This window comes from Pseudodonghicola sp. (genome assembly GCF_048268305.1).
GTDB lineage: Bacteria > Pseudomonadota > Alphaproteobacteria > Rhodobacterales > Rhodobacteraceae > Pseudodonghicola.
In genome coordinates this window covers 1-44,014 of sequence record NZ_JBLWVT010000014.1, presented here as the reverse complement: position 1 = coordinate 44,014, position 44,014 = coordinate 1, and the positions used below count along the sequence as shown (strand labels likewise).

Below are 44,014 nucleotides of genomic sequence, written 5' to 3'. Positions count from 1 at the left end.
CATGACACCCGCCCAGAAACTGAAGATGGCCGCGTAAAGTCTACGACCAAGCCCCCGCAAAAATGGGGGGATTACCATGCCCTGCGTCGGTCCCGTGGCATGACCATGAAGGGCGGAGGTTCATCTTGCGGGGCTTTGTCCGCATCCCCTTCGTCTCGATCCTGAGCGCCCTCCGTCCGGTGTGATCGGCTTTGCCGCTCTGCCAACTCTTCGCGCCTTTGACCGCAGCGGGAGCAGATCGGGGCTGGCCGTTTTGCAGCTGCGGAAATTTCCGGCACGCCGGCCGGCGGAGGCTTGAAAAACAGGGCGACTTTCGCGGTGGATCGTGGAGAGGGCCGGGCAATTGCCGCGGTTGTATCCGCGTATACCTGCGGCGATCCGGAACCGATCTATCGTTTCAGGGTCCATGAAACACAGCGCGCGTCCCATCCTAAATGACCCCACATGACTACTCCGACCTCGATGCCCTGACGCTCGCCGCCCTGCTGAAGGCCGGAGATATCTCTGTTCGGGAGGCGCATGAGGCCGCGGTCGCGGCAACGGCGAAGGCCAATAGCGCCTTCAATTTCGCGCTCGTCCTGCAGCAGGACCAGGATCCGCAGCCCGCGCTTCAGGACGGTCCTCTGGCCGGGGTTCCGACCCTGATCAAGGATATCAACGGCCATCTTGCCGGCTATCCGATCCGCTTCGGCAGCCGTCTTTACAATGGCGTCACCAGCCCCAGCAGCACCCATGTGGGCCTCGGCATCGCCCGGGCTGGGATGGATGTGATCGGCGTCTCCTCTGCGCCGGAATTCTCGCTCGAGGGACACACCCACAACCGGCTGACCGGCGATGTGCGCAACCCCTGGGCGCCCGATTGTTCCCCCGGCGGGTCGAGCGGCGGGGCAGCGGCGGCGGTGGCCTCGGGCGCGGTGCCGGTGGCCCATGGTTCGGATATCGCGGGGTCGATCCGGGTGCCGGCGGCCTGGTGCGGCTGTGTCGGGCTGAAACCCTCGCGCGGGCGGGTGAGTTCCGGGCCGGGCAGGGACGAGGGCGGCTTCGGCCTCGCCTCCAACATGTTCCTGACCCGGACGGTGCGCGATTGCGCGGCGGCGCTCGACGCGCTGAGCCACCCGTTCCCCGGCGATCCCTTCGCCATCCCGGTGCCCGAGCGCGGCTTTCTGGCGCTGGTGCAGCGGGGCGAACCATTGCCGCCGCTGCGCATCGCCGTCTCGGGGCCCGGCAGCATGGGGCTGGCGGTCGAGGCGGAGACCCTGGCCACGCTCGACGCCATCGCGGCGCTGCTGGAGAAGCTCGGCCATCGGGTCGAGGCGATCGCCGATCCGCTCGATGGCATCGACTCGCTCGTCGCCCTCACCGATGTCTGGCTGGCGGGCTTCGCCGATCAGTCCGATGCGGTGGCCGGATCGCTTGGCCGGCGCATTGACGAGACCACCTTTGGCCCAGTGGCGCTGGCGGCCTATGAGCATTCCAAACGGCTGGACCTGCGCCGCTTTCTGGGCGCCGTCGATCACCTGAACCGCAGCCGCCGACGGATCGGCACGGTGCTGGAGCCCTATGACATCTGGCTGAGCCCGGTGACCGCCGCGCCGGCGCCGCGGATCGTCGATCTGCCGCCGCCCGCGACCGAGTTTCGCGACCATGTCGAACGCGGCATGGCGCCCGCCTTTCAGCACACCATCGCGCAGAACATTCTCGGCACGCCGGCGATCTCGCTGCCGCTGGCGTGGCATAGCGATGGCCGGCCCATCGGCCTGCAGCTCTCTGCCCGGCCGGGGCGCGAGGATCTTTTGCTGCGCCTCGCCGTTCTTCTCGAACAGCGCCGGCCCTGGCCCCTGAGGGCGCCGGAGCCACTCGCCTGACCCTACCGCCAACAGATCGAACAACAGATCCAACAAGGAGACGACCATGAAGATCAGATCGCTGTTTGCCGCGCTTGCGATTGCCGCCGGGCTTGGCACCGCCGCCCAGGCTGAGGCCCAATATACCCTGACGATCTCCAGCTGGGGTCCGCCAACCTCAGGAAACAACGCCACGATGTGGCCGGAGATCATCAAGCGGATGGAAGAGGCGACCGGCGGCCGCGTCACCGGCGAGCTGAAGTTCAACCTGGCCCCGCCGCCGGCGCAGTTCGACCTTGTTCTCGACGGCGCCGCCGATATGACCTGGATCTTCCACGGCTATAATCCGGGCCGCTTCGTCTCGTCGCAACTGTTCGAACTGCCGGGCTATGACGCCGATTCCGCCACGCTCTCGGCGGCCTACTGGCAGGTCTATCAGGATCATTTCGCCAAGCTGAACGAACACCGCGGCGTCAAGTTGATCGGCCTGATGACCCATGGTCCGGGTCAGCTCGCCTCGGCACCCCGGATCGACAAGCTGTCCGACATCGCCGCTTTGAAGGTCCGGACCGGCGGTGGCGTCGCCGGCGAGGTGGTCGGCCTGCTGGGCGCCAGCCGCATCCAGCTTCCGGCGCCCAGCGCCTATGAGGCGATCGCCTCCAAGGCGGCGGATGCCTCGATGATGACCATCGAGGGCCGCAAGAGCTACAACCTGATCGAGGTGGCGCCCTATATGTACGAGATGCCCGGCGGCTTCTATCGCGGCTCCTTTGCGCTGCTGATGAACCAGGAGAAGTTCGACTCCATGCCCAAGGACATCCAGGACGCGCTGGAAACCGTCTTCGGGCTCGAAACCTCGCGACTGGCCGGCGCTGTCTGGGACGAGATCGACCGCGAGGGCCGGCAGGCGACGCTCGACACCCCGGGCAACGAGATCATCGTCGCCAGCCCCGAGGATCAGGCGGAATTCGCCAAGCTGGCCGGGACCGTCAAGGAGCAGGTCTTTGCCAGCATCCGCGGTGCCGGTGCCGATCCCGAGGCAGCCTATGCCGAGATCCTGACGCTGATTGCCAAGTGACGGGCCGGTCAAGCGCATGTCCTCTCTTCGAAACACTGTCACTGCGGTCCTCGTGACCGCAGTGCGCCTTCCCAAGGGGCTGGCCATGGCGGCGCTGATGCTGCTCATGGTCATGACCTTTCTCGACATTCTGCTGCGCTCGGTGCTGAACGCCCCGATCGAGGCCTCGACCGAGCTGTCGCGCATCCTTTTGATGTTCGTCGTCTTCGCCGCCATGCCAGAGGTGACCCTGAGCGGAACCCATGTGGCGGTCGATCTGCTGGGCCCCGCGCTCGACCGCATCGGCTTTGCCCGGTTCGAGGGGCTGATCCTGATCGGCTCCGCGGTGCTGATGTGCTGGCCCGACCACAAGATCCTGACGCTGGCGATGCGCAGCAAGAGCTACGGCGACATGACCGAGTTCCTGCATATCCCCAGCTATCTGCCGGCGCTCTGCGTCTTTGCCTTCATGGTGATGACCACCGGCTGTTTCGCCCTGGCCGGGCTCTGGCTGTTGCTGACTGGCCATAGCTTCGGATTCGAGCGGCGGGAGGCAAAGGAATGGTGACCTCCATCCTGGGCCTTGCCGCGGTTCTGATCCTATCGCTGCTGAGGGTGCCGATTGCCATCGCGATGAGCTTGGTCGGCGTCATCGGCTATGCGATGGAGACCAGCATGTCGGCCTCGATCTCGATGGCCGCGCGGCTGATCACCGACGCCTCGCAGGATTACAGCCTGACGGTGGTGCCGCTCTTCGTGCTGATGGGGCTCTTCGTCAACAAGGGCGGCATGGCGGACGAGCTTTACGAGGCCGCCTATTCCTTCCTCGGCCATCTGCGCGGCGGGCTGGCGATGGCAACTATCGTCGCCTGCGGCGGCTTCTCGGCGATCTCGGGCTCGTCGCTGGCCACGGCGGCGACGATGTCGCGGGTGGCGATGCCGCAGATGCGGCGGTTCGGCTACAAGGACACCCTGTCCACCGGTTCCATCGCAGCGGGCGGCACATTGGGCATCCTGATCCCGCCCAGCGTCATCCTGATCATCTACGGGCTCTTGACCGAGACCAGCATCGGCAAGCTGTTTCTCGCCGGTATCGTTCCCGGGGGGCTGGGCATCCTGCTCTATCTCGTCGCGGTCCGCTATGCGGTCTGGCGTGATCCGGCGGCCGGGCCAGCGGGGGAGCGCTCCACCATGCGCCAGCGGATGCAGGCGCTGCGCGGGGTCTGGGCGATCCTGCTGCTGTTCTTCGTGGTGATCGGCGGGCTTTACGGCGCGCTCGATGTCTGGCCGATCCATATCACCTTCTCGCCGACCGAGGCGGCGGGGGTGGGGGCAATGGGGGCCTTCCTGATCTCGCTCTTCCGCGGCCAGATGAAGCTGCGCGACATCACCTCGGCGCTGTCCGAGGCGGTGACCACCACCGCCTCGCTTTTCGCGGTGCTGATCGGGGCCTGGATCTTCTCCAACTACGTCAACATGGCGGGTCTGCCGACGCAGTTGCAGACCCTGGTCCTGAGCTGGGGAACCTCGCCCTTCCTGGTGATGGCGCTGATCATCCTGATCTACGTGCTGCTGGGCTGCGTGTTCGAAAGCATGTCGATGCTGCTGCTCACGGTGCCGGTGTTCTTCCCGGTCATCGTGGCGCTGGGGTTCGATCCGGTGTGGTTCGGTATCGTCGTTGTTGTGGTGGTTGAGATCAGCCTGATCACCCCGCCTGTGGGGCTCAATGTCTTCGTTCTGAAGCGGGTGGTCAACGATGTCTCGACGCGGACGATCTTTCAGGGGGTGACGCCGTTCTGGATCGTCGATCTGGTCCGGCTTGGGATCCTGGTGGGTATTCCGGCGGTGACGCTGTTCCTGCCCAACTCGATCCACTGAGGTTCGCTTTCGCGCTCAGGAACCGGCCCCGTCCTGGCGGGGCCGGTTTCGTTTCAGCTTGCCCGCGGCTCGTCCTGCGGTTCCGGCAAACGGGCGTATTTCCCGCCGAAGAACAGCAGCGGCTCGGCCTGGTCCCGGGGCGCCTCCATGAACACCGGCTGGCCCAGAATGATGCGGTGATCGCCGCCGGGAAACACCTCGCGCAGCTCGCAGAGAAACACTGCCGCTGCATCGGCCAGCCGCAGGAAGCCGCGATCGCGGAGCATCGGCACCGCTGCCATGTCGCCGCGTCCGGCAAAGGCGTTGGAGATCGCGGTCTGCCCGTGGGTGAGAATATTCACCGAAAACCGCTTGGCGCGCAGCACCGCCTCGGCGTTGCGGCTTTCGTTGCGGGCGCAGAACAGCAGCAGCGTCGGGTCGAGGCTGACCGAGGTCAGCGAATTCACCGTCATGCCGCGGGGCTGGCCGCCGTCCTCGGCCAGGATCACGGCCACGCCGGTGGCGAAACGGCCGATCAGGTTGCGGAACTCGATGGGGTCGAGCGGGGGAAAGTCTTGGGGATGCATCGGGATACCTGTTCGCGGTGTCGGAATGGCCTCATCCTGCCAGCCCCCCGGTCGCGGGTCGGTATCCCCAGTTACCGGCTCAGTCGCGGAAGCGGTCGGAAATCAGCAGGATGCGCCCCTCGACGATGGCGATCTCGCCGCGTTCTTTTAGCCGGCCCAGCGTGCGGGTGACGGTGACACGGGTGTTGCCGGTCATCGCCGCGATCTGCTCATGGGTCAGTTTCGGCACGATCAGCTTGCCGTCGTCGCGGGTCTCGGCAAACACCCGGGCGAGTCGGCCGAACATCTCAAGGATCCGCGTCTCCGGCTCGCGGGAGGAGAGCTGTTCCAGCCGCACCGCCAGCACCCGCTGCTTCAGCGCGGTGACCTGGAGGACGGCGGCGACGAATTCGGGGCTGTGCGCGGCGAGTTGCGGCAGCTTGCCGGCGTCGAATTCCAGCAGTTCGGTCTCTTCCAGTGCGGTGGCGCCGGAGAAGCGCGGCAGCCCGTCGATCGCCGCGCCCTCGCCACAGACCGTCTGCGGCCCCATCAGTTCGAGGATCACCTCGGTGCCATCCTCGCGGATCATGGCGATCTGCACCAGACCCGAGACCACCACGTAGAATTTCGACGACACGCTGTCCTGCGCGTAGATCTCTTCATCCTTGCGGAAGCGGCGGCGGACGAAGAGCGTCTCGTCCCTGATCATCGAGCTCATCAGCTCGTCCGACATCAGCCATGTGCCGCTGGGCCTGAGTTCCATTTTCGACCTTTCGCGCCTTCCGTCCTGTCCGATGTATCCGAGGATACCGAACTCTCGGCCGGCTCTCTGTAGCTTCGGTTACATCGACAGTCTGGAGGTGCATGAATTATGTCAAATCCATCGGTGGTGGAAATCCGCCACGAAGTCGCGGACCCGACCGCTGCCGCCCGGGCGCTGCAACCCTGGCTCAAGGCGCAGGCGAGCCGCATCGAAGCGGCCAACTGCATTCCCCCGGATGTGAAAGACAAGCTGGTCGAGGCCGGGCTGTTCCGGATGACGGTGCCGCGCCGCTTCGGCGGGCTCGAACTCGACCCCGCGGAAACCAGCCGTGCGGTGTTCGAAGTGGCCCGCGGCTGCGGCTCCTCGGCCTGGCTGACCGGGCTGGTGGCCGCCAATGTGATGATGGTCGGCAAGTTCTCGGATCAGGCGCAGGATGATGTGTTCACCTGCGGTCGCCCGGCCATCGTGCCGATGCTGACCGGCGGCGTCGGCCATGACATCTCGATCACCCCGGTCGAGGGCGGCATCCGCCTCAGCGGCAAGTGGCGCTATGCCTCCGGCATCGACATCGCCTCCTGGGTCGGGCTGCTGCTGCAGCAGATGCCGGGGCAGGACGGCCCGTGCCCGGCGCTGGTGCTGGTGCCGCAGGAAGAATTCACCATCGACCAGTCGTCCTGGAACGTCGTCGGCATGCGTGGCACCGGCAGCAAGAATGTCGTGCTCGAAGACGTCTTCGTCCCCGAACATCGCTTTATGGACTGGGCGCGGCTGCAGACCGGCGGCCGTCACCCCGAGTGCAGCAACGACGGCAGCATCTATCGCTATCCGCTGAACTCCGCCTTCGCGATCTCGGTGGCGGCCCCGACGCTGGGCACCGCGGCGACGGTGCAGGAAACCTATGCCGAGATCGTCAAGGGCCGGGTCGCCTCGGGCACCGGGCTGGCGCAGGTGCAGGACCGCATCGCCCAGATCGCGGTTGCCTCCGGCGCGGCGATCATCGACCTGCTCTGCGAGGGGCTGGTGACCAGCGCTGCCGAGATGACCCGCCGGGTCGAGGCCGGCGAGACCATCAGCCTGCAGGACCGGGCGCTGTTCCGCATGCGCATCGCCACCTCGGTCAGCATTGCACTGGCCGAGGCGCAGAAGGTGTTCCGCTCGGTCGGTGGCAGCCTGCTGCCGGTGGGCAGCCCGCTGGAGCGGCTGTTCCGCGACATCCACGCGATGAGCTCTCACTTCCTGTTGCAGGAGGATCCTATCGGCGAGCTTTACGGCCGCATGCTGCTGGATCTGGACCTGCCCCAGAACGCACGAATTTAACCAAGGACACGGACCAAAACATGACCAAGATCACCACCAACCCCGATCATCCCGCTTTCAAGGCCGCCGACGGCAGCAGCATCTTCGACAAGTTCGGCTATTCCGCCGCCGTGCGCGCCGGTGACTTCGTCTATGCCGCCGGCCAGATCGGCCTGAACCCTGACGGCACCATTCCCGAAACCGACGCCGAGCAGATCCGCAATGCATTCGACCGGCTGAAGATCGTGCTGGAGGCCGCCGGTTCCTCGCTCGACGATGTGGTCGAGCTGATCACCTATCACGTCGGCATCAAGAACAACCTGGCCGATTGCGTCGCCATCAAGGCCGATTACATCAAGGCGCCGTTCCCGACCTGGACGATCCTCGAGGTCGCCGGTCTGGCCCGCTCGGAGCTGGTGATCGAGATCAAGGCCACGGCCTACACGCCGAAATGACATCGCCGGGCCTGGCCGGGCCAGTGGCTTCTGCATGACACGCCGGGGCGGGACCGAGGAGGTTCCGCCCCGCGGCCGCAGCCATGGGCCTTTCTGTGCCGCTTCGGGCTCCGGTCGTTCGTCATCGCGCTGGCGTCGAAACCCCGCCCGAATGCTTGGCTCGAACAGCGGCGGGCAGGGTCATCCCTTGCACCTTGTTCGAAGGCATTTGGCATATTCCCGCCGTCGTTCCGAACCAGATCGAGATCACCTGTGCGGCCGACCGCGCCTGTCACGGCGCATCGAGGTGATGGTCCCACCGCCTTCGCCCGATGCTCCGGCGGGCAGGCGGGCTGATGCCAATCGCCGCCATGATAGCCGCCGGCCCGCTCTGGGGGCATGGTCGGCGCGCCGGCGCCACCATGGGTCAGCTGTTGGCGCGCAGCGCCGTCAGTCGCGCGACCAGCGCCTCGGGCCGCTGCCGCACCACCCGGGCCGTGGTGCCATAGATCAGCCCTTCGTTGCCATCGAGCGTCAGCGGCGCGCCTTCCTCGAAGACCTGTCCGCCCAGCGTCATGCGGCCACCCGCCTCGTCAAGCTGCATCTCCTCGCAGCCGACCAGGCAGACCTTGCCCAACTGGCGCGCCACCACCGCCGCGTGCGAGGTGCGCGCGCCGTGTTGCGTCAACAGCCCCACCGCCTGATCCAGCGCGGCGATGTCGCGGGTTTCGGCATCACGCCGGACCAGGATCACCGGCTGCCCGGCGATCTTGAGCCGGCGCGCCTGCGTCTCGTCAAAGGCGATCACCCCGCTGACGACGCCGCTGGCCGCTGTCGCCGCGCGGGCGATCGGGGTCAGCGTGCCGCCATCCTCCGCCGCCAGAATCGTGGTCGCCAGCTCCTCGGCACTCAGCCCCTCGGTGCGCTGGCGGGCGGTGTCGCGGGAGATCAGCCCCTCGTCGGCCATGTCGAGCGCGATCCGTGCGGTGGCCTGCGGCGTGCGCTTGCCGTCGCGGCTTTGCAGCAGGAACAGCTCGCCCTCCTGCACGGTGAATTCGAAATCCTGCATCTCGCCGAAATTGCGCTCCAGCTCTTGAGTGGCGTCCAGCAGATCCTGCCAGACCGTCGGGGCGACGGCAGCCAGGCTTTCGTGCCCCTGGGCGCTGCGCCGGCCGGACACCACGTCTTCGCCTTGCGCGTTGAACAGGAAGTCCACCCAAGGTTCGGGCGCGCCGTCGATCGGGTTGCGGGTAAAGCCGACGCCGGCGCCGGACAGCCCGCCGCCATTGCCGAAGACCATCCGCTGCACGGTGACGGCGGTGCCCATCGCATCCGACAGCCCGCGCAGCGCGCGATAGGCGTGGGCCTTGTCGCTGGACCAGGACAGAAAGACCGCCTCGATCGCCGCCTGCAGTTGCGCGCGGGCGTCCTGGGGAAAGGCTTCTCCCGCCTGCAGCCGGTAGGTGTCCAGATGGCGGCGGGTCACCTCACGCTGGGCGGCGAAATCCAGATCGCGCTCCGAGGCGCCGGCACCCACGGTCTCGAGATCGGCCTCGAAGGCGGCGGCGTCGATCCCCGCGACCACCTCGCCAAAGCCCGCGACCAGCCGGCGATAGGCGTCCCAGGCCAACCGCGGATGGCCGGTCTGGCGGATGAAGCCGGGCAGGGTGTCATCGCACAGGCCGATGTTCAGCAGCGTCTCCATCATGCCGGGCATCGACACCGGGGCGCCCGAGCGCACCGACAACAGCAGCGGCCGGCGCGGATCGCCCAGCCTCTGGCCCGAGGCGATCTCGAGCGCAGCCAGAGGGTCGCGCCACAGATCGGGGGTGACCGCCTGCGGCAGGGCGCAATAGCCGGTGCCGATGACGAAGGCGGGCGGCACTCTCAGCCCGATCGCGGCCATGCGGGCAAGGTTATAGGCCTTGAACCCCAGTGCCTCGGGCGTGGCGGCGGGCTGCGGGCGGGTGTCGCCGATGAAATAGAGAATGGCGCGGTCGGCGGCGATCGGGGCGGCGGCGGTCATGTCCGGCCCCCCGGACGGCCAGCGTCCAGTCCGGTGCCCAGCCCGGTGCCCAGCCCGGTGTCGATGCGGGCGAAGACCAGGTCGCGCAGGGCATAGCCGGTACGCAGCAGCGCATCGGTGGATTTTTCCAGCGCGGCGCCGAAATCGGTGGTCAGTTGCAGCGTGGCGGCATCGTCGATCTGGTTCACCAGCAGGCGGCGCAGGGCGCGGGTATGGCTGTCGCAGGCGCGTTCGGCATTCACCACACGCCAGCAGACAGTGAGGAATTCGGCCTGATCGTCGGCGGTGCTGTCGGAACCCAGGGTTCGGGCGATCACCAGCGCGCGGACATGATCCTGGGTCGCCTCCAGCACCTGGGCGGCCAGCCGCAAAAGGCCCGCGCGGATCTCCTCGCTCCAGCCCCTGTGGTGGCCTTCGCCGATCAGCGAGAATAGGAAGGCCGCCTCTTCCAGCGCATCGGCGGTGTCGTCGGCGCGTTCGATCACCTGCAGGACGGGGCGGCGGTGCGGGTTGCGTCCGGCCTCGTCGCGCAGGCGGATCACCAGCTGGTCGGCCTGCCGTTCCCATCCCTTGGCGCGCTGCGCGAGGGTTTGCGCCGCGGTGCCGTCCCGTTCGGTCCGATGGGCCAGCGCGTCGCGCAGCGCCTCGGCCAGCGCCTGGCAAAAGGCCGCGTGTTCTTCAAGCAGGGTGAAATCGTCGCGATAGCGCGCCATGTGGCGCGACAGCAGCAGATGGGTCTGATCGGCGATCTGCGTGGGGGCCTGGTTCGCGGTCAGCCCGGCCGCCGCCAGGGCCAGCGCCTCGGTCAGGAAATCGGCGGCGGGCTCGTCCCCCATGACCTCGTCCAGCCGGTCGCCCATGTGGAAATAGTCGGGGCCGAGCGCCTCCATCGCCGCGAAGATCACCGCCTCGCCGCCGGCCAGAAGCCAGCCCATATGCCCCGCCTCGCGCCGGGCGGCGCGGTTCAGCACCTCGATCGAGAGGGTCTTTTTCACCAGCCGGTTCAGCCGCTTGCGCGCCCGGTTCCAGTCGATCAGAAAGACGATGCGGGCGCCCAGGTTCTCAAGCGCGGTTTCCAGCGCGACCTCTTCGGCGCAGGCGAAAAGCGCGGTGCCGACGACATAATCGGCGCCCGCGTTCATGCCCGGGGTGTTGCGGGTGCCGACCGAGGACCATTCGGCGCCGATCTCGGCCAGAAGGCCCTGAAAGAAGGCGAAGCGGCGGTCGTGCAGGTCGGAATAGGTCAGGGTGATGGTCTGCGCCTCGACCTGGACCACCAGCACATGGGCGTCATTGGTGCCGATGTCGTTCTGGATCAGCAGGCGCGCGCCGTCACGGGTGGCGGCGGTCTCAAGGCCGGGGTGGTCGAATTTCAGCCCGCGGGTCCGGTTCAGGCCACGCATGAAGGCGGCGACGCGCGGCCTGTCCTCGGCGGCCAATTGCCAGACATGGGCGCCGTCGATCTCTTCGCTGGTCAGCTCGGCGGCGAGCCGGTTGATCGCCTTGTGCAGGTCCATGACCAGAATGTGAAAGGTATCCTCTCCACCGCGCTTGCCGCCGGTCAGCAGCAGCAGATCGTGTTCGCTCAGTTCGGCGGTGTCATGGCTGCCCAGCCAGTCGCACCAGTGGGCCGCGCGCGCCAGAAGCGGCAGGTGATCGGGCTGGTCGCTGCCCTCGAACGGGCGGGCCATCAGGGTGATGTCCTCGCGCAACTTGGCGCAGATGCGGGGTTGATCGGCAAGATGCAGGCGCCCGTCCTCCCACCAGGCGGAGGCGGGCACATCGAGCAGCCAGGCATCCTCCATCCGGGCCGCGGCATAATCGTGGTGCAGATCCAGCGGCGCGGCCGAGGTGTCGGCGGCATGGGCGGCGGCGGCCTGGATCACGGTCAGGACGAATTTCAGCCGGTCGTTCGCCGCCAGCGCGGTCTTGATCCGGGCCGGCGCCAGAAGCTTCATCTGCCCGAGTGCGGCGATCGCGTCCGATTTTTCCAACATGTCAGTCCCTGCCCGGCGGTGGCAATGCGGTTTGGCCCTGAGGATTGGACTAGCCCGGTCGCGTGACGCTTGCGTGACGCCGGCGCCTTGTCGGCGGTTCGGGGCAATTCGACCCGTGCGGTGATGATGCGTTGCCCGGCGGCTGATGACATTCGGCGCCGTCCTGCCTAGTCTCTGCGACGCAGCAGACTCAGGAAAGGGCCCAAGATGTTCGACCTTCTCATCCGCAATGCGACGCTTCCCGATGGTCGCGCGGGCCTCGATATCGGGGTGCGCGCCGGTCGCATCGTGGCGGTCGAAGCGGCGATCGCCGGCGAGGCGGCCGAGGTGATCGACGCCGGCGGCCTGCTGGTCAGCCCGCCCTTCGTCGATCCGCATTTCCACATGGACGCCACCCTGTCGCTCGGCCTGCCGCGGATGAATATCTCGGGCACGCTGCTCGAGGGCATCGCGCTCTGGGGCGAATTGCGTCCGACCCTGACGCGCGAGGCGCTGGTCGAACGGGCGCTGCGCTATTGCGACCTGGCGGTGTCCAAGGGGCTCTTGGCGATCCGCAGCCATGTCGATGTCTCCGACCCGCGGCTGGTCACCGCCGAGGCGCTGCTTGAGGTGCGCGAAAGGGTGGCGCCATATATCGACCTGCAACTGGTCGCCTTCCCGCAGGATGGCTATTACCGCTGCCCCGAGGCCGAGGCGGCGCTGTCGCGCGCGCTCGACATGGGGGTGGATATCGTCGGCGGCATCCCGCATTTCGAACGCACCATGGAGGATGGCGCGCGCAGCGTCGCGGCGCTGTGCCGGATCGCGGCAGAGCGTGGGCTGATGGTCGACATGCATTGCGATGAAAGCGACGATCCGATGTCGCGCCATGTCGAGACGCTGGCGGCGCAGACGGTGCGCTTCGGGTTGCAGGGCAGGGTGGCCGGGTCGCATCTGACCTCGATGCATTCGATGGACAATTACTATGTCTCGAAACTGATCCCGCTGATGGCCGAGGCCGACCTGCGGGTGATCCCCAATCCGCTGATCAACATCATGCTGCAGGGCCGGCACGACACCTATCCCAAGCGGCGCGGCCATACCCGCATCCCGCAGCTGATGGAGGCCGGGCTGACCGTCGGCTTCGGTCAGGACTGCGTGCTCGATCCCTGGTATTCGATGGGCACCGGCGATCTGCTCGACGTGGCGCATATGGCGCTGCATGCGACCCAGATGGGGTCGGGCGCCGACAAGCGGGCGCTGTTCGACGCGGTGACGGTGAATTCGGCCCGGATCATGGGGCTTGACGGCTATGGCATCGCGCCGGGCTGCAACGCCGACATGGTGATCCTGCAGGCCAAGGACCCGGCCGAGGCGATCCGCCTGCGGCCGGTGCGCCTGAAGGTGATCCGCCGTGGCAAGGTGATCGCCGAGACCGCGCCCGAGCTGAGCCGGCTGGCGCTGGACGGCCGTCCCGATCGCGTCGATCCCGCCGATTACGCGCCGCGTCACGCATCTTGACTATTTGGTCAGAAATCGCCCATTTCCGCGGCAGTCCGCAACCCGGCCGACAGGGGCGACCGACCGGCGGCCTTGACAGGACGCGCGGGCTGGGCGCCGATGGAGGCCATAGCCGCAGTGCGGCCATAACGTGCCCGGTCGGACCGGGACGATAGAGGGAGACACGATTTGACACGCATTCTGATCAACCGCCGCCGCCTGCTGGGCACCGGTGCCGCGCTTGGCGCCACCACGCTCTTCGCGCCGGCGCTGCGGGCGCAGGCGGCGCCCGTGAAGGTGGCCGGCATCCACGCCTCTCCGGTCGAGAACGCCTGGAACTCGGTCCTGCATGCGGCGATGCTGGCGGCCCATGCCGAGGGGGTGATCGACTATACCTTCTCCGAAGGCGTCTCGGGCACCGATTACCCGCGCGCCATGCGCGAATATGCCGAGGCTGGCAATGTGCTGATCGTCGGCGAATCCTATGCGGTCGAGCGCGAGGCGCGCAAGGTGGCGGCGGATTACCCCGACACTGCCTTCCTGATGGGCTCCTCGGGCGAGGCCTCGGGCGACAACTTCGGCGTCTATGGCACCTGGAACTGGGAGGCCGCCTATCTTTGCGGCATGCTGGCCGGCGCCATGACCAAGACCGGCACCGTCGGTTCGGTCGGCGCGATCCCGATCCCCGAGGTCAACATGCTGATCAACGGCTTTGCCGATGGCGTCAAGGCGGTGAACCCCGAGGCCAAGCATCTGGTCAGCTTCATCGGCACCTTCTTCGATCCGCCCAAGGCGCGCGAGGCCGGCCTGGCCCAGATCGACAGCGGCGCCGATATCCTCTTCGGTGAACGCATCGGCACCGCCGACGCGGCGCAGGAACGCGGCGTCAAGGCGATCGGGTCGCTGATCGACTATACCCCGCGTTATCCCGATACCGTCTTCGCCAATGCGATGTGGTCGTTCCGGCCGCTGCTGAACGCGGCGCTGAAGGATGCCACCAGCGGCCAGCCGGTTGGCAAGAACTATACGCCCCTCAGCCTGATGAAGGACGGCGGCAGCGATATCTTCTATGTCGAGGGCGTGGCCCCCGAGGCGGCGGTGAAGAAGATGCTGGAAACCCGCGCCGCCATCATGGCCGGCGAATTCGAAGTGCCGCGCAACTTCGAAGCGCCGGCCTGATCCGGTGCCCGAAGCTTCTTTGTCGCGCGCTTCGGCGCGCGGCAATCGCACTGACATGAGCGCCCCCGCCGATCCCCCGCGCGATGCGATCAGCCTCGCCGCGGCCATCGCCGGGGGCGCATTGACCCCGGCCGAGGCGATGCGCCAGGCCCGGGCCCGGCTTGAGGTCGTGGCCGGGCTCGGCGCTGTGAGCTGGCTTGCGCCCGAGACGGCAGAGCTGCCCCGGGGCGCGACGACCGGGCCCTTCGCCGGCGTGCCAATGCTGGTCAAGGATCTGGGCGGCCCCTTTGCCGGCATCCCGATGCGCGCGGGCTCGGCCAGCCTCGCCGGAGACAGCGGCGCGGCCGACAGCGATCTGGCCCAGCGGTTCCGCGCCGCGGGATTTTGCCCCTTCGGCGCCACCACCGTGCCGGAGTTCGGCCTGTCGCTCTCCTCGGAACCCGCGGTGGGGCCGATCTGCCGCAACCCGCTCAATCCGCACCTCACGGCGGGGGGATCCTCCGGGGGCAGCGCCGCTGCGGTGGCGGCGGGCATCGTGCCGCTCGCCCATGCGACGGATGCCGGTGGCTCGATCCGGGTGCCGGCGGCGGCCTGCGGGCTGGTCGGGCTGAAACCCTCGCGCGGGGCCATTCCCGGCGGGCCGGGTTTCGGCAACCATCTGGGCGGCATCACCAGCGAATTCGCCGTGACCCGCACCATCCGCGACGCCCGCGCGCTCTGGCCCTTGCTGAGCGGCCGGGCACGGGGGCCGTTCCCCGACGGGCAGGTGCTGCCGGAAGAGGGGCGGTTGACCATCGGGGTGATCACCGACACGCCGGAGATTGCGTCCGAGCGTGCCGAGGTCATCGAGGCGGCCGCCGCTGCCCTGGCGGCGGCCGGGCATGTGCTGCGGCCGGTTCCGGCCCGCGACCTGGAGACCATCCGCCGCATCAGCGCCCGGGCCTTCGACCGGATCATCTCGGTCAATCTCGCCGCCTTGGGGCAGGCGGGGCTCGACCTCTCCTGCTGCGAGCCGCTGACCCAGGCCTTCGCCGACCGCGGCGCCGCCCTGCCTGCCGCCGATCTCTGGGCCGCGCTCGAGGCGATTGCGCCGGCCTCCTATGCGCTCTGGCGGCTGTTCGACGAAGTTGATCTGTTGCTGCTGCCGATGCTCTCGACCGCGCCGCCGCCGCTTGGCGCCTTTCCGACCGATCACCGCGACGCGCAGGCGCAGCTTGCTCGGATGGAGGCCTTCGCGCCCTATGCGGCGCTTGCCAATGTCACCGGCGCACCGGCCCTGACGCTACCCTTCGGCGTCGATGCCGACGGGCTGCCGCTGCCGGTGCAGCTGATCGCCCCGATCGGGGGCGACCTGCGCCTGTTGGAACTTGGCGCCACGCTGGAGCGCGAGGGCCGCTGGACCCATCCGATCCCCCTGTTCGGAGACGACGCATGACCCGGGTTCTCGAACTCGACCACATCACCAAACGCTTCGGCGCCGTCACCGCCAACGAGGATGTCTCGCTGCATCTGGAGCAGGGCGAGATCGTCGCGCTGCTGGGCGAGAACGGCGCCGGCAAGACCACGCTGATGTCGATCCTCTTCGGCCATTACACCGCCGACGAGGGCAGCGTGCGCGTCAAGGGGGTGGAGCTGCCGCCCGGCAAGTCGCGCGCCGCGATCCGCGCCGGCGTCGGCATGGTGCACCAGCATTTCGCCCTGGCGCCCAACCTGACGGTGCTGGAAAACGTGATGACCGGCACCGAGAGCCTGTGGAAGCTGCGCTCGGATCGCGCTGCCGGCCGGGCCAAGTTGATGGAGCTGTCGGAGCGCTTCGGCCTCAAGGTCGATCCCGAGGCGCGGGTTGCCGATCTGTCGGTGGGCGAATGCCAGCGGGTCGAGATCCTCAAGGCGCTTTACAATGATGCCGAGGTGCTGATCCTCGACGAACCCACCGCCGTGCTGACGGCGCAGGAGGCCGAGAGCCTGTTCGCCACCCTGCGCCAGATGGCCGCCAGGGGGCTGTCGCTGATCTTCATCAGCCACAAGCTGCATGAGGTCATGTCGGCCTCGGACCGCGTCGTGGTGCTACGCCGTGGCCGGGTGGTGGCGGAGCGGAAGACCGCGGAGACCTCGAAGGAGGAACTGGCCGAGCTGATGGTCGGTCGCGCCGTCAAGCGCCCGGAACGGCCCCCGGCGACGCCCGGCGCGGTGCTGCTCGAGGCGGTGGATGTGACGCTGGGCGGCAAGGGCGGTGCCTCGCTCCACGGGGTGAGCTTCAAGCTGCACGCGGGCGAGACGCTGGGGATCATCGGCGTTTCCGGCAACGGGCAGACCACGCTGGCGGGGCTGGTCTCGGGCCTTTATCCGCCCGATGGCGGCGCGCTGCTGATCAAGGGGCACGAGCCCGCGCGCTATGACGTGCCCCATGCGATCGCCGCCGGCATCGGCCGGATCCCCGAGGACCGCAATGCCGAGGGCACCATCGGCGATATGAGCACTTGGGAAAACGTGGTGCTGGAACGCATCTGGTCGCCCGAATTCTCCTCGCTCGGTCTGGTCCGCCGCGCCGCCGCGCGGGCCGCGACCGAGGCGATCATTCGTGATTACGATGTGCGCGGCGCCAGCGTCGACGGGCGCATCCGGCTGCTGTCGGGCGGCAATATGCAGAAACTGATCCTGGGCCGGGTGCTGACCGCCGGGCCCGATATCCTGGTCGCCGCCCAGCCCAGTCGCGGCCTCGACGAGGGCGCCATCGCCGGGGTGCATGAACGGCTGCTTGAGGCGCGCGCGCGCGGCGCCGGTGTGCTGCTGATCTCGGAAGATCTGGACGAGGTGATCGGCCTTTCCGACCGGATCCGCGCCATCGTCGGCGGCCGGCTGTCGCCGGCGATTCCGGCGGAACGGGCCAATGCGCAGCTTCTGGGGCTGATGATGGCCGGCGACTGGACGGCGGCGGAACGGATCGAGGCAGAGGCGAAATCCCATGCGATTTGAACGACGCGAGCATCCCTCGACCACGCTGACCCTGCTGGCGCCGGTGGGCGCGGTGCTGTCGGCGCTGGTCATCGCCGGGCTGTTGATCTCGATCGCCGGTGCCAATGTCCTCGAGGCCTATGGCTTGATCCTGAAAGGCGCCTTCGGATCGCGGCTGGGGTTCTCCGAGACGCTGACGCGGGCGACGCCGCTGATCCTGACCGGGCTGGCGGCGGCGGTGGCCTTCCGCGCCCGGCTCTGGAACATCGGCGGCGAGGGGCAGTTCTATATGGGCGCGCTGGCGGTGGCGGGGGTCGGCATGGTTCCGGCGCTGGCCGGGCTGCCGGCGCCGCTGGCGATCCTTCTGTGCCTGATCGCCGGGGCGGTGGCGGGGATGATCCTGCTGCTGATCCCGCTCGGGCTGAGGCTGAAGTTCGGGGTGGACGAGGTGGTGACCACGCTGTTGTTGAACTTCGTCGCGGTGCTCTTCGTGTCGCTGATGATCGAAGGGGTGATGAAGGATCCGCTGGCCTTCGGCTGGCCGCAATCGGTGCCGGTGCCCGCCAATGCCGAGCTGCCCAAGCTGATGGCCCGCAGCCGGCTGCATGCCGGTCTGGTGATCGCCGTGGTCATGGCGTTGGCGGTCTGGTGGCTGCAGGCGCGCACCGTCTTCGGCATGCGGTCGCGCGCCGCCGGGCTCAATCCGCGCGCGGCGGCCTTCGCCGGCGTGCCGCTGGGCCGGACTCTGGTGGCGGTGGCCTGTCTCTCGGGCGGCATGGCGGGGCTCGCCGGCGCCATCGAGGTGATGGGGGTCAAGGGCTATGTCACCACCGATCTGTCGCCGAGCTATGGCTATTCCGGCATCATCATCGCCATGTTGGCGAACCTCAACCCGATCGGGGTGATCGGCGCCGCGCTGTTCTCGGCGGTGATGTTCGTCGGCGCGGATTCGATGTCCCGCGCGCTGGGGATCCCCAGCTATATCGCCGATGTCACCGTGGCGCTGTCGCTGCTGACCATGCTGGTGGCGCTGTTCCTCACCCAATACAGGATCCGCAGATGAGCGTTCTTCTGGATATCCTCGGCTCTGTCGGCATGTGGGAGGCGGTGCTGCGCATCGCCACGCCGCTGATCTTCGGCACCCTGGGCGTGCTGCTCTGCGAAAGGGTGGGCGTGCTGAACCTCGGGATCGAGGGGATCATGACCTTCGGCGCCATGGTGGGTTGGTTGACGGTCTATTCCGGCGGCGATCTCTGGCTCGGGATGCTGGCGGCGGCGCTGGGGGGCGCGGTCTTCGGCCTGTTGCACGGGGTGCTGACGGTGGTCTTCGGGCTCAGCCAGCATGTCACCGGGCTCGGCATCACGCTCTTCGCCTCGAGCTTTGCCTATTACGTCTTCCGGCTGGCGGTGCCGACCTCCTCCTCGCCCCCGACGGTGGAGCCGTTCCGCGCCTATCCGCTGCCGGGCCTGTCCGAAATCCCGGTGCTGGGCCCGATCCTCTTCACCCAGACGGCGCCGACCTATCTGGCGCTGGGGCTGGTGGCGGTGCTGGCCTATCTGCTCTATCGCACCCCGCTGGGCCTGGCGATCCGCATGACCGGGGAAAACCCCCATGCGGTGGACGCCCAGGGGATCGACCCGATCCGGCTGAGGATCGGCACCATCATGGCGGGGTCGGCGCTGATGGGGATGGGGGGCGCCTTCCTGACGCTCGCCGCCTTCAACTCCTTCTTCCCGACGATGGTGCAGGGGCGCGGCTGGATCTGCGTGGCGCTGGTGGTCTTCGCGATCTGGCGGCCGGGCCGGGCGCTGCTGGGGGCGCTGCTCTTTGCCTTCTTTGACGCCTTCCAGCTTCGGCTGCAGACGGTGGTCGACGGGGTGCCCTATCAGCTGTTCCTGATGCTGCCCTATGTGTTGTCGATCCTGGCACTGATCGTCATGGCCCGCCGCGCCCGGGTGCCGCAGGCCCTGATGCAGCCCTATCGGCGCGGCGAACGCTAGCGGGCGGTGGTGCGGGGCCGCAGAGGCCCCGCGATCAGAACATCACGTCGGAGAGATCCTGAAGCTGCCATTTGCCATCTTCGGTGCGACAGCGCAGCGACCGGAAGCCGATGTCTTTCTGCTGGCCGGCAAGCCGGGCCAGATGGGTCAGCTTCATGCAGGTCCCCTCGACGCCGGTCAGCTGCACGGTGCCGTTGGCGCCGCTGGCCGGGTTCTGCCAGTCGACCGTCATGCCGGGGCGCTTGTCGGTCGCCTCGTCGATCTGGCGGGTCGCCTCGTTCATCACCTTGAAATCCTCAGGGCTCAGCCCGGTCTTGGCGAGCATCGCGCTGAGGCTGAGAGCGGCGCGCTGGCGGCGAAGACAGCCACCAGGGCGCCAAGCATGACGGAAGCGAGCAGCGGGCGGAGCGGTGCGCCCAGACGGCGCGCGGCAAGGTCGGAAAATGTCATGGTCTGCACTCGATCCGGGAAGGGCCGCCACGGCAGCCCGAAATGACCCGAGGCTAGCAGCAAGGGACAAAACCCCGCATTCCTTCGACATCGGCGGCCGGATCAGTCCCGCGCGGCGCGGCGGGCCTGCAAGGCGCTGAGCAGCCGGTCGGTGCTCTGCGGCGTCCAGCCGTCGGGCGTCAGCAGGCCCTGCCAGGCCGGCAGGTAATCCTCGGCCACATAGTAATGGCCGAAGCGTTCCACCTGCAGCGCGATCAGCATGTCAAGCGCGGTCTGCAGCATGGTGACGATCGGAACCCAGCGCAGCCTGGGCGAAACGTCGGCGGCGCGGTCATAGCGCAGCCAGTCGGGCCGGCGCAGCGCCATCCCGAGGGTGAAGAGCGGGATGGGGTCGCTGGCATATTGCAGGAAGATCAGCCGGATCGGCCCCCAGGCGGCATCCTTCGGGGTGAGCCCTTCGAACTGGGTCATCGTCCGCACCAGCGACCCGTTGCCAAGCCGCGGATGCCAGGGCGGGCTGTCGGGCCAGCGCTGGTCCTGCAGGTAACGCCACATCGGGCTGAGGAAGGGCGATCCGACCCAGAGCGCCCCCTGGATCGGATCGCCCAGCATGTCGAGCAGCGGCAGCGTCGCCTGGCTGTTATAGGCGCCGAGGCTGAGGCCGAAGACATAGAGCCGCGGCCGCGTCTCGACCGGCAGCGCGGACCAATAGTCGTGGATCACATCGAACAATGCGCGGGCCTGCTCGACGCCCAGCTCGGGGTGCACCGCCAGCGCCAGCGAGCTGCTGAGATAGGAATATTGCACCGCCACGGTGGCGACATCGCCCGCCATCAGCATATCAAGCGTGTCGAAGGCATCCGGATCCATCCAGCCGGTGCCGGTCGGGCTGACCACCACCAGGACCGAACGATCGAAACCGCCGACGCGGATCAGCTCTTTCAGGGCAAGTTCGGCGCGGGCGCGGGCGGTTCTGGCGGCGGTGCGCCCGACATAGACGCGGATCGGCTCCATCGCCGGGGCGCCCTTGATCCGGGCGATCTCCGCCGCGCTGGGGGCGGTGGCGACATAGCTGCGGCCGGTATCGCCCAGCTGCTCCCAAGTGATCAGCGAGGCCGGGCTGCCGGTTTTCTCGGGCGCCTCGGGCCGGGGCAGGTCGGGGTCGATGAACCGGTCCGCCGCCTCCATCGCCGAATCCGCGCCACGGAAGGCATAGCGGACTGCCGTGCCCTCGATCACCGTGTAGAAGACGGCGAGACCCAGCAGCAGGCTCAGCCCCTGGGCGATGCGGGCGGGGATCAGCCGGCGCAGTGGCGCCTCGATCCGTCTGGCCAGCGCCCAGAACAGCCGGAACATCGCCCAGAGCAGCAGTGCCGTCCCCAGCGCCAGCAGCGCGATGGTCACCGTATTGCTCTGATCGAGCGGGGCGAGGCCGGCAACCTCGCGGGTGGCATTGCGCCAGCCGGTCGAGGCATGGAAGGCGATCGGGGCGATCAGCAGCGTGACGGCGGCGCTGGTCTGGCGCAGCCGGTACAGCAGCCGCCCGCGCGGTTGCGGCAGGTCGAGAAACCGCCAGACTGCGCCGAAGCCCAGGCCGAGTTCATAGCCGATGGCGGTGATCACCCCGCTGGCGACACCTTGCAGCACCGGCGGTCGCGGCGCCAGCGAGGGCGTGAGCGAGGCCAGCAGGAAGAGCGCCGCCAGGCAGAGCCCGAGACCCGAGACGAAATGGGCCGGGCCGGTCTTTGGCGGGAAAGCGTCCTGGTCGGTGATGGTCTTGCTCTCTGATCGGGGACGGGCGGTCCTGCGATCAAAGACATAATGCACGGGGCCTGTCCAGCGCGGGGCCCTGTGGTCGGGCTCAGTCCGCGCCGAGCCCGGTTTCCAGCGCGCTCAGAAGGTGCCTCAGGCCGATCGTCAGCCGCTTGTCGCGGCGGATCAGCAGCCCGAGATTGCGCGACAGCCGCGGGGCGAGCGCTGCGGTGCCAAGCGTGCCGGTCTTCACCTTGGCGACCGAGGAGGCCGGCAGCACCGACCAGCCGAGCCCGGCGGCGACCAGCTCCTTGATCGCCTCGACGCTGCCCAGCTCCATCACCGGCACCGCGGTGATGCCGGCGGCGCGGAACCAGCGGTCGATCAATTGCCGCGTATGGCCGGCGTCCTCGTAAAGAACCAGTGGCCGGGCGGCGAGGGTGGCGGCGGTGACCGGGCCCGGCGGCGCCTCCTCGGCGGGGAAGACGGCGAGAAGATCCTCGGTGAACACCGGGGTGGTTTCCAGTGCTCGGCCAGAGGCCGGCAGTGTCACCAGGGCGAGGTCGAGGGCGTTTTCCTCGACCAGGCGCTGCATGTCGGGGCTGTTGCCGGTGCGTACGACGACCTCGAGCCCCGGTATCTGCCGTTTCAGCGCCCGCAGGATCGGCGGCAGCAGATAGATGCAGGCGGTGGCGCCGGTGCCCAGCCGCACCCGGCCGGCGCTGCCGGCGCGGAACGGCTGGATCGCCTCTTGCACCGTCTCCAGCTCGTCGCGGATTCGCTGCGCGCTTTGCAGCACGAGACGCCCGGCATCGGTCGGGCGCACGCTGCGGCCGCTGCGTTCCAGCAGACGCATGCCGAAATAGCGCTCAAGCTGGCGGATCTGCTGGCTGATGGCCGGTTGCGACAGCTGCGCCCGCTCCGCCGCGGCCGAGAAGGTGCCGAGCCGGACGACATCCATCAGGGTGTCGAGATGCTGGAGGGTGAGGGGTGTCTTCAAGGTTTTGCTTATGATTTGTATAACGAAGCATAGCATTTCCTTCGGCAAAGAGGAATGCGATTGTGCCGCGAAACGATCGCGGAGCGCATCATGACATCGCCGTCCCCCCTGAGGCTGAGACCCTGCCGGCCTGAGGATATTCCCGCCATTCAGGCGATCTATGCCGATGCGGTTCTGACCGGCACGGCGAGCTTCGAGCTGGACCCGCCCAGTGTCGAAGAGATGCGCGCGCGTTGGCAGAAGATCACCGCCGAGGGCTATCCCTATGTGGTCGCGACGATTGACGATGCGCTGGTGGGCTATGCCTATGCCGGCGCCTATCGGCCGCGCCGGGCCTATCGCGGGACGGTTGAGAATTCGATCTATGTCCACTCCGGCTGTCGCGGCAGCGGGGTGGGGCGTGCGCTGCTGGTCGAACTGATCGCGCGCTGCACCGAGGCGGGATTTCGCCAGATGATCGCGGTGATCGGCGATTCCGCCAATGCCGGCTCGATCGGGCTGCATCGGAGCCTTGGTTTCGACATGGTCGGCACCCTGAAGTCGGTCGGCTGGAAACATGGCCGCTGGCTCGATACCGTGCTGATGCAGCTTCCGCTCGGTCCCGGCGACGGCATGGGCTTCGAGGACTGAAACATGATTTCGCGCCGAACGACCGCTGCGGTCGGTCTCACCCAATTGGTGAATTGGGGGCTGTCCTATTACGCGCTGGGAGTCTTCGGCCCGGTCATTGCCGCCGATCCCGAGTTCTCCTCGCGGCTGACCTATGGCGGCTTTTCGCTGGCTCTGGTGGTGATGGGGCTCAGCTCAGGCTGGATCGGCCATCAGATCGACCGCCACGGTGGTCGGGCGGTGATGAGCCTTGGCTCGATATTGCTGGCGCTCGGTTTTCTGGCGGTGGCGCTGGCGCATGGCGCGGTGCCCTATCTGGCGGGGTGGCTGGTGCTGGGACTGGGCATGCGGATGTGCCTCTACGAGGCGGCCTTTGCCGCCTTGGTGCAGGCCGGTGGTGCGGCGGCGCGGCCGGCCTTGTCGCAGATCACCCTGTTGGGGGGCCTCGCCTCCACCGTGTTCTGGCCGGTCGGTCATCTGCTGCAGGAGGCGATCGGCTGGCGCGGCGGGATGCTCGCCTATGCCGGGATCGCGCTGACGATGCTGCCCTTCTACCGCTTGCTGCCCGCCGGTGCCGGCGGGGCCGTGGCGAAACCGCTGCGCCGGGCCGACCGGTTTCGCTTTGCGCCGGGGCAACGGGCCGCTGCGCTGCTGTTCGCGGCGCTGGTCGCCACCACCGCCTTTCTCAGTTCCGGCCTTTCGGCGCATCTGATCGGCCTCCTGTCGGGGCGGGGGCTGTCGATCGAGGCGGCGGTATCGCTCGCGGCGCTGCCCGGCATCGCGCAATCCTGCGCACGCCTTGCCGAGATGGTTCTTGGTCGCCGGTTGGACCCGCGCCATCTGGCGGTATTCGCCGCCGCGGTTTTGTCCCTGGGCATGCTGGTCGGCATCGGCGTCGCCGGGATGGGCCTGGCCGCGCTGATCTTCGTGCTCGCCTATGGCGCCGGCAACGGGCTTTTGACCATCACCCGGGGCAGTCTGCCGCTGGTGCTGTTTCCGGTGGGCGATTATGCGGTGATCGCCGGGCGGCTGATCGCGCCGTCGTTCTATGGTGCCGCGGCGGCGCCGGTCATCTATGCCACGCTTGTCGATCGCCATGGCCCTGCGGCGGCGATCGGTCTGAGCGCGCTGCTGGCGCTTACCGCGGTGGCCTGCGCCTGGGGGCTGACCCGTTGTCCTGCCACGATGCCGGACTGAACGGGCGGTGGGCGGCGCGGGCGATCGGGGGGACGCTGCGGCGTCACGCCGCCGGTGTCGGGGCGGCCGTATCGGGGTCGGGAGAGATCGGCACGTCGATGTAAAAGGTGGTCCCGATGCCAAGGCGGCTGTCATAGAAAATCGCGCCGCCCATCCGTTCGATCAGCATCTTGGCGATATGCATTCCGAGACCGGAACCGCCTGAGACTTTCTTGGTGCCGCTCTCGACCTGATTGAACCGGCCGAAAACCTGATCTTCCTTGTTCTCCGGGATGCCGATGCCAGGGTCGCGCACCGCCAGCCTGAGCCGCGCACCGACCACCTCGGTCGAGCATTCGACCGCCGCCCCCTCGGGCGAGAACTTGACGGCGTTGGAAATCACGTTGCCGACGACCTGTTTCAGCCGGTCGGGATCGACCCTTAGCCGCCGGTTCACCGGGCCCGAGATATTGACCAGCCGGACATTGGCCTGGGTGGCAAAGGCCTCGTACTCCTCGATGACGTCATGCAGGAATTCGTCCGCATCCAGATCCTCCAGCACGAGGTTGATCGTGCTGAGGTCGAGCTTTTGCAGATCGAGAACGTCGTCGACCAGTTTCAGCAGCCTGAGACTGTTGCGCTGCGCGATGGTGAGCACGTTTCTGAGCGCCGGGCTCAGCTCTCCCGCCGCGCCATGGAGCGCCAGGTCCAGCCCGCCCTTGACCGAGGTCATCGGGGTGCGCAATTCGTGGCTGATCATGGCGAGAAACTGGGATTTCGCGTGGTTGGCGGCCTCGGCCCGGGCCAGCGCCTCGCGTAGCGCCTCGGCCGAAAGTTCGCGTTCGGTGATGTCGACCAAGGCGATCGACCAGCCCAGCAGCGGCCGTTTGGTCTGGATCGGGCTTTCGATCGGCAGCACCCGTAGGTCGAAGACCCGCCCCTTCAGCCGGATCGGCTCGGCACTTCCGATCTGGCCGGCGTTTTCGCTGGCTGTTAGGATCGGGCCGAGTTTCTCGAGATGATCGAGCGGCTCTCCACGCCTGGGCATCGTCCGGCCGAACAGGGCCTTGGCCGCCGGGTTGGCGCCGGCGAAGCGGCCGGCCGAGTCGATGATGATCACCGGATCCTGCATGGCATAGAACAGCAGGTTCCGCGCCTGCGCCGCGGTGTCCATCATGGTGTTGTTCAACAGCAGCCAGCTCAGGGCGATGAGGGCGACGGCGAACATGAAGGGGGTCGGGTCGAAGCCGAAGACGGTGATCCCCCAGCCGACATAGGCCAGATTGGCCGCCAGCGGCGCCGCCGTGATGGTGATCAATACGCCCAGGAATGGCCGGATGATTTTCTTGGCCTTGAGAAAGGCATAGGCGAGCACGCCCAAGGCAAGGGTGACGAAGACATAGAGGACCGCGGCGACGGCGAAGAACAAGGGCCCGTGGTCGAAGAGGACGAATTGCGCGCCCCCCTGCGTCACCAGCCGGGTGTCGGCGCGATAGAGCAGGTGGGTCCGGTCATTGGTCAGGGCGATCAGACCGGCGAGACCCGGCAGGAGGATATAGAGCAGCAGTCGGATCGGCTGGCGGCGCTGCTCCAAGTTCATTGTATAGTCGACGACGAAGAACGCCCAGGCGATCGGCAGCAGGGTGATGCCGGGCCAGGCCGCCAGCGACCAGCCGATTTTGCACATTTCGCTGCGAGACGCCAAATCGAGGGCGACGGTGAGCAACCACCACAGCATCGCCAGCAATGTCAGGACAAAGGCGGGTTTGCCGGCAAAGCGGTGGTTGCGCGCGACCCAGATCAATACCAGGGCACAGGCCGCCCACAATGCGGTGGCCGAAGCCGAGGCAAAAGTGAAGTACAGGCTGTTCAGGCAGGTCATGATCTAGTCGGACAGCCTAGAGGCGCGCCGAGGGCGGGGAGAGGCATGGTCATGTCGATAGGTCTTCGGATTGACGCCGGTGGCGTCGCAATGCGGACAAATTACCTGGATCCTGATGTCATAATACAAGCGACAGGGACGCTACAGCGCGACAGCTTTGAAAACAAGGCGGATTGCCTGAACCGCCCCGGGTTTGCCAGAGACCGTTTGGCTCAAGGAAGGCGGCGAAGGTTTCAGTGGACTTGCCCGGCTTCTGTGGAGAGCGTTTAGCTTCCGTCGCGGGCCTTGTGCTCGAAGCTGGTCAGGCTTTGGAAACCAGCGATGAGTGCCGCCTGACGGGGTTATAGAAGCCGTCGATGTCTCTGGTGCAGGTCGGCGGCCACGACCTTGCGATCCGTCCAGGAGCAGAAGTGTAGGCCATGGCGCACCAGGTGCACGATGCAGAGCTGGACTATGGCGTCGGGGAAGCCTTTCAGCCGGTCGACGACCGCGATCAGGATATCCTGATCGCCCCGGTTCAGCAGTTTGTTCATCACCGCGAGACAGAACTTGGCGCCTTCGGTCGCGGCGATCCACAGGCCCAGAACGTCACGCCGGCCATCGCGGGTGACCCGTCATGGCCGGTTCCGCCACGGCGAGCTGCCAGCCCTCCTGTTCGATACGATAGTTGATCGGAGCATTGAGGAACGGCTCGTGAGTGGGCAGGGCGGTCGATGCCGGTGTTGTCGATGCGGAGGCGTACAGCAGAACTCGACGCCGAGGCGGACTGGGAAGCATCGACAGTCGACCCGGTGGATGCGCCCTTTGCGGTTCGCGAGTATCTTTATACGCTGGATAAGCGTGGCCTTTGATGCTGCCAGAAAGGTCCAGTGCACGTTCCCATCTTCTTCTGACCCGACTGGCCGCTCGATGGCAGTATGCAGGGGGGCTGGCGCGCTTCAGCTCTTCCGACTGCTGTCCTATAGGATGACCCGCCCCGGCGGCGGCAGGGGCAAGCTCCATAACTCGCACCCTGTTGCTGTCTTTGCCATAGCCCTCAACTTGCGAAGGGAATGGGCTTGCGCCTAGGCTTGCCGCTGGCAGTGAAGGGGCGCGTTGACATGCGGGAATTTTTGGAATGGCCGGGCAAGAGCGCCACCGAAGTGGGTGGGGTGGAGCATCCCGCGGTCTATCACATGCTCGATGTGGCTGCGGTGGCGGAACGGCTGATCGCGCCTTTTGGCCTTGAAACGCCACGGCGGGACGCCTTGGTTTTTCTGATCGCGCTGCACGATCTGGGCAAGATCAGCGAAGGGTTTCGTGCGATGCTGCGCGGGGAGGCGGCAGGCGGGCGCTATCGCCACTGGCAGGTGAGCGAGGTCTTGTTGTGCCATCACGATGATCTGCTCGCAACATATCTCGGCAGTGCACCACATCGCCGTGCCGCGCTTTATGCCGCGGTGGCGGGGCACCATGGGCGGCCTTCGGATCTGCCGCTGCCGATGGGGCGCCGCCTGGCCCGCCATGGCCCGTGGGAGGATGCGTTGGACCTTGCCGGTATCGGCGTGGCCGCGGCGCGCGAGGTGATCGCGGCCTTTGCCGCGCTCTGGCCGGAGGCCTCGCTCGAGGGGATGTCCTTGGAGGAGGCGCAGACACTTGGTTGGTGGCTCGCGGGGCTTTGCACAACGGCGGATTGGATTGGGTCGAATACCGAATGGTTTGCGCCGAATGCGCAGGCGATGCCCTTGTCTGCCTATCTCGCGCAGACGCGCCCAATGGCGGCCAAGGCGGTTGAGGGCGTGGGGCTTGGCGGCTGCGATCTGCGGAATAACGCGCTGTTTGACTTCAAGCTGCACCGGATGCAGGACGCTTGCGTGCAGGTGCCGCTGCCGGAGGGGCCGATGCTGGCGGTGATCGAGGACGAGACCGGCTCCGGCAAGACCGAAGCCGCGCTTTTGCTGGCGCAGCGGATGCTAGCGGCCGGCAAGGGGCGCGGGCTATATTTTGCGCTGCCGACGATGGCCACTGCGGATGCAATGTTCGCACGCGCGACCAAGGTGGTTGGGCGGATGTTCGACGCGCCACGGATCACGCTGGCACATGGGCGCGCGGGGCTGTCGGTGGCGTTCCGGGATATCCAAGCGAGCCGCGCCGACAGCCCCGACGACGTGACCTGCACCGACTGGCTGGCGCAAAGCCGCAGGCGCGCCCTCTTGGCCGACGTTGGCGTCGGCACGATCGACCAGGCGCTGTTGGCGGTGCTGCCGGTGAAATTCCAGACACTGCGCTATTTCGGGCTGTCGTCCAAGATCCTGATCGTGGACGAGGTTCACGAGTTGGGGGAGCCTTATATCGGGGCCGAACTGGAGGCGCTGTTGCGGATGCACCGCGCGGCGGGCGGCTCGGCCATCCTGCTGACAGCGACGCTGCCCTTGGCCCAGCGGGCGAGGCTGCTGGCGGTCTATGATGGTCAGGCCCCGAGCGCGGCCTATCCGGCCTTGACGGTGGCCGGGGGCGTGGGGGTCTCAGATCTGCCGCAGGCGACCGGACCGAAGGGGCCGGTCCGGGTGGCGCGGCTCGGGCGGATGGATGCGGCTGTCGAGGTGATTGCCCAGGCGGCGGCGCGGGGGGCGGCCTGTGTCTGGGTGCGCAATTCTGTGGATGATGCGATCGCGGCGGTGCAGGCTTTGCTGGCGGCGGGGGTCGCGGCGGATCTGCTGCACGCCCGCTTTGCGCTTGGCGATCGCAAGCGGATCGAGGCTGCGGTGGGAGAGCGGTTCGGGAAAGACGGCAAGGGCCGCGCCGGTCGGGTGCTGGTCGGAACCCAGGTTCTGGAATCCTCGCTCGATTTCGACTTCGACGTGATGGTGAGCGATCTGGCGCCGATGGCTGCGCTGGTGCAGCGGGCCGGGCGGCTGTGGCGGCATATGACCGAACGTCCGCGCGCGCAGCGCCCGGTGCCGGCGCCGGTTCTTCATGTGCTCGCGCCCGATCCGGCGCAGGTGGTGGATGATCGTTGGCTGCAGGGAGTGTTGGGCGGCGGGGCCTTTGTCTATCCGCTGGCGGACCAGTGGCGCACCGCGGATCATCTGTTCCGGGTGGGGGAAATCACCGCGCCCTCGGGCCTGCGCGCGCTGATCGAGGCCGTGCATGGCGCCGAGGCGCGTGATGTGCCGCCGGCGCTTGAGGCCGAGGAGATCCAGACCGAGGGCAAGGGCGCCGCCGCCCGTGGCCATGCGGCGCAGAACATCGTCGATTTCGCTGCGGGCTATCGTGCCGGCGGGCGGGCGAATGACGACGCCCAATATCCCACCCGGCTTGGAGAAGAGCAGCAAACCCTCGTGCTGGCGCGGGCCGGGGCGGGTGGGCTGCAGCCCTGGATCGCCGGACCCGAGGGCTGGGCCTTGTCCGAAGTATCAGCCAGTCGCAAGCGCCTGGCGCGGTTCGACCTGCCGGAGCAAGACGCCCCCGAGATCGTCGCGCTGACCCGGGACTGGCCGGACTGGAAGCGCACGTCCTTGCGGATTTGTCCGGTGGCCGAGGACGGCATGATCTGCCCGGGCTTGCGCTATGATCCGGGGTGGGGTTTGATGATCGGTGCCCTGGATTGACCGGGGATGGCCCGTGAGTGGCTTCATCTCAGCCACTGAGCTGGAATTGTTCCCTGCCTTTGCGGGGATTTTTAAGTGAGTAGCTTCGTCTTAAGTTTTTATTGACACAAGGCAGTCCATCCTGCACGATCAAAAAAGCCCCGCGCCGAACGGCACGGGGCTTTCAACCAAAATAGAAACTCAGCCGCGCCAACGGCCAAGTACAAGGGAGCGTTAAGAAGATGATAAAGATACCCTTCTGATCGGCTCGCCAAGTTATTAATAAAATAGCATTGCGCGAGCTGGCGGGCAAGAGGCTGCACTCTTGCCCGCCTTTCTCTTCGCGGTCCACTAGGTGCCCCCGTTTTCGGGAAATCTGAACTTCGATGCTGACGCTTGCCTTTGCGGAAGGCGAGCGTGATGATCTTATCACAATCAGGGCGCGAGGTTTTCATGTCGCTGAATTTGATTGAAGACGCCTGGATCCCGGTGGTTTGCACCGATGGGACCCGGCGGGTGATTGCCCCCTGGCAGATCGCGGATGCGGCGATCCTGCGGCCCGACTGGCCGCGCCCGGATCTGAACCTGGCCTGTTATGAATTGCTGATCGGGTTGGTGTTTCTGGCCGACCCGCCGCGGGATGTGGAGGATTGGGAGGATCGACAGGACCCCGATCCGGCGCGTCTGAAGGCGCGGCTTGCGCCCTATGCGCCCGCCTTCAACCTGCTGGGCGAGGGGCCGCGTTTTCTGCAGGAGCTGGAGCCGCTGGATGGTGTGCCGAATGCGGTGGACATGCTGTTCATCGACAGTGCCGGCGCGAGCACGGCGAAGAACAACGCCGATCTGATGGTGCATCGCGGCCGTTATGGCACGCTCGATCTGCCATTCGCGGCGATGGCACTTTTTGCCTTCCAGGCCTTCGCGCCTTCGGGCGGGGCGGGGAACCGCACCTCGATGCGGGGCGGCGGGCCGCTGGTGACGCTGATCGACCCGCAAGCGGGCCTCTGGCCGCTGATCTGGGCCAACGTGCCCTATGGGGCGCCGGGAGAGGTTCAGGACCTGCCGTGGATGCGACCCACGCGGGTTTCGGACGCGGGGCGCGAGACCCTGCCGCCCGAGGGCAAGACCTATGGGGTCGAGGCATTCTTCGGGATGCCGCGCCGGTTGCGCCTGGTGGCGGAAGACGGGCAGATCGTCGGGGTGGTGCAGCGGCCCTGGGGCACGAATTACGCCAAATGGAAGCATCCGCTCAGCCCCTATTACCGGATGAAGCCGGGCGAGGAATGGCTGCCGGTGCATCCGCGTGCCGGGCGATTTGGCTATCGTAACTGGCTGGGCGTGATCGCCGGGTCGGCCACCAGCGAGACACGGGAACTGGGCCTGATGCTGCGCGAACGCGGCGGCGCGGGCACGGTGATCGTCGCGGGCTGGGCGATGGACAACATGAAACCGCGCGATTTCATCTGGTCGGAGCAGCCGCTGCTGCGCCTCGCGCCTGAGGTCGAATGGCGGCTTGAGGGCATGGTGCGGGCGGCCGAGGCCGCGGCGGTCGCCCTGCGCGGCGCGCTGGAGCCGGTTCTGGCGGGCGGCGAGGCCCGCGAGGCCGAGCGCGAGGCGTTCTTTGCCGCGACCGAGGATGCGTTTCGGCTGCGGGTCGATGCGATGGTTGCGGGGGCGGATGTCGCCGCGCTCTGGCTGGCGGATCTGCGGGCGCAGGCTCTGACCCAGTTCGAGGCGCTGGCGCTGCCCGAACTGGCGATGCGCGACACCAAGCGGATGGCGCAGATCGTGCAGGCGCGCAAGTATCTGGCCGCGGCGTTCCGGGGTTACGGCAAGCAGGGCAAGGAAATTTTCGGGCAGCTCGGGCTTGAGCCGCCGGTGGAGAAAAAGGGGAAGGCGGCATGAGCGAAGATCACGAGGAGGCCGGGGGCGCGGCACACAGGAGTTTCGGCCAAACGGTGTTGGGCTGGTGGCGCGTCAATATCGGCGCCCGCGACAGCGCGCAGGCCCGTGCCTTGGCCGCCAGGCTGCGCCGCGCCGGGCCGGTGGAGGCGCTGAGCGAGCGGGCGGTGCAGGATCTGGCGCGGCTGATCCATGCCGGACCCGCGCAGGCCGAGGATCTGGCACGGTTGGTGCGGCTTCTGGCCGAGATCCGCGAGCATGACAGCGCGCCGCTGGCGCGGCGGTTGGGCGATGGTGTGCTGTCGGAGCTGCGCTTTCAGCGGTTGATGCGGGCCGAGGGCGAGGAGCGGGACGCGCTGTTGCGCCGGGCCATCGCGATGGCAGAGCGGCGTTGCAATGTCGCAGCTTTGGCCACCGATCTTTGGCGCTGGGACGATGCGACCCGCACCCGTTGGTGTTTTCACTATTTCGGGGCCGAGGCCCCCGTCGACGCAGTCAAGGAGACAACCGAATGACGACCTTTGTGCAATTCCACCTGTTGACGAGCTATGGCCCCTCGAACCCCAACCGAGACGATCAGGGGCGACCGAAACAGGCCATGGTGGGTGGGGTGCCCCGGCTGCGGATGTCGTCGCAATCGGTCAAGCGCGCACTGCGGGAAAGCGCGTTTTTCGCGCTCGATCTGCAGGGCAACATGGGGGTGCGGACCAAGCGGCTCTATGAGCGGCTGGTCAGCATGCTGATCGAAGGTGGTGCGTCCGACACCGCGGCGCGGGCCGCGGCCGAGCAGGTGGCGGCGATCTTCGGTAAGCTCGACGCGCCCAAGAAGGGCGAAGAGACCCGGGTCGCCACGACGCTGGCCTTCATCTCGCCCGAGGAATGGGCGCTGGCCGAAGACCTGGCCACAAAGGCCGTCGCGGGCGAGGCCCTGCCCAAGGACAAGGATCTGAAGAAGGCCGTTTTGCGCCATGCCGACGGGGCGGTCGATATCGCCATGTTCGGCCGGATGCTGGCCGATGATGCCGATTTCAACCGCGACGCGGCGGTGCAGGTGGCGCATGCGATCACCACCCATAGCGCCCAGCCCGAGGAAGATTGGTTTTCGGCGGTGGATGATCTCAACAAGGCCGAGGAAACCGGCGCGGGGCATCTGGGCGAGATCGCCTTCGGGTCTGGGGTGTTCTATCAATATGTCTGCGTGAACTGCGATCTTCTGATCGAAAACCTGAAGGGCGACAAGGCGTTGGCGGCGAGGGGGATCGAGGCGCTGGCCCGGGCGCTGGCGCAGTCCACCCCGCGTGGCAAGCAAAATACCTTCGCGCATCACCCGCGCGCGCATTACATCCTGGCCGAACGCGGCCCGCAGGCCCCGCGTGATCTGTCGGGGGCGTTCTTTGCTCCGGTCAGGGCACAGCCCTGGCTGGAAACCTCGGTCACGGAACTCAAATCGACCCGCGATGCGATCGACGCGGCCTATGGCCAGGTCTGGGACGCGGCCTGCGAGCTGCACGTGGGGCAGGGCGGCACGCTGGCGGAGATCGTGGAGTTTGCGGGCCGCGCGGTGCGGGAGGCGTGATGCAACCCTATCTGGTGTTTGGCCTCTCGGCCACGCTCGGGTCCATGGGCGAACTGGCCGGGCATGAACGACGCGGCTCTCTGTCCTGGCCCGCGCGCTCGGCGGTGCTGGGGCTTCTGGGCGCGGCGTTGGGGGTGCGGCGCGACGGGGATTTCTCGGCGCTCGATGCGCTTTTAATGGCTGTTGCCGTGTTTGATGAAGGTTCGGGGCTGCGCGATTATCATACGGTGGAAACGGTGCCCTCGGCGGTGGTGAAACAGCCGAACTCCCGCCCCGAGGCTCTGGCGCAGGCGCGGGGGCGCAGCAACACCACGATCACCCTGCGCGATTACCGCGCGGGGGCGTTTTATGGCATCGCGGTCTGGGGCGGGGCGCTGGAGCCGCTGCGGGCGGCGCTGCACGCACCGTGCTTCACGCTATACCTCGGGCGCAAATCCTGCCCCCTCAGTGCTCCGCTTGGCGCGAATGTCGTGACGGCCGACAGCCCCGAAGCCGCGCTGACGCAGATCGTCTTGCCGCCCTGGCGGCAGGGCGCGCGCGCGCGGGTCTTGCTGGAGGCGGCGGATCACGGCGAGGAAGTCCATGATCTGCCCGTGGATCGGGCGCGCTGGCATTTCGCCCCGCGCCATGTGGCGCGCAGGGCAGTCGACATCGCGCCAAAGGGGGGCGCGGCATGACGCTTTATCTCACTCAACTGCGGGTCTCGCGCGCACCCTCGGCGCAGGCTTTGGCAACTCTGATCTCGCCGCGGGACGCCTCGGTGCGGATTGACGCACATCACAAGCTGATCTGGGCGGTCTTCGCCGACGGGCCCGAACGGACGCGGGATTTCCTGTGGCGGGAAGAGGATGATGGTAGCTTTCTGGCGCTTTCGGCGCGTCCGCCGATGCCGATGGATCTGTTCGAGCCCTTTGAAACCAAACCTTTCGCCCCGGTTCTGGCGCCCGGTGACCGGCTGTCCTTTGCGCTGCGCGCCAATGCCACGCGGGCCAAGCGCGGCGCCGGGCGGGTGGATGTGGTGATGGATGCGCTCCACGCGATGCCGCCAGAGGCGCGCGCGGCGGCCCGGCCGGAGGTTGCGCAGCGTGAGGGGGCGGCATGGCTCGAACGTCAGGGCGCGGCGGCGGGGTTCACGCCACATGACGTCGTGGTCGAGGGCTATGCCACCCATGCGTTGCCGGATCATCGCGGGCCGCGCAAGGGGCAACCGCAATTCGGCATTCTCGATATGTCGGGCACGCTGGAGGTGACCGATCCCGCAGCTTTCGCGGCGCAGCTGGCCCAGGGCTTCGGGCGGGCCAAGGCCTTTGGTTGCGGGTTGATGCTAATCCGCCGGGCCCGATGAGCGCCGGCGACCTGCCCGGCCTTGCCCCGCCACGACCGATCCCGCTCAAGGATCGCGCCTCGCTGGTGTTTGTCGAACGCGCGCAGCTCGATGTGCTCGACGGCGCTTTTGTCGCGGTGAACGCGGATGGCACCCGCACGCAGATCCCCGTGGGCGGGCTGGCGGGGATCATGCTGGAACCCGGCGCGCGGATTTCCCATGCCGCGATTGCTCTGGCGGCGCGGGTCGGCACCCTGATCACCTGGGTCGGCGAGGGCGGCGTGCGGCTCTATTCCGCCGGCCAGCCGGGCGGGGCGCGCTCGGACCGGCTGTTGTGGCAGGCCGCGATCGCGCTGGATGATGCGGCGCGGTTGCGGGTGGTCCGCAAGATGTTCGCGATGCGCTTTGGCGAAGATGCGCCGCAACGCCGCTCCATCGACCAGTTGCGCGGCATCGAAGGGGTGCGGGTGCGCGAAAGCTATGCCCTGCTGGCGCAGCAATATGGCGTGGCCTGGCGGCGCCGGTCCTACGACCCCAGGGATTGGGAGGCGGGCGATGTGCCGAACCGCTGTCTGTCCGCTGCGACGGCCTGCCTGCACGGTCTGACCGAAGCCGCCGTTCTGGCCGCCGGATATGCGCCGGCAATCGGCATGCTGCACAGTGGCAAGCCGCTGTCCTTCGTCTATGACATCGCCGATCTCTACAAGCTCGAGACCGTCGTTCCGGAAGCGTTTCGGATCGCGGGGCAGGCGGCCCGGGGCAAGCTGGAGATGTCGCCCGACCGCGCCGTGCGCCTGGCCTGCCGCGATGTCTTCCGCCGCAGCGGGCTGTTGGGGCGGATCATCCCGGCCATCGAAGAGGTGCTTTCGGCGGGCGAGCTGCCGCGCCCCGAGCCGCCCGCCGACAGCGTCGCCCCGGCCTTCCCGGATGCGCCGCCCTCGGGCGATGCGGGGCATCGCTAGATGCTGGTCGTGGTGGTCGCCAATGCGCCCCCGCGGCTGCGCGGGCGCCTCGCCGCCTGGCTGGTCGAGCTGCGGGCGGGGGTCTATGTCGGCGACTATTCCGTCCGCACCCGAGAGATGATCTGGGATCAGGTGCTGGCCGGGATCGACCAGGGCGACGCGGTGATGGTCTGGAAGGCGCCGACGGATCAGGGATATGATTTCCTCACCACCGGGAAAAACCGGCGTCTTCCGGTGGATTTCGACGGGCTGAAGCTGGTGAGTTTCTTCCCCGACAAACGCGGCTGAGGCCCGGAACGATACACCGAAAAATCGGTACGCTCTTTGACATTGTAAAACATCAGGTAGATCAAAGCCCTACAGGAAGACTGTTCCCCGCGCCCGCGGGGATGAACCGGCCGGAGCACTCAAGGGCCAGCGCGTCGGCGGCTGTTCCCCGCGCCCGCGGGGATGAACCGGGGCGCCTGGCGATCTATCGCCTGGTGCGCAACTGTTCCCCGCGCCCGCGGGGATGAACCGGACATGACCCGGCGTTTGAGCCAGGCGGCGGCCTGTTCCCCGCGCCCGCGGGGATGAACCGCAGCAGGTCGAGCTGCAGGCGGAGTACAGCAACTGTTCCCCGCGCCCGCGGGGATGAACCGAGTATCGTCGATAAATTCAACGGGCTGCTCTACTGTTCCCCGCGCCCGCGGGGATGAACCGTACCTGCGCCATGGCCTCCTCGCGGCTCGCGGCTGTTCCCCGCGCCCGCGGGGATGAACCGACATACGACGCCATCCAGGAGGCCATCTACGACTGTTCCCCGCGCCCGCGGGGATGAACCGTCACGTGCTGGCGTCCAGTCATCGCCATAGCCCTGTTCCCCGCGCCCGCGGGGATGAACCGCTGATCGAAATGTCCCGGCATCTGGAGATTTACTGTTCCCCGCGCCCGCGGAGATGAACCGAGGGCCGTGTCGAGGAGTTCTGGCGGCGGACACTGTTCCCCGCGCCCGCGGGGATGAACCGACAGAACAGACCCGCATGTGCGGCAATAGCGTCTGTTCCCCGCGCCCGCGGGGATGAACCGGAGACCGTCTACCTATCTAGCAAGGACCAGCACTGTTCCCCGCGCCCGCGGGGATGAACCGCTGATCCACTACTTCCAGACCATCAGCGATAGCTGTTCCCCGCGCCCGCGGGGATGAACCGCTCAGTCCGCCAGCATCGAGCAAGCGCCGCAGCTGTTCCCCGCGCCCGCGGGGATGAACCGGCTGTAGGGACGCGGTGCAGCCCCAGAATTGACTGTTCCCCGCGCCCGCGGGGATGAACCGCATGAATGGACCTAGGGTCATTTTGTATCGGCCTGTTCCCCGCGCCCGCGGGGATGAACCGGACAGCGCGCCAGCCACTCGCCTTGAGGCGCGCTGTTCCCCGCGCCCGCGGGGATGAACCGGCTGTCCAGTAGGTACTCACAGCGGTCGTCATCTGTTCCCCGCGCCCGCGGGGATGAACCGGCCATCGCCACGGTGACGCCGCGCACCGCCGACTGTTCCCCGCGCCCGCGGGGATGAACCGCGATGACTGCGGCGGAAAAGGCGGCTGAGCTCCTGTTCCCCGCGCCCGCGGGGATGAACTGGAAAAGGCGGCGGGCCGAATTGACGGCATGGTCTGTTCCCCGTCGCATCAGACCGCGGGGTCGTGGCCGGGCTCGCCGCAGGAATTGCTCGGTGCGCTGCGCAAGGCCGCAGAGCAGCACGAAGCCGACGTGCATCGCTTGCCGCTGATGGGGCGACCTTCAGTCGCGAACTGAACCGGATCAAAGATTGTCTCGAAAAGGACGGGTGGGGGATCGTGAAGCATCCCCGCAAGTGCGAGGCAGGTCGGACGTACCAGCATCGAGACGGGATGTGAGGCATTCATGGGGCGCAGGTCCGATAGGCGCGCGCGTTTTTCGTGCGACGAGTGCAAGGAGGACGCCAAAACGAGAAAAGCCCCCTTGCGGGGGCTTGCTCGTAAATCTCTGCATTTTCAGAGATTTTTGGCTCCGGCGGTAGGGCGCGGAGCTAAATTCAGCTATGTTTTAAGGCTTTGAAAACGCTGGAATTTGCGCTGCGCGGGTCGCTGTCTGTGTTACGTCGATGTGCTACAGTTGTAGCACACAGGGGCAGGGTACCGAGATTGGTCGGATGGGCCAAGCGGTTCCTGGAGGTTAGCTAGGACTAAGTGGCGGTTCTCGCTCCGGTTCGGCGATCAGCCGCCTCATTGCCGCGCCGTGGAGCTCACGGACGTCGATGAGCGCGGCTGCCACTTCACGTAGCTGGTCGATGTGTGGCGTGAGGAGTTTCGCAGCGTGGTTCATGGCCTGACCCAGTTTTGCCTGCAGCCTCTGCTTCTCCTGCTCGGTCAGCCTGTGCATGTCGGCTGGCCCCAACCAGCTATGGCCGTTGCAGCCGACGCCGAGTTCTCGGTCCATTTGCAGGACTAGCCCAGTCGCAAGAGCAAGATCGCTTTCCGTGTCTCCTCCCGCGCCGCCGGAGATCGTGCCCAGAACCAGCCGCTCGGCCGCGCGACCGGCCATCAGGATCAGGAGTTCGTTCTCGATCTCCTCGACCGTCAGCTCGACGAAGATCGAACGGCGTTCGGTCCGACCGTCGCGGTCAGAGAGGCTGAGCTTCACGACAGATCCCGGCATCAGCAGCTCGGCGGAAAGCGCGTGACCGGCTTCATGAATTGCGATACGGCGGAGCAGTTCCGGGGTGGGCTGATCGATACCGAGGTGCCGGCGCAGCAGGTCGGATGACATCGGCAGCCGTTGCCGCCGCGCGTCGGCCGCAGCGGCACGCAATGCGGCGTCGAGTTCGGCGGGTGTCTTGCCGACGGCAGCTCGGGCCAGGGTGTCGATCTTGTCTTCGGGCAGCTTATCCGCCAGCACCTTGGCCATGATGCGCCTAATGTCCGTGATCGACGGAAGTGGCATCCGCAGGACCAGGTCAAAGCGGCCGGGTCGCGTGATGGCAGGGTCAAGCCTGCTGACCTGGTTGCAGGCCCCGATTAGGATCAAGCCCGGGGTGCGGGCCAGCCGGTCGATTTGCTGGAGGAATCCGTTCACGACTTGCGTGCGATAACTCATCCCGTGCTGATCGCCGCCAAAGCGCGACCCGACCGCGTCGATTTCATCAACAAACAGCACACAGGGCACTTTCGCGACAGCCTCGTCGAAGCACTTGATCATCGCGGCAAGCATAAGTCCAAGATGTCCGGCAGCCTGCCAGTCGGCAAAGCTGCCCTCGACCAAGGCGACGCCAGCGGCCTCAGCCAGCTGCTGGGCAAGATAGGTCTTGCCCGTCCCCGGAGCGCCATGAACGAGGAGCGAGCGTGACATCTCGCTCCAGTTCAGATCGCCAGCCTGCCACGCCGCTAGATCCGCCACGATGTTCCGGACAGCGTGGTGAGCGGGCGTGGTGCCGTCGATGATGTCTGGGCCGGGGCGCTCCCGCGCGACCTCGCCGGCGGACGCCGTCTTGGTCATCAGCGAGATCCGTTTGGCAACCTCTTGAGCCGTTGGCGCGCGGCACGCCATGGCCACATGTCCTGCCTCTAAGGTGGCAAGGCGTTCGTCATTGGGCAACATTGCCCGAACCTTCTCTTCGTCGATCCGGCCGGTCGCGCTATGACAAACGCTCAGGGCGAAGAGCAGGATATCGGCATTCAGCTTTTCCAGGACCAAAACGCGCGCGCCGGTCTCGCCGGTGCTGAAGAGAGCCGGCAGATCCTCTTGCCGCCGGACTGGCAGCAGGATCGGCGCCGGATGGTGAAGGCAGCGCTCCAGCTCCTTTTCCATAATGGGTCTGTCAGGCAGCTGCAGCACCGGGTTCGACGCTGACTTGGGCGCCCGGCTGTGGGTCGACCAGCCCTCCGGCAACATGGCGCCAGTCAGTAGCTTTCCCAGGTAGAGAGTTGGTTCGAGCTCAATGATCACCGTCATCGCTCCGGGTCGGAGGCTCGCCTCCCAGCCCTCCGCATTCCGGAATGTTGCGGCGAGGCGCGTGAGCAGGATCACGTCGGGCAGGGGGAGCGTGATCGCGGGACGGGTGCTGCCGTTCGCAGCGGTGGCGAAGGGATCGCCGCCGTCTGCCGCAATAGCGTCCCACTCTTCTGGTGGCAGATGTGGCGTGCTGGTGGCGATCCCCATGAGCTCAGCGGCAGAGGGCGTCCCGGAGGCCGCGAAGCGTGAAGGCGGTTTCGGGCTGTCGCCGCCTTCATACTCCATCAGAGTGTCGACAGCGGCGGCGTCGCGAGCCGTGGCGCGCCGTTCAAGATCGACGATGTCGGTTTCGGTTGCGCGCAGGCGCGCGATGCAGTTCTGGGCGAAGGCCCACCACTCGGGGCGCTTCGCGCCATTTTTCTTTGGAAGGGGAGATTGGGAAGAAGGTTGGGTCATTGGCGTCTCCATGCTGTACGGATCATGGCGCCCGGTTCAGGCGCGCGATCCGGAATGGGGCTTGGGCAGGATCAGGGGGGAAGAGTTGGCGCTGTCCGGGATGTTGGGGGCACGGCGCGGGCCGGGGCGTCCCGCACACTGTGGCGTGCGGGTTTCGCTTCCGGGAGAACCGGCTGAGCCGCTGTGGCAGTTCTGGGGCCAGACAGGACTGTTCCGGAACCAGGCTACGCTAGGGCCGCTATACTTTCCGGATTTCGTTCAGGAGCTTCAGAATGAGCGGCTCGATCTCGATCCCGTAGATCTCGGTCTTGACCGACAGCCAGTCCTGGAAATGGCTGTATGGAATGATCGCGTCGGGATGAGACTTCTTCAGCGCACGGTGTAAGGCCTTTTCCTGACACAGCGCGGCGTGGCCGGTAGCCTGCGGAACGGTCCGCAAAAGCTCTGCCTGGATTCCGGGTTGAAGTAGCAGTTGATACCTCAGCCGCGACACCGGCTCGCGCGAGAAGCCGAGCTTCACCACCTTCAGTCCCGTCGGAAGCTCCAGTCGAATGGCGTAGAGGTTGCTTGGCGCTGTGGCCCACCCCTCCCCGCATGCCGTGCATTGAAAGCGGCCGCTTTGCATGTTCGCGCGGGCAACCCGCTGCCTGTGCCCACAGCCGTGCTGATAGACTCGGTAGTTTGGGTTGCCCGCTGGATCGCTCCCCAGTAGCTGCCACCCACGGTCAGCAGCTTCCTCAGCTTCTTTCCCGGAATGACAGGTCTCGCAGCGCAGCTTGCAATGGCCGTTTGCGATACGTTCGATCTGTCCGAACTGTCGGCGCACGGTGTGGCTGCACACCGCGCGGTAGATGCCGATTTTATGATAGTCCGGGTCGTAGCCCTGAAATTCCAAGCCAGCCTTATGCGCCATCGCCACGATGGTGCGATGCCTGCAGCCCGCGCAAGCTGGCTGAGAGGTGCGCAGGGTGAAGAGCTTCTGCGCAGTCAAGGCGCCGCAGGTGTGGCATCGCAAGACAATGTGGGACTTGTCCCTGATCCGGCGCACCAGATCGAAGCCCTTGCTCCGGGCTAGTGCTTTCCACTCCGCCTTGATTGGCCCGGAATAGGCGCGGGACCAGCCTTCCGGGGAGAGATTCCGGGAACCACGCGGCAGGTACAGTTTGTTCCGGGACGCACCGATGTAGATATGCGGGCGAACAGGGACGGGTTTGAGCGAAGTGTGTGCGGGATGAGCCATTACTGGACCTCCGAGAATATGTCGGCTGAGAACGTGGGCACGGCTGTTCAGGCCCTGTCCCGGAACGGGGCAGGGCATCATGGTGCCGGGACGATTTTGCAGAGATCAGGCGGCGAAGGGCTGGTCTTCGGAGCAAACCTCCGGGGAGGCCACGGCTTCAACCGGGTTCAGCATGTCGAGCATGCAGACCTCGTCGAACTGCTGCCGACCGCGCGCGAGCATCTGCGCGACGCGCCGCTCCTCCGGGCCACTTCCGTTCCAGGAGAAAAGATCCAGGTGACCCGACACGACCTGCCGTGCGGTCCGCAGTTCCGCGGCCGTCTCGCAGCCGAGCGTCCAGTGGAGGTGGCGCGCGAAACTCTGCAGCGGGACGTCGCTGGCGCGGGTGGCTGGCGCGTCGATGACGGAGCAGCAGAGACCGGTGGCATTCTCCCACCCAATTTCCGCTTGCTTCAGCCAATGATCGAAACCGGGATCCGACCAGAGGCCGTTCTCGATGTCACGCTCAGCTTCGATCGCAGCGGCCAGAGCGGCGAGCAAGTGCGAGAAATGGCCCGAAACGGGCGAATGACGAAAGTGCGCGGGTTCATTCGCGCCAAGGCGCGTGGTAGGGCAGGTGTCAGCCATGATCGATCTCCGTATGATCGGTTGGGGTTAGAGTACGGCGGGAAGGTTGTAGCTCCCGTCGTACTTGACAATTTAGATTTGTGATGTCATTTAGTCAAGTGGTTTCTTGAGGGAGATTCGAAATGGCTAAGATGGGACGTCCGAAACTGGACACCGAGCCGGTGACAATTCGCATGGATCGTCAGATGCTTAAGGCGATCGACGATTATCGGCGGCTCCAGGAAGATTTGCCTTCCCGACCGGAAGTGGTGCGGAGGGTTATGACTGAATGGCTGCAAGCTCAGGCACAGGACGAGGTTGAGGGGGATCGCTCAGCTTGATCGTTCAGAGTGAATGGGCTCGGTGACCTGGCCGCGCAGTTATTGGGCGGCGATACCAGCCGCCCTGAGCACCAGCTCCCCTCCGGCATAGGAGCAATGCGCGCCGAAGCCTCGAAGTAGCCGCTGATCGCAGGGAGCGAACTTTGCCCCTGACGCAGACCTGGGCGCTCAAGCAACACGAACGGCCCAGCACCTGCCATTGACAAAATCGCCTTTCACTAAGGTGAGGTGCAGCTTACCCGAACCGGACGGACACGGAAGTCTGCGGCGTAAACGGGGCGTCCAAGTTCCAAGAGCGGACGCCGGTCTAAGCTGCCGTTAGCCGACTTGCTCGATTTGCGCCGCAGTTGCGAAGTCGGGTGCAGGTGGGCGGGAAGCGGAAGTTCGCTGCGCTATCCGCGAATGGCCGGTATTAGGCCGGTGGGGGACGGGAAGCGTCCAGCGTGATGCTATAGGAAGGCAGACAGTCACAGTGAGAGTGGATGGTGGCCTATTTACGCTTCCGGCGGGCTCTGTTGCACAAACCCCTGAGGGGATTCATCTTTTGAATCCAGCCTGATAGCTGGGTGGCATGAGCAGACCGACACCCCCGACCTACAAGACCAGGAACTGGCCAGCCTATAACGAAGCGCTCAAGCGCCGGGGCTCGCTGACGATCTGGTTCGATCCCGAGATGAACTGGGAGGCTGTGCCGACCGGCAGGCGTGGCCGCCAGCAGAGCTTCAGCGGTGAGGAGAGTCGGAAAACAGTCCGGCGGACTGTTTTCCCGACGAACGCCATCCAGACCTGCCTCTCCATGAAGGTGCTATTCGGCATGGCGCTCCGCCAAACGACCGGCTTCGTCGAGAGCCTGCTTCGGTTGGTCGGCCTCGACTGGACGGTGCCTGACTTCAGCACGCTGTCCCGTCGTCAGAAGACCCTGGCGGTGAATATCCCCTATCGCGGGTCCAAGGGGCCACTGCACCTGTTGATCGACAGCACGGGCATCAAAGTCGAGGGCGAAGGTGAGTGGCATGCCCGCAAGCATGGCGGCGCCAAACGACGGGTCTGGCGCAAGATCCACCTTGGGATCGACGAGCAAACGCTGGAGATCCGGGCCGTCGAGATCACCGGCAGCCATATCGGCGATGCGCCGGTGCTGCCCGATCTGCTCGACCAGATCCCGGAGGATCAGGAGATCGGCAGCGTCACGGCAGATGGCGCGTATGACACCCGGAAATGCCATGACGCCATCGCCGACCGCGGCGCTCATGCCGTCATTCCGCCCCGCAGGAACGCCAAGCCCTGGAAGGTGATCACTGCTGGTGCCATGGCACGCAACGAGGCCCTCCGCGCCGCGAGATACTTTGGCCGGGCACTCTGGCGACCCCTCTCGGCAGCATCCTGCGGATGCGCCTGCCGGGCAGTGGATGGAGCGGATATCACCGCCGAAGCCGCGTCGAAACGAAGATGCACTGCGTGAAACTGCTGGGCCAGCGGCTCATGGCCCGGGACTTCGATCGGCAGGTCGCCGAGATCCAGGTCCGCATCATTCGCCATTGTCGCTTGGACCAATGGCGCGACATGGCTCATTCCTGAACGGCTACACCGCCCTCGGCATACCCGTCACAGAGACCGTGGGATAAATCCGGCCGGGGAAAGGGGAGCCGCGCCCGTCATCCGATTGGTGCAACAGAGCCCTGTCGACACAGAAACGCATCTGATCGTGGCACATGACGTGACCAATCAGGGCTTCGACCGCGACCAGCT

34 protein-coding genes, 2 pseudogenes and 1 CRISPR repeat array are annotated in these 44,014 nt (G+C 66.9%); of the genes and pseudogenes, 24 read left to right on the top strand and 12 right to left on the bottom strand.

Going from position 1 to position 44,014, the window contains the following annotated elements; genetic code table 11:
- Positions 1–434 precede the first annotated feature (434 nt).
- Genes ACN0V4_RS20125 through ACN0V4_RS20110 form a run of 4 tightly spaced genes read left to right on the top strand, consistent with a single transcriptional unit; the run spans position 435 to position 4,779 of the window.
- Positions 435–1,865 carry an amidase gene (locus tag ACN0V4_RS20125; protein WP_417679466.1) on the top strand — a complete coding sequence of 477 codons (1,431 nt, stop codon included), beginning with the start codon at positions 435–437 and terminating at the stop codon, positions 1,863–1,865.
- A 46-nt stretch (positions 1,866–1,911) separates the two neighbouring features.
- Entirely contained in the window at positions 1,912–2,922 is a 1,011-nt protein-coding gene (locus ACN0V4_RS20120; RefSeq protein WP_417679464.1) for a TRAP transporter substrate-binding protein, read from the top strand.
- A gap of 52 nt (positions 2,923–2,974) precedes the next feature.
- Positions 2,975–3,469 (top strand): TRAP transporter small permease, encoded by a 495-nt coding sequence (locus tag ACN0V4_RS20115; RefSeq protein WP_417679462.1) that lies wholly within the window; start codon positions 2,975–2,977, stop codon positions 3,467–3,469.
- On the top strand, positions 3,463–4,779 hold the full coding sequence (locus ACN0V4_RS20110; protein WP_417679460.1) for a TRAP transporter large permease: 1,317 nt from the start codon (positions 3,463–3,465) through the stop codon (positions 4,777–4,779). Before ACN0V4_RS20115 ends, ACN0V4_RS20110 begins: the two co-directional genes overlap by 7 nt.
- Positions 4,780–4,832: 53 nt before the next feature.
- Here the strand turns inward: ACN0V4_RS20110 and ACN0V4_RS20105 are convergent, their stop codons facing one another.
- Together ACN0V4_RS20105 and ACN0V4_RS20100 are read right to left on the bottom strand one after the other, a co-directional pair.
- Positions 4,833–5,345, bottom strand: a complete 513-nt coding sequence (locus ACN0V4_RS20105) for a flavin reductase family protein (protein WP_417679458.1) — start codon at positions 5,343–5,345, stop codon at positions 4,833–4,835.
- 79 nt (positions 5,346–5,424) lie between these two features.
- Entirely contained in the window at positions 5,425–6,087 is a 663-nt protein-coding gene (locus ACN0V4_RS20100) for a Crp/Fnr family transcriptional regulator (protein WP_417679456.1), read from the bottom strand.
- 108 nt (positions 6,088–6,195) lie between these two features.
- Here ACN0V4_RS20100 and ACN0V4_RS20095 point away from each other — a divergent pair, with 108 nt between their 5' ends.
- Entirely contained in the window at positions 6,196–7,404 is a 1,209-nt protein-coding gene (locus ACN0V4_RS20095; protein ID WP_417679454.1) for an acyl-CoA dehydrogenase family protein, read from the top strand.
- Between the two features lie 20 nt (positions 7,405–7,424).
- Complete coding sequence (locus ACN0V4_RS20090) at positions 7,425–7,838, top strand: RidA family protein (protein ID WP_417679452.1); 414 nt, start codon at positions 7,425–7,427, stop codon at positions 7,836–7,838.
- A 406-nt stretch (positions 7,839–8,244) separates the two neighbouring features.
- On the opposite strand, the gene ACN0V4_RS20085 is transcribed toward ACN0V4_RS20090, so the two are convergent.
- Together ACN0V4_RS20085 and ACN0V4_RS20080 are read right to left on the bottom strand one after the other, a co-directional pair.
- Positions 8,245–9,843, bottom strand: coding sequence for a PEP/pyruvate-binding domain-containing protein (locus ACN0V4_RS20085; protein WP_417679450.1), 1,599 nt, complete (start codon positions 9,841–9,843; stop codon positions 8,245–8,247).
- Positions 9,840–11,840, bottom strand: coding sequence for a DUF47 family protein (locus tag ACN0V4_RS20080; RefSeq protein ID WP_417679449.1), 2,001 nt, complete (start codon positions 11,838–11,840; stop codon positions 9,840–9,842). Before ACN0V4_RS20080 ends, ACN0V4_RS20085 begins: the two co-directional genes overlap by 4 nt.
- A 207-nt stretch (positions 11,841–12,047) precedes the next feature.
- On the opposite strand from ACN0V4_RS20080, the gene ACN0V4_RS20075 reads away from it, so the two are divergent.
- The 6 genes from ACN0V4_RS20075 to ACN0V4_RS20050 all read left to right on the top strand — a co-directional run bounded on the left by ACN0V4_RS20075 (position 12,048) and on the right by ACN0V4_RS20050 (position 19,454).
- Entirely contained in the window at positions 12,048–13,340 is a 1,293-nt protein-coding gene (locus ACN0V4_RS20075; RefSeq protein WP_417679447.1) for an amidohydrolase family protein, read from the top strand.
- A gap of 168 nt (positions 13,341–13,508) precedes the next feature.
- A complete protein-coding gene (locus ACN0V4_RS20070) occupies positions 13,509–14,498 on the top strand; it encodes a BMP family protein (RefSeq protein WP_417679445.1) in 990 nt (329 codons plus the stop codon).
- A gap of 55 nt (positions 14,499–14,553) precedes the next feature.
- Entirely contained in the window at positions 14,554–15,933 is a 1,380-nt protein-coding gene (locus tag ACN0V4_RS20065; RefSeq protein ID WP_417679443.1) for an amidase, read from the top strand.
- Positions 15,930–17,474, top strand: coding sequence for an ABC transporter ATP-binding protein (locus ACN0V4_RS20060; protein ID WP_417679441.1), 1,545 nt, complete (start codon positions 15,930–15,932; stop codon positions 17,472–17,474). The genes ACN0V4_RS20065 and ACN0V4_RS20060 overlap by 4 nt, the downstream gene beginning before the upstream one ends.
- A complete protein-coding gene (locus ACN0V4_RS20055; RefSeq protein ID WP_417679439.1) occupies positions 17,464–18,516 on the top strand; it encodes an ABC transporter permease in 1,053 nt (350 codons plus the stop codon). Before ACN0V4_RS20060 ends, ACN0V4_RS20055 begins: the two co-directional genes overlap by 11 nt.
- Positions 18,513–19,454 carry an ABC transporter permease gene (locus ACN0V4_RS20050; RefSeq protein WP_417679437.1) on the top strand — a complete coding sequence of 314 codons (942 nt, stop codon included), beginning with the start codon at positions 18,513–18,515 and terminating at the stop codon, positions 19,452–19,454. The genes ACN0V4_RS20055 and ACN0V4_RS20050 overlap by 4 nt, the downstream gene beginning before the upstream one ends.
- A 34-nt stretch (positions 19,455–19,488) precedes the next feature.
- Here the strand turns inward: ACN0V4_RS20050 and ACN0V4_RS20045 are convergent, their stop codons facing one another.
- The 3 genes from ACN0V4_RS20045 to ACN0V4_RS20035 all read right to left on the bottom strand — a co-directional run bounded on the left by ACN0V4_RS20045 (position 19,489) and on the right by ACN0V4_RS20035 (position 22,656).
- Positions 19,489–19,779: a hypothetical protein gene (locus tag ACN0V4_RS20045; protein WP_417679435.1), complete on the bottom strand. Its 291-nt coding sequence runs from the start codon at positions 19,777–19,779 to the stop codon at positions 19,489–19,491.
- 227 nt (positions 19,780–20,006) lie between these two features.
- Positions 20,007–21,731 (bottom strand): alpha/beta hydrolase, encoded by a 1,725-nt coding sequence (locus ACN0V4_RS20040; RefSeq protein ID WP_417679433.1) that lies wholly within the window; start codon positions 21,729–21,731, stop codon positions 20,007–20,009.
- A gap of 34 nt (positions 21,732–21,765) precedes the next feature.
- The gene (locus tag ACN0V4_RS20035; RefSeq protein WP_417679431.1) at positions 21,766–22,656 is read right to left on the bottom strand and encodes a LysR family transcriptional regulator; all 891 of its coding nucleotides are present in this window, start codon (positions 22,654–22,656) and stop codon (positions 21,766–21,768) included.
- Positions 22,657–22,746: 90 nt separating this feature from the next.
- Between ACN0V4_RS20035 and ACN0V4_RS20030 the strand changes: the two genes are divergently transcribed.
- Both ACN0V4_RS20030 and ACN0V4_RS20025 read left to right on the top strand, forming a co-directional pair.
- Entirely contained in the window at positions 22,747–23,286 is a 540-nt protein-coding gene (locus ACN0V4_RS20030) for a GNAT family N-acetyltransferase (RefSeq protein ID WP_417679429.1), read from the top strand.
- Between the two features lie 3 nt (positions 23,287–23,289).
- Positions 23,290–24,462, top strand: a complete 1,173-nt coding sequence (locus ACN0V4_RS20025) for an MFS transporter (RefSeq protein ID WP_417679427.1) — start codon at positions 23,290–23,292, stop codon at positions 24,460–24,462.
- 43 nt (positions 24,463–24,505) lie between these two features.
- Here ACN0V4_RS20025 and ACN0V4_RS20020 read toward each other — a convergent pair whose 3' ends face one another.
- A complete protein-coding gene (locus tag ACN0V4_RS20020) occupies positions 24,506–26,323 on the bottom strand; it encodes a histidine kinase N-terminal 7TM domain-containing protein (protein ID WP_417679425.1) in 1,818 nt (605 codons plus the stop codon).
- A 353-nt stretch (positions 26,324–26,676) separates the two neighbouring features.
- A pseudogene (locus ACN0V4_RS20015) lies at positions 26,677–26,934 on the bottom strand (transposase); the annotation flags it as partial.
- A 489-nt stretch (positions 26,935–27,423) separates the two neighbouring features.
- Here ACN0V4_RS20015 and cas3 point away from each other — a divergent pair.
- From cas3 to cas2e, 8 genes are all read left to right on the top strand, one after another.
- On the top strand, positions 27,424–29,913 hold the full coding sequence (gene cas3, locus ACN0V4_RS20010; RefSeq protein WP_417679423.1) for a CRISPR-associated helicase Cas3': 2,490 nt from the start codon (positions 27,424–27,426) through the stop codon (positions 29,911–29,913).
- A 432-nt stretch (positions 29,914–30,345) separates the two neighbouring features.
- Positions 30,346–31,797, top strand: a complete 1,452-nt coding sequence (gene casA, locus ACN0V4_RS20005; RefSeq protein WP_417679421.1) for a type I-E CRISPR-associated protein Cse1/CasA — start codon at positions 30,346–30,348, stop codon at positions 31,795–31,797.
- Positions 31,794–32,309 (top strand): type I-E CRISPR-associated protein Cse2/CasB, encoded by a 516-nt coding sequence (casB, locus tag ACN0V4_RS20000; RefSeq protein ID WP_417679419.1) that lies wholly within the window; start codon positions 31,794–31,796, stop codon positions 32,307–32,309. The genes casA and casB overlap by 4 nt, the downstream gene beginning before the upstream one ends.
- Positions 32,306–33,370, top strand: a complete 1,065-nt coding sequence (gene cas7e / locus ACN0V4_RS19995) for a type I-E CRISPR-associated protein Cas7/Cse4/CasC (RefSeq protein ID WP_417679417.1) — start codon at positions 32,306–32,308, stop codon at positions 33,368–33,370. The genes casB and cas7e overlap by 4 nt, the downstream gene beginning before the upstream one ends.
- Positions 33,370–34,047 carry a type I-E CRISPR-associated protein Cas5/CasD gene (cas5e, locus tag ACN0V4_RS19990; protein WP_417679415.1) on the top strand — a complete coding sequence of 226 codons (678 nt, stop codon included), beginning with the start codon at positions 33,370–33,372 and terminating at the stop codon, positions 34,045–34,047. Before cas7e ends, cas5e begins: the two co-directional genes overlap by 1 nt.
- On the top strand, positions 34,044–34,715 hold the full coding sequence (gene cas6e / locus ACN0V4_RS19985; RefSeq protein WP_417679413.1) for a type I-E CRISPR-associated protein Cas6/Cse3/CasE: 672 nt from the start codon (positions 34,044–34,046) through the stop codon (positions 34,713–34,715). The genes cas5e and cas6e overlap by 4 nt, the downstream gene beginning before the upstream one ends.
- Positions 34,712–35,656, top strand: coding sequence for a type I-E CRISPR-associated endonuclease Cas1e (gene cas1e, locus ACN0V4_RS19980; RefSeq protein WP_417679411.1), 945 nt, complete (start codon positions 34,712–34,714; stop codon positions 35,654–35,656). The genes cas6e and cas1e overlap by 4 nt, the downstream gene beginning before the upstream one ends.
- The gene (cas2e, locus tag ACN0V4_RS19975) at positions 35,657–35,944 is read left to right on the top strand and encodes a type I-E CRISPR-associated endoribonuclease Cas2e (protein ID WP_417679409.1); all 288 of its coding nucleotides are present in this window, start codon (positions 35,657–35,659) and stop codon (positions 35,942–35,944) included.
- Positions 35,945–36,024: 80 nt separating this feature from the next.
- Positions 36,025–37,273: a CRISPR direct-repeat array (repeat unit 29 nt; unit sequence CTGTTCCCCGCGCCCGCGGGGATGAACCG).
- Positions 37,274–37,846: 573 nt separating this feature from the next.
- Here the strand turns inward: cas2e and ACN0V4_RS19970 are convergent.
- The 3 genes from ACN0V4_RS19970 to ACN0V4_RS19960 all read right to left on the bottom strand — a co-directional run bounded on the left by ACN0V4_RS19970 (position 37,847) and on the right by ACN0V4_RS19960 (position 41,945).
- Entirely contained in the window at positions 37,847–40,090 is a 2,244-nt protein-coding gene (locus tag ACN0V4_RS19970) for an AAA family ATPase (protein WP_417679407.1), read from the bottom strand.
- A gap of 226 nt (positions 40,091–40,316) precedes the next feature.
- Complete coding sequence (locus ACN0V4_RS19965) at positions 40,317–41,318, bottom strand: GIY-YIG nuclease family protein (RefSeq protein WP_417679405.1); 1,002 nt, start codon at positions 41,316–41,318, stop codon at positions 40,317–40,319.
- Positions 41,319–41,423: 105 nt separating this feature from the next.
- Positions 41,424–41,945 carry a hypothetical protein gene (locus ACN0V4_RS19960; protein ID WP_417679403.1) on the bottom strand — a complete coding sequence of 174 codons (522 nt, stop codon included), beginning with the start codon at positions 41,943–41,945 and terminating at the stop codon, positions 41,424–41,426.
- 122 nt (positions 41,946–42,067) lie between these two features.
- Here ACN0V4_RS19960 and ACN0V4_RS19955 point away from each other — a divergent pair, with 122 nt between their 5' ends.
- Together ACN0V4_RS19955 and ACN0V4_RS19950 are read left to right on the top strand one after the other, a co-directional pair.
- The gene (locus tag ACN0V4_RS19955; RefSeq protein WP_417679401.1) at positions 42,068–42,265 is read left to right on the top strand and encodes a hypothetical protein; all 198 of its coding nucleotides are present in this window, start codon (positions 42,068–42,070) and stop codon (positions 42,263–42,265) included.
- Between the two features lie 571 nt (positions 42,266–42,836).
- Positions 42,837–43,890: pseudogene (locus tag ACN0V4_RS19950) on the top strand (IS5 family transposase).
- Positions 43,891–44,014 lie beyond the last annotated feature (124 nt).

Excerpts from the sequence above, each read along its gene's own strand:
- ACN0V4_RS20125 (WP_417679466.1), top strand. The coding sequence starts at position 435 with ATGACCCCACATGACTACTCCGACCTCGATGCCCTGACGCTCGCCGCC.
- ACN0V4_RS20120 (WP_417679464.1), top strand. The coding sequence starts at position 1,912 with ATGAAGATCAGATCGCTGTTTGCCGCGCTTGCGATTGCCGCCGGGCTT.
- ACN0V4_RS20110 (WP_417679460.1), top strand. The coding sequence starts at position 3,463 with ATGGTGACCTCCATCCTGGGCCTTGCCGCGGTTCTGATCCTATCGCTG.
- ACN0V4_RS20105 (WP_417679458.1), bottom strand. The coding sequence starts at position 5,345 with ATGCATCCCCAAGACTTTCCCCCGCTCGACCCCATCGAGTTCCGCAAC.
- ACN0V4_RS20100 (WP_417679456.1), bottom strand. The coding sequence starts at position 6,087 with ATGGAACTCAGGCCCAGCGGCACATGGCTGATGTCGGACGAGCTGATG.
- ACN0V4_RS20095 (WP_417679454.1), top strand. The coding sequence starts at position 6,196 with ATGTCAAATCCATCGGTGGTGGAAATCCGCCACGAAGTCGCGGACCCG.
- ACN0V4_RS20090 (WP_417679452.1), top strand. The coding sequence starts at position 7,425 with ATGACCAAGATCACCACCAACCCCGATCATCCCGCTTTCAAGGCCGCC.
- ACN0V4_RS20085 (WP_417679450.1), bottom strand. The coding sequence starts at position 9,843 with ATGACCGCCGCCGCCCCGATCGCCGCCGACCGCGCCATTCTCTATTTC.
- ACN0V4_RS20080 (WP_417679449.1), bottom strand. The coding sequence starts at position 11,840 with ATGTTGGAAAAATCGGACGCGATCGCCGCACTCGGGCAGATGAAGCTT.
- ACN0V4_RS20075 (WP_417679447.1), top strand. The coding sequence starts at position 12,048 with ATGTTCGACCTTCTCATCCGCAATGCGACGCTTCCCGATGGTCGCGCG.
- ACN0V4_RS20065 (WP_417679443.1), top strand. The coding sequence starts at position 14,554 with ATGAGCGCCCCCGCCGATCCCCCGCGCGATGCGATCAGCCTCGCCGCG.
- ACN0V4_RS20060 (WP_417679441.1), top strand. The coding sequence starts at position 15,930 with ATGACCCGGGTTCTCGAACTCGACCACATCACCAAACGCTTCGGCGCC.
- ACN0V4_RS20055 (WP_417679439.1), top strand. The coding sequence starts at position 17,464 with ATGCGATTTGAACGACGCGAGCATCCCTCGACCACGCTGACCCTGCTG.
- ACN0V4_RS20050 (WP_417679437.1), top strand. The coding sequence starts at position 18,513 with ATGAGCGTTCTTCTGGATATCCTCGGCTCTGTCGGCATGTGGGAGGCG.
- ACN0V4_RS20045 (WP_417679435.1), bottom strand. The coding sequence starts at position 19,779 with ATGCTCGCCAAGACCGGGCTGAGCCCTGAGGATTTCAAGGTGATGAAC.
- ACN0V4_RS20030 (WP_417679429.1), top strand. The coding sequence starts at position 22,747 with ATGACATCGCCGTCCCCCCTGAGGCTGAGACCCTGCCGGCCTGAGGAT.
- ACN0V4_RS20025 (WP_417679427.1), top strand. The coding sequence starts at position 23,290 with ATGATTTCGCGCCGAACGACCGCTGCGGTCGGTCTCACCCAATTGGTG.
- ACN0V4_RS20020 (WP_417679425.1), bottom strand. The coding sequence starts at position 26,323 with ATGACCTGCCTGAACAGCCTGTACTTCACTTTTGCCTCGGCTTCGGCC.
- cas3 (WP_417679423.1), top strand. The coding sequence starts at position 27,424 with ATGCGGGAATTTTTGGAATGGCCGGGCAAGAGCGCCACCGAAGTGGGT.
- casA (WP_417679421.1), top strand. The coding sequence starts at position 30,346 with ATGTCGCTGAATTTGATTGAAGACGCCTGGATCCCGGTGGTTTGCACC.
- casB (WP_417679419.1), top strand. The coding sequence starts at position 31,794 with ATGAGCGAAGATCACGAGGAGGCCGGGGGCGCGGCACACAGGAGTTTC.
- cas7e (WP_417679417.1), top strand. The coding sequence starts at position 32,306 with ATGACGACCTTTGTGCAATTCCACCTGTTGACGAGCTATGGCCCCTCG.
- cas5e (WP_417679415.1), top strand. The coding sequence starts at position 33,370 with ATGCAACCCTATCTGGTGTTTGGCCTCTCGGCCACGCTCGGGTCCATG.
- cas6e (WP_417679413.1), top strand. The coding sequence starts at position 34,044 with ATGACGCTTTATCTCACTCAACTGCGGGTCTCGCGCGCACCCTCGGCG.
- cas1e (WP_417679411.1), top strand. The coding sequence starts at position 34,712 with ATGAGCGCCGGCGACCTGCCCGGCCTTGCCCCGCCACGACCGATCCCG.
- cas2e (WP_417679409.1), top strand. The coding sequence starts at position 35,657 with ATGCTGGTCGTGGTGGTCGCCAATGCGCCCCCGCGGCTGCGCGGGCGC.
- ACN0V4_RS19970 (WP_417679407.1), bottom strand. The coding sequence starts at position 40,090 with ATGGAGACGCCAATGACCCAACCTTCTTCCCAATCTCCCCTTCCAAAG.
- ACN0V4_RS19965 (WP_417679405.1), bottom strand. The coding sequence starts at position 41,318 with ATGGCTCATCCCGCACACACTTCGCTCAAACCCGTCCCTGTTCGCCCG.
- ACN0V4_RS19960 (WP_417679403.1), bottom strand. The coding sequence starts at position 41,945 with ATGGCTGACACCTGCCCTACCACGCGCCTTGGCGCGAATGAACCCGCG.
- ACN0V4_RS19955 (WP_417679401.1), top strand. The coding sequence starts at position 42,068 with ATGGCTAAGATGGGACGTCCGAAACTGGACACCGAGCCGGTGACAATT.